The organism is Brenneria sp. hezel4-2-4, assembly GCF_013155275.1.
Taxonomy (GTDB): Bacteria; Pseudomonadota; Gammaproteobacteria; order Enterobacterales; family Enterobacteriaceae; genus Brenneria.
Map to the genome: position 1 here is coordinate 115,344 of NZ_JABJXS010000001.1, position 57,671 is coordinate 173,014.

A 57,671-nucleotide genomic window follows, 5' to 3' on the forward strand; every position below is an offset into this window, starting at 1 on the left:
GGCCAATTCGGACAATGTGCTGCGGGCAGGATTAACGCCGAAGTACATTGATATTCCGGAACTCCTGGCCAATGTGCAATTCGACGCCAAACCGGCGGCCCAGTTGTTGACCGCCCCCATTTCGCAAGGAAATGAGCTAAGCTTCCCTATTCCCGTCGACGATTTTGCTTTTTCTCTGCATAACCTGGACGGCGCTTCACAAACGCTCAGCCAGAACAGCGCCGCCATCGTTTTCTGTGTTGACGGCGATGCGCGGCTGCAAAAAGGCGACGCGCAAGTCAGGCTCAAGGCGGGGGAATCCTGCTTTATTGCCGCCAATGAATCGCCGGTGACGGTGCAGGGACAAGGGCGCATCGCTCGCGTATTTAATCGGTAATGACCGGTACATACCCACCCGCCTGGAAGAGTCCGGGCGCGCGTTTAATAAAGGATGAAAAAATGAAGAAGTCATTAGTTGCCGCCAGCGTGATCGTCGCACTGGGAGCAGTCTGGACCGGCGCTTCCTGGTACACCGGTAAACAATTGGCTCAGCATATCGATGAGTTTACCGACAACGTCAATATGCAATTGAAAACAGCTTATCCCGACGCCGGATTGAAAGTCGTGTACCGCGATTATCAGGGCGGTATCTTCAGCAGCAAATTGGCGTACGTTGTGCAAGCCGATGGCTCGGCAAAAGGACAACAGATCCTCGCTCCCGGCGAGGAAGTGGTCTTCAATGAGTCGGTTTCTCACGGCCCTTTCCCGTTAGCGCAGCTTAAAAAGTTTAACCTGATCCCGGCGATGGCCTCGGTACACAGTGAACTGGCGAATACGCCGGTGGTGAAACCGTTGTTCGATCTCACCGGCGACAAACCGTTTATCGCCGCCGAAACCCGCGTGGCCTATAGCGGCGATACCCGTTCGGATGTGACGCTGCTCCCCATTGAGTATCAGGGCGCCGATCAGAAATTCTCTTTCAGCGGCACTGAATTGCAGTTGGATATCGCCAATGATTTGCGCAGCAGCAAGCTGGCGGGCACGGTGAATAACCTGCTGATGGAGAAGAAAAATCCCTGGGGTGAAACCGAGCAGGTCAGCATCAATGACATTGTGGTGAACACCAACAACCATAAAGGTAAATTCGACCTCAATTTAGGCGACGGCGCCCTGGCGTTTAAGACGTTGAAATTTACCGTCGAAGGCGGTGAGCCGGTTACCTTGAATAATCTGTCGGTACAAAGCAGCGTGACGGAAGATGAGAACAATCTGGCAGGCAACATTGCGATGACGCTGGCCTCGCTGGCGATCGGCGATCGTAACCTCGGCGCAGGCAATATCAATATCGCTTTCTCACGTTTGGATGGCGAAGGCACGAAACGTTTTGCCGCCGAGTATCAGCAGAAAGCGCAGCAGCTTCTGCAAAACGCCGACACGCTGGATCCCGCAGTCTATCAGCATGAAGTCGCCATGATTTTCCTGCACAATTTGCCTCAGTTGTTGAAGGGCAATCCGAATGTCACCATCGCCCCCATCAGTTGGAAAAACAGCAAAGGCGAAAGCACCTTCTCGCTGGCGCTGGATTTAACCGATCCTTTGCAGAACAGCGCGAAAGCCGCCGATCCGGCCGCATCAGATGAAGAAAAAATCTTTCTCCAGTCGGTCAAAAAGCTGGATACCCGCTTGAATGTGCCGTTAGCCATGCTGGCCGAACTGATGGTTCAGGCCGGGCCACAACCCGCCAATGAAGAAGAGAGAACGCAAGCCAATCAAATGGCGCTGCAACAGGCGCAGATGATGGCAAGTATCGGACAAATGAACCAGCTTACCGTCACCAAAGACGATGCCATCACCAGTTCGTTACAGTATGCCGACGGTCAGGTTGATTTCAACGGCAACAAAATGCCACTGGCGGATTTCATCGCTCCCTTTATCCGCATTCCCGGCGAAGAGGAGTCCCTTCCTGCTCCGCCCCCCGCTCAGTAACATATTGCGGTTCGGATAGCGAAAACCCCGTGACGGCCTGCGTCGTCACGGGGTTTTCCGGTTGCCGGAGGCTATGCCCCGTTGAGAGATTGAGTATGCAAAAATTCAAACTTTTCATGGAAGAACATCAAACCGCAATCTACTTTATCGCGGTGATAACGGCCGTGCCGATGGCCCTGTTACTCCCCGGGACAGAAAAACTGAGTGCGGCGATCAATCCGGCGCTGGCCCTGATGCTCTTTGTCACATTCCTGCAAGTGCCGCTAACGTCACTGAAACGGAGTATGACCCAGGCACGGTTTCTTATTGCCTTGCTTAGCGCCAATTTTATCGTTATACCGCTGTTTCTCGCCTGCCTGCTGCCCTATTTACCTGCCGATCCGCTGATCCGGCTCGGTATTCTGCTGGTATTGCTCGCCCCGTGCATCGACTACGTGGTGACATTTTCGCATCTGGGACGCGCGGATGCGCCGAAGCTGCTGGCCGCCACGCCATTGCTGCTGGCGGCGCAAATGCTGGCATTGCCGTTTTATCTTAATCTGTTTCTTAATCAGCAAGCGGCGGCGCTCATCCATATCGCGCCGTTTGTGCATGCGTTTATCGGGCTGATTGCGCTTCCCTTGCTGCTGGCCGGAGGGGTTCAGTGGGGGGCTGCGCGTTTTCAGTCCGTGAACAACGCGGCCGACAAGCTCGGTCTGTTGCCCGTTCCCGCCACCGCGTTGGTGTTATTCGTGGTGGTGATTACGGTTATTCCCCAGCTTAAATCCACCTGGTCTATCGTCGCGATCGCCATTCCATTCTATGCGTTGTTCGCGCTCGTCGCGCCGATTCTGGGATGGTTCACCGGTAAAGTCTTCCGTCTCGATCCCGCCGGCGGACGCGCCATTGCCTTCAGCGCCGCGACGCGCAACTCGCTGGTGATTTTACCTTTGGCGCTGGCCATACCCGGAGCGATCCCGGTGCTGCCGGCCATCATTGTCACTCAGACGCTGGTAGAGCTGTTAAGCGAACTGATTTATATCCGCGTGCTCCCCAAGCTGGGCGGGCGAACACGCCGGACGCCGGCCCGATAAGGTGATTTTCGCTACCCGGTCATCGATATCGTCGCCGACTTTTTTTAGCAAAAAATGGCAATTCGCCATCATTTGTTTTTATACTGCACGGCACTTACGGGCTATTGTCCGGTTTACTGATACGACTATTTGCAAAGAGTACATCATGATTGACTCGCTACTCCCTCTCACGGATATTCACCGCCATCTGGATGGTAATATCCGCGCTCAAAGCATTCTGGATCTGGGCCGCCAGTTCAACATCGCCTTACCCGCCAACGATCTGGCGTCGCTCCGCCCTCATGTTCAAATTATTGAAAATGAACCGAATCTGCTCGGTTTTTTGCAAAAACTGGACTGGGGCGTCGCCGTTCTCGGCTCACTGGATGCCTGCCGTCGTATCGCTTATGAGAATGTTGAGGACGCGGTCAACGCCGGGCTGGATTACGCGGAACTCCGCTTCTCCCCCTACTATATGGCGATGAACCATCAACTGCCGATTGCCGGCGTGGTTGAAGCCGTGGTGGATGGCGTCAGCGCCGGTTGCCGCGATCTGGATATTGATATCCGCCTGATCGGGATCCTGAGCCGCACCTTCGGCACTGAGGCCTGTCAACAGGAGCTGGACGGCCTGCTGGCCTATCGCGATAACATCGTGGCGCTCGACCTGGCCGGCGATGAACTGGGCTATCCCGGCGAGCTGTTTTCCTCGCATTTCAGACAGGCCCACGACGCGGGTTGGCACATTACCGCCCATGCGGGAGAAGCCGCCGGCCCTGAGAGTATCTGGCAAGCCATCAATCAACTGAAAGCGGAACGAATTGGTCACGGCGTAACGGCCATTATCGATAGCGAATTAATGAGGTACATGGCGGAAAACGACATCGGCATTGAGTCCTGCCTGACTTCCAACATTCAGACCAGCACCGTTGAGTCGCTGGATCAGCACCCGTTGCTCCATTTCCTGCGTCATGGTATTGCGGCGACGATTAATACCGACGATCCGGCCGTACAGGGCATCGAAATCAAGCATGAATACCAGGTTGCGGCGCCATTGGCCGGTCTGACGGCGAAAGAAACCCGGCAGGCGCAAGAGAATGGATTAACCATCGCCTTTCTCAGCGATCAGGAAAAGAAACAGCTACGCGAAAAAGTGCTGCGCAAACGCGCTTCGGCACAGTAGCCGTCATAAAAAAAGCGACCGTGAACCATTAATGCCGTTCATTTAAGCCGCATGTGACTTGTAGCTGAAGGATACTTAGGTGGTATATAGAGCACCGAACGATCATATCGCCGGTGCTTTTTTTCCGGAAGAATAAAGGTTTTTACGTTTTATCTCATTCAACCGGCCGCTCAATCAAAAAATCCGCACTGAAATAACAGCCATCAAATAGCGTCAGGGGCGGCAGAAACCAGTCGGTGAGCCAGCGTCGACTCACCTTCCGCCGTCAGTAACCTCTCGAAGACATCCCGGACGATAGGTTTACCGTCACAAGAAGCGCCCGGTCATTCAGTGCACGCACCCAGTCGCCCTTCCACATAGCCTTTATTTTCGCGAGCCAGCTTGATCCATTTCCATATCCCAAAAGCGGCGATGAAAATCAGCAGTGTGTATTCCAGAGACATGAAATAGACACCCTGCTTCGCATACAGCCAGACCGACAGCACGTCCAGCCCGCACCAGATGATCCAGTTTTCGACATACTTTTTTATCATCAGTATTGTGGCGACAATCGACATGACCATGATGGTGGAATCCGCTATCGGATAAGGATCCGGAATGGCTTCCGGGCGCGGTAGCGTAACGCCGAAAATGTGCATCACATCAAGCGCCACATTACTCAGCCAGACGAATACCGTATCAATGTTAGCCGCGACCAGCGCAATACACAGCACGCTAATAATGCAGACCACCACCGTATGTTTTACCGGCATCCATCTGACCACAATTGCCGGGCTTTCTGAGTTATCGCTCTGGTGCCACATGTACCAGCCGACTATGTTAGCGACGAGGAAGAACACTTGCAGCAACATGCTCGCGTACAGCTGGATTTGGTAAAATACCAGCGTGAATAACAGCACATTTAAAATTCCGAATAAATAGTTGATGGTGATTGCCCGACTCGCCAGCCAGATATTAATTAACCCCAGCACTGTGCCAATGGCCTCAATCCACGATAGATCGTAGCCGCCGGTACCAATAGGAATATGTACCATTATATTGTGAATACTGAACAGGTCTAACATGGCGGCCTCTTACTTATTGTTATATTGATTCAACAGGGAAATAACGTCGCTGGTTTCAGCTACCCAGCCGTAATTCTCTTCAATAACGCTCATGGATTCAGCCATACGTTTCTCGTTCATCGCCGCGATAGCATCGCTAACAGCAAGAACGGCATAAGCGTGATTCCAGGCTTGACGTACCGTATCTTCGACGCAGCATTCAGCAACCACTCCGGTAACCACCAACGTATCCACGCCAAGCAGGGCCAGAAGTTCGCCAAGCGACGTGCCGTAAAAGCCCCCGTAGCCGTATTTAAATACGGTGAACTCGTTATCTCTGGGTTTTAGCTCGTCAATCACCGCCGAGCAATCCAGTTCCGTTTCAGTATCGCGATAGCGGCGCTTAAAGCCGAGACGGCAGGATTTCGTGTTCTCGTCCAGTAAGCTCATCCAGGAAAACTTACCTCCCAGGCGATGATGTGGATCATTCTCCACCGCCAGCCATCTTAAAAAGATCACCGGTTCGCCTCTCTCACGAAAATAGTGCAGCAGTGCTAAGTTACGACCAATAATATCCCTGCCCCCCGGCACCTCCAGCGGAGCCCCATCCCGAATAAAGTCGTTCTGCATATCCACAATAATCAATGCAGTTTTTTTAATAGCGGGGAAATTATCTGTACTCATTTTATCCTCCAGTGGCTTTGAGAGGCGTTTTGCAAGGTTTATGCCAGCTTCAGGCGGCGCTTTAATACTTTCAGGAGAGGCGGCTTATTTTGTTGGGGAGATGGGTCAGACGATATATTTCACTGGCAAAGCGATCTTAAAAACGGCGCCCTAGTTCCCATTTTCCCGTAGATTCAGCGTTGACGGCCTCCGGCAGAAAACGTCAGGAAGAAACAATAATGCACCATAAAAAACAATAACTCAGAGCACCTGCACTACAACGGCACAAGCGGGCGCAGAGTGTTCATAAGAAGGGCCGGAAACAAAAAAGCCTCGGAATAGACGAACGCCGTTCACTTAAGCCTTATGTGACTTGTAGCTGAACGGATACTTAGATGGTATATAGAGCACCGAACGATCATATCGCCGGTGCTTTCTTTTTCAGGGGGCTGATTCCGGATTGTCTCTTACCGGCTATCGCTCAAGTACTTTTAAACGATCGGCATTAACCGGTGAACCAGCGCTTTTTTACAACGCATGGCGGATTACTTCTGCGGCGCGGTGTTTTGCTCTGCCGAAACAGGTTTTAACCGTTTGGCGTAGCGTTGCGCCAACGCCGCGCAAACCATCAGCTGAATCTGATGGAATATCATTAATGGCAATACCATCGCCCCCACCGCCGCGGCCGGGAACAAGACGTTCGCCATCGGAATGCCGTTCGCCAGGCTTTTCTTGGAGCCGCAGAATACGATCGTGATCTCATCTTCCGTATTGAATCCCAGCTTACGCGCCACCAGCACATTGATCGCCAGCACGATGGTCAGCAACACAATGGAACATCCCACCACGGCCAGTAAAGACCAGCCGTTAATCTGACTCCAGATCCCCTGCACCACGGCTTCGCTAAAGGCGACGTACACCACCAGAAGAATTGATGACCGATCGGTAATATTAATCAGTTTACGGTGACGTTCTATCCATTTGGCAATCAACGGGCGCGATAAATGACCGATCACGAACGGCACCATCAACTGCATGATAATCGAGCCGATGGCGTGCAGCGTATCCGTCGATCCTTCGCCTTGCGTGTGCATCAGCAGGCCGACCAATATCGGCGACAGGAATACGCCGAGGATGCTGGAAGCCGATGCGCTGCAAATGGCGGCCGCCACGTTGCCCCCGGCCATCGAGGTGTAGGCAATGGCCGACTGTACGGTCGCCGGCAAGGCGCACAGATAAAGGAAACCAAGATACAGCGTGGGGGTAAGCACCACCGGCACCAGAACGCTCATTCCCATGCCCAGCAAGGGGAACAGTAAAAACGTGCTGGCGAACACCACCAGATGCAGCCGCCAGTGTCCCATGCCGGCGGTAATCGCTTCCCGCGACAGCTTGGCGCCATGCATAAAAAACAGCAGCGCGATAGCTGCTGTCGTCAGATATTCAAAAAAGACCTTAACGGCGCCCTCACAGGGAAACACGGATGCCGTAACCACCACCAAAACCAATACCAGCAAAAATTTGTCAATGCGTAACCGCTGCAACCACCCCATTTTTAATACCTTTTCCCAATGGCTAATCATTAGCCTGATTTAAACAATACAGGCGATCCTAAGATCGCCTGCTTAAACCCTGAAGCAACTATCTGTGATAAAAAACGACAGGTCTAGCTATTTTTCAGCGTCATCGCTTTTTTCTGTTGATGCGAGATCAGCCCCAGCTCAATCAGTTCCATGACCTGGATCGCCTGATGAACCGTCACCGGATTCTCCCCTTTGCCGGTTAATGCATCACGGATCGCCGCATAATAGGCCGGATAGTTGCCGGGAAGCGAGGGAACGGCCTGCTCGGCCGTGATGCCGTCATGATGCAGAGTCAACACGCCATCCTGCCGATCCTGTCCCCAATCCGCCTGGGGCGGACGCTCACCCTTTTTCAACCGATCTTCCTGCGGATCCAACCCGTATTTGACAAAGCTGCCGCGCGTGCCGTGGACGATATAACGCGCGGAAGGCGCGGCGGCCAGCATGCTGGCATGGAGAACGATACGGCGTTGGGGATAAATCAGGGTGGCGTGGAAATAGTCTATTGCCTTGCTTCCCGGCCGCAGCTGCGCCATATCCACCTGAATCGCCACCGGGAAACCAAACAGTTGCAAAGCCTGATCCAACAAATGCGGCCCCAGATCGTACCAGATGCCGCTGCCATTGCTGCCATCTTCACGCCAGCGTTGACGAACTTCCGGGCGGAAACGGTCAAAGTGCGACTCCATATAGACCACATCCCCTAACGACCCGCTATGCAATATATTCTTCAATGTCAGAAAATCGCTGTCCCAGCGGCGATTTTGGAACACCGAGAGCAGTTTGCCGGTATGTTCCGCCACCAACCCCAGTTCATGGGCTTGTGACAACGTCACGGTAAACGGTTTATCCACCACCACATGTTTGCCCGCTTCCAGCGCCTGTTTGGCTAACGGAAAGTGGGTGTCGTTAGGCGTGGGGATCACAATCAGATCGATATCAGGGTCGTTGAACAACTGTTGCGGCTCATGCACTACTCGCATATTCGACCAGTCGGCATGAACTTTATCGGCATCGCTGCTGGAGACAGCCACCAGTTCCAGACCTGACGTCCCGGCAATAAGCGGCGCATGGAACGTCTTGCTTGCATAACCGTACCCTATTAATCCAACACGAACGCTGTCACTCATGACGATCCCCCTTTAGACCGTTTTACTTCAAATAGTGAGCACAGTATAGCATTGGAAAAATCGCCTATTTATCGGATTAAGTCATCTTATTTAGCCGCCGCTCAGGCGCCGATAATTTTTGCGGCCCTGGCTCCCCACATCGGCGAGTCTGGCGTTTTAACCGCAGGATAATTGATTTCACTGCTGCGACGCCGGAAATCGCTGGGGCTGACGCCGACGCGTTTACGGAACACGCGTGAAAAATAAAGTTGATCGTCATACCCGACGACCCGGCCGATATTGGCGATGGATTCCTGTGTGGTCTGCAACAGTAATTTGGCGCGGATCACCCGCTGGTCTTCACGCCAGCGCAGAATATTGATGCCAACCTGTTCACGGAACAAATGGGCCAGCCGCGACGGCGACAGGCAGACGTGCCGGGCGACCTCATCAATCCGTAGCTCGCCGGCAAGGTTGGCGGTAATAAACTGACAGGCCTCAATCACCCGCGGATCCATAATTTTTTGCGGACTCAGCGGATCTTCTTCCATGGCCCTCAATAGCAGGCGTTCAAGTAAATTCATGCCCAGCTCTTCCGAGAATCGCCGCCCGGAGCGCTGCGTTTGTTCAATATCGGCAAACAGCCGATCGAACTCCAGCAACAATTGATTATTCGGCAGGCTCAGGCGCCCGACGTCGCAGTGCCGACTATGCCACTCCAGCCAGTCGGCCCAATAGGCCCGAGGGCGGAAATACACCCAGCGGTGATACCAGCAATCGCTGTCGGGCGAGCGTCCGTAAAAATGCGCCGATTTGGGGGGAAACAGCAGTAAATCCCCCGGATTGCAATAAAAGGCATTCTTACCGTCAAAAACCTGCCCTCGCCCTTTTATCGTGAGATTAATAATGTAGCCTTTCATGCCGTCAGGGCGATCGATAAAGAAATCGAGCGGGCCGTTCGCCAGGATCGGCGTCAACCCGGCGACCAGATAGGCGTTAAACGCATAGCCCGGCAGCAACGGATTGGACTGGGATTCATCTGCCACGCGGTGATACATCAAACCTCCGGAATGCGCAGAGTAAAATACGAAATTTTTCTTCCTTGTCCCTTATCCGCGCCGCGCCGATAGGGACATAACGGTCATCAAGCCTATGCGGTCTTTTTCGCCATCTGTTTGTAACGGTCGAAGATCACCGCCGCCAGCAGAATCAAACCGCGCACCACATATTGGGAAAACGGCGAAATATTCAATAGGTTCATCGCATTTTCCACGGTGCCCAGAATCAGCACCCCGGCGATCACATAGGAAATTTTTCCGATGCCGCCCTTCAAAGACACCCCGCCCAGCACACAGGCGGAGATCACGATCAGCTCATAGCCAATGGAGGTCATCGGCTGGCCGCTGGTCATGCGTGAGGCCAGAATGATGCCCGCCGCGGCGGATACCAGCCCGGAAAGCGCAAAGATGATGATTTTCGTGCGAACGACAGGCACTCCCGCCAGCCGCGCGGCCTCTTCATTGCCGCCGATCGCCAGCGTATTGCGCCCGAAGGTGGTTTTATTCAGCAGCAGCCCGAACAACACCATGCACCCCAGGGTAATCCAGATCGGCGCCGGCAGTCCCAGCCAGTTGGCATAACCCAGTTCAAAGAAGCGTTCGTCTTCAATCCCCACCGCCTTACCATCAGAGATGATGTAAGCCAGCCCGCGCGCAATCTGCATCGTCGCCAGCGTGGTGATCAGCGCGTTGATCTTAAGACGCGCAATGATAAAGCCGTTAAGCAGACCGAATGCCACGCCCAGCAATAATCCGGCGCCGACGCCGATCCACAGGCTTTCGCTGAGGTTGATCACCACCGCCGTGGTCACGCCGGCGCAGGCGATAATGGACGCGACGGACAAGTCGAAATCCCCGGACGCCAGGCAAAACAACATGCCGCAGGCCACCATACCCGACATGGATATCGCCAGTCCCAGTCCTTTCATATTGATAAAACTGGCGAAGTTGGGCACAAAAATCGCGCATCCCAGAAACAGCACGGCAAAAACCACCAGCATGCCGTAGTTATCCCAAATGCGGGACATGCCGGCCCCGACTCTTTTCTTCTCGGAAGCCGCAGCGGTTACCGTTGAATCTGTTTTACTTATTGGCATGGTTTTGCTCCTTTACGGTCAGGCAACCGCAGATTCGATATCAGGGGTTCGTAACATCGCCAGACTCAGCGCTTTTTGCTCAGTGGCCTCGTCATGCAGAAGTTCGCCGGATACCTCGCCCTCGCGCATCACAATAATTCGGTCCGCCAGTCCAAGCACCTCCGGCAGATCGCTGGAGGCGAACAGAACGGCAATGCCTTGTTTCGCCAGTTCATAAATGACGTGGTAAATTTCATGTTTGGCGCCGACATCAATCCCGCGCGTTGGCTCATCCAGCAGGATGACTTTCATCTCTTCCGATAGCCAGCGGCCGAGAATCGCCTTCTGCTGATTACCGCCGGAAAGATTCATCATCAATTGTTCCGCGCTCGGGGTTTTAATGTTCAGCGCCTGAATGCGGCGGGCGGCATTATCTTTTTCCCACGGGGTGTTGATGATAAAACCGGCTTTCAGACTCTTGCGGCGGGCGCTGATATTAATGTTGTCGCGCACCGAGTGAACGGCGATGATGCCCTCCGCCTTGCGGTCTTCCGGGCACAGCATCACGCCCTGACGGATGGCATCAATCGGCGAATTCACCACCAGCGGCTTGCCGTCCAGCAGCACCTGCCCACCGCTGATGCGGGTCGCGCCAAACAGCCCTTTCATCAGTTCGCTGCGCCCGGCGCCCACCAGTCCGAACAGCCCGACAATCTCCCCTTGACGCACATGCAGCGAAATGGCCGACTTCACCCCCGGCGCCTTAACCTCCCTCAACGTCAGCCGCTCCTCGCCGTGCGGACGTGGCGCATAGCCATAGATATCCCCCAGATTTCTTCCCACCATCGCCAGCACCAGCGATTCATGGTTGACCTGTTGCATATCATCGAACGTGCGCACACAGCGGCCGTCTTTAAACACCGTGATGGCGTCGGCGAGAGCGAAAATTTCCTCCATACGGTGTGAAACGTACAAAATAACCCGCCCTTCGCGGCGTAATTCGGCGATCACCCGGAACAGTTGTTCGATTTCACGCGCGGATAGCGAACTGGTCGGCTCATCAAAAGCAATAATTTTCGCGTTGCGGGCCAGCGCCTTGGCAATCTCCACCATTTGCCATTGACCGATAGACAGGTACTTAAGCGGGGTATCGGGGTCGATATCCACCCCCAGATGTTCAAGTTGCAGTTTGGTTTCGTAACGCAGCAGCGAATAATTCACCAGGCCGTACTTGTGCGGCAACTGACCGAGATAAATATTCTCCGCCACCGTCATTTCCGGCACCAGATGCAACTCCTGATAAATAATCGCCACGCCGGCATTCAGCGCATCCATCGTATTGTTGAACCGCACGGGCCGCCCCTGAATATGGATTTCTCCGGCGGAAGGCAAATAGTTGCCGCTCAGGATTTTCAGCAGCGTGGATTTACCCGCCCCGTTTTCTCCCATCAATGCATGGATCTGACCTGCCTGGCAGGAAAAGCTGATGTCCGCCAGCGCCTTGACGCCGGGAAATTCTTTTCCAATGCCATGAAACGACAAATAGGGTGACCGTGCCGTCATTTCCGTGTCCTCATGGTTAAAACCGTTGTGGCAGAAACGGCGAAGACATCCATGTCTTGCCGCAAAAAAGGGCTTACAACAGGCCTTTTTTCTCCAGTTCGACTTTGAAGTTGTCGCGGGTGATCAGCACGACATCGGTAACTTCGGTAAATTTTTGCGGTTCAACCCCGTTGGCGACCCACTCATTCAGCATCTGGATACTTTTATAGCCGTGGATATCGGGACTCGGCAACAGCGAACCATAAAAGCCCGTGCTCTGTCCTTTTGACAGTTCACTCACCGCATCCACGCCGTTAATGCCGATGCCAATCACGTTCTCCGCTTTGAACCCTTGCCCTTCGGTAGCCCGCACGCCGCCCAGCACGGTGTTATCGTTCATGCCGACAATCAGCCAGTTTTTCACTTGCGAATGTTGCACCAGCATGGAGTTGGCGGCGTCGAATGCGCCGGGAATATCATTGGATTTGGTCGGCACCTGATAGATTTGTTTTTCCGGGAAACCGGCGGCTTTCAAGGCATCCATCGAGCCGGAAGTCCGGCGGCGGGCGGTATCCAGTTCATTGGCGGTAATCGCCATCACCGCCGTTTCATCGACTTTCCAGCCGCGTTTATTCATTTCCTTCCACAGCTCCTGCCCCTGTCGCTCGCCGATTTTGGTGGCGGCCATCATCACCAGCGGCACGGTATCCATCGGTTCCCCTTTGGCGTTGACGAACTGATCGTCGACGGCGATGACTTTCAAATCGTAGCCGCGCGCTTTGGCGACAATGGCCGGCCCCAATTTCGGATCGGGGGTGCAGATAACGAAACCTTTCGCCCCGCTGGCCGCCAGGCTATCAATCGCGTTAAGGGTTTTTTCGCCGTCCGGAACGGCAATTTTGATAACGTCGAAACCGAGATCTTTTCCTGCCTTATCAGCAAATTTCCATTCAGTCTGAAACCAGGGCTCTTCGGGTTGTTTCACCAAAAACCCCAGCTTCATTGTTTCGGCGATAGCCGATTGTGACATAACGGCGGCCAGCCCAATCGTCGCCAGCGCCTTAGTGAATTTATGCATGATGTTCTCCGGTATAGTGATTTTTTACACCTCAGAGGATCGTGGGTGTGTAATCGTTTCCAGTAAGGCATTTTCAGTCTGGATAAAGTAAAAACACGGACTTAGTGCAAATTCTTTACTCAGCGGCATTCAGACGTTGTATGTTTTAGCGGTTATTTTCATCAATAATATAGAGCGTTATCACATAGCGGAATAACGACAGGTTTGTGCATATATTTAGCAAATTTAACCAGTCGTTAACTTTTGACGAACATCACAAAATGACTATCGGCGGCAGAAAAATACATACTTCCAGCTAACCGCTCCTCACTCCGCCGGGCATCCCCCCTCTATCGTAACCAGCAATAAATAACGGCGGATGAACAGGAGCAGAGCAATGAATGCGGGTGCGATTACGATTGGCCTCGACTTTGGCAGTGATTCGGTGCGCGCATTGGCCGTTGACTGTCAAACCGGACAAGAATTAGCAACAGAGGTGGTTTTTTATCCCCGCTGGCGTGAAGGAAAGTATTGTCAGCCGGCGCAAAACCAATTCCGCCATCATCCGTTGGATTATATCGAATCACTGGAACAGGCGATTCGTGCGGTCGCGGGACGCCTGACGGCCGGACAGCGTCAACAGATCATCGGCATCGGCGTGGATTCAACCGGCTCCACCCCGGCCCCTATCGATGCGCAAGGCGACGTTCTGGCATTGCGTCCCGAATTCGCCGAAAACCCCAATGCCATGTTCGTACTATGGAAAGATCACACCGCCATAGAGGAAGCGGAGGAGATCAACGCCCTGTGCCGCAGCGGTCGGTTTGCGGATTACACCCGCTACATCGGCGGCGTTTACTCCTCGGAATGGTTCTGGGCCAAAATTCTCCACCTATCGCGTCAGGACGCCGCCGTGCGTCAGGCCGCCGTTTCCTGGATCGAACTGTGTGACTGGGTGCCCGCCCTGCTGTCCGGCGCCACAACGCCGGGCGGCATCAAACGCGGCCGGTGCAGCGCCGGCCACAAATCGCTCTGGCACCCGGACTGGGGCGGCTTGCCGTCAAAAGATTTTTTACAGGCGCTCGATCCCCGCCTGACCGAAAACCTGCAATACCCGCTGTTTACCGACACCTGGACCGCCGATCGGCCGGTCGGCACTCTTACCGCTGACTGGGCGCGGCGCCTCGGCCTGCCGGCGACCGTGACGATCGCCGGCGGCGCATTTGACTGCCACGTCGGCGCCGTGGGGGCCGGCGCCAAACCCTATACCCTGGTCAAAGTGATCGGAACATCCACCTGCGACATTCTGATTGCCGACGACGCGCGCATCGCCGATCGGACAATCACGGGGATTTGCGGCCAGGTTGATGGCAGCGTGGTGCCCGGTTATATCGGGCTGGAAGCCGGGCAATCCGCCTTTGGCGATATGTATGCCTGGTTTAGCCGCCTGCTGAACTGGCCGTTGCAGCAGGCGATCAGCGATCATCCCGAACTCAAAATCCCCTTACAGGACACCGAAACCCGGCTGCTGGAGCGGCTGACCCAGGCCTGGGCTGAAAACCCGACGCTGGATCGCCTGCCGGTGGTGCTCGATTGGTTTAACGGACGCAGAACTCCGTTCGCCAATCAGCGGCTAAAAGGCGTCATCGCCGACCTGAATCTGGCAACCGACGCCCCGACGCTGTTCGGCGGGTTTATCGCCGCCACCGCCTTCGGCGCCCGCGCCATTATGGAATGTTTTGAAGATCAGGGCATTGCGGTTGAAAACATTATGGCGCTGGGCGGCATCGCCCGTAAATCGCCCGCCATCATGCAGGTCTGTAGCGATGTGATGAACCGTCCGTTGCAAATTGTGGCCTCCGATCAATGCTGCGCCCTGGGCGCGGCCATCTTTGCCGCCGTCGCCGCCGGCGTTCATGCCGATATCCCTGCCGCGCAACGCCATATGTCCAGCGGTATCGAACGCACACTAATGCCGGATAGCCGGCGTGTTGCCCGCTACCAGCAGCTTTACCAACGTTACCAACAGTGGTGCCGCATAGCGGAACCGGCTTACGGCCCGCAGTCCGGGGCCGAAGCGTAGAACCTATTTTCCCCCCACGGGAATACCGCAACAGGAGTCAGCATGGATCATTTTAAGCAACATGAAGTCTGGTTCGTTATTGGCAGCCAGCATCTTTATGGGCCGGAAACCTTACGTCAGGTAAAAGAAAATGCGGAAAAAGTGGTTGCCGGTCTGAATCAGGAAGCCCGTCTGCCGGTAAAACTGGTGCTTAAACCGCTGGTGAAAACACCGGATGAAATCATCGCGCTGTGCCGCGACGCCAACTACCAGCCAACCTGCATCGGCCTGATCGCCTGGCTGCACACCTTCTCGCCCGCCAAAATGTGGATCGGCGGACTGACGATTCTCAACAAGCCGCTGCTGCAATTTCATACGCAGTTCAACGCCGAAATTCCGTGGGACACCATGGATATGGATTTTATGAACCTAAACCAGACCGCGCACGGCGGGCGGGAATTTGGGTTTATCGGCGCCCGGATGCGTCAGGCGCATCAGGTTGTGGTCGGTCATTGGCAGGATAAAAACGCGCACCGGCGCATCGCCAAATGGATGCGGGTGGCCGCCGCCATTCAGGAAAGCAAACAGCTGAAACTGGCGCGCTTTGGCGACAATATGCGTGAAGTGGCGGTGACGGAAGGCGATAAGGTCGGCGCACAGATCCAGTTCGGCTATTCCGTCAGCGCCTGGGGGCTGGGTGATTTAACCGAGGTGGTCGATGCCGTTTCCAAAGCGGATATTGATGCGCTGGTGGAAGAGTATGAAGCCAGCTATCAGTTGACCGACGCCGTAAAGTTGCACGGCCCCAATCGCCAAAACCTGCTGGACGCCGCACAAATCGAGCTGGGTATGCGGCGTTTTCTGGAGCAAGGCGGCTATAAGGCCTTCACCACCGATTTTGAAAACCTATACGGACTGAAGCAGTTGCCTGGGCTGGCGGTACAGCGTCTGATGCAACGCGGCTACGGTTTTGCCGGCGAAGGCGACTGGAAGACCGCCGCCCTGCTGCGCATCATGAAAGTGATGGCCGGCGGATTGCCGGGCGGCACCTCGTTTATGGAGGACTACACCTACAATTTCCAGCACGGAAATAATCTGGTGGTCGGTTCACATATGCTGGAAGTCTGTCCCAGCATCGCCAAAGAACAGCAACCCGTTCTGGACGCGCAGCATCTGGGGATTGGCGGCAAAGCGGACCCCGCCCGTCTGATTTTCTCCGCCCCGGCCGGACTCGCCCTGAATGCCAGCGTTATCGATATGGGCGATCGCTTCAGAATGCTGGTCAACATGGTGGATACCATCGAACAGCCCCGTCCCTTGCCCAAACTGCCCGTCGCCCGCGCCATCTGGCAAGCCCGGCCGTCGCTGGAGGTGGCGGCCGAAGCCTGGATGTTAGCCGGAGGCGCGCATCACACGGTATTCAGTCAGGCGCTGGACGTGGATTATATGCGGCTGTACGCTGAAATGCAGAACATTGAGTTACTGGTGATCGACAACGATACCCGACTTGCTGATTTCAAGGATGCGCTGCGCTGGAACGAAGTGTACTACAAGCTTTGTAGCCGCTAAGGCGCAAATAGCATTATTGGCATAGGCCGGCGAACGCCGGCCCATACCCTTTATTATCGCCATCTGCTAACCTTTGCGTTTCTTTCATCCTGGCTACGATATCGACACCTATTCAGGTTTTCGCCTATATCCCTACTTTAGATGTGTTGTCGAAAGCCTGACAATACCCGATAATACGCGGGTTTTGTTTTTTAGGCATAGTAATGACCGAATACGCACTGCTGTTTGTTAGCGCCCTTCTGGTGAATAATTTCGTTTTAGTGAAATTCCTGGGGCTGTGTCCGTTTATGGGCGTTTCCAAGCGATTGGAGACGGCCATCGGCATGGGCCTGGCCACGACATTCGTGATGACGCTCGGCTCCATGTTCTCATGGATAATCAACGAATTTATCCTGGTTCCACTCAATATCGTTTACTTGCGGACGATGGCGTTAATTCTGGTATTGGCGGTGGTCGTTCAGTTTTCCGAGCTGGTGGTGCGTAAAACCAGTCCGGAGCTTTATCGCCTGCTGGGGATTTTTCTGCCGCTGATCACCACCAACTGCGCCGTGCTGGGGGTTGTATTGCTCAATGTCAACATGTCGCATGGCTTTCTTCAGTCAACGATCTACGGGTTTGGCGGGGCGGCCGGTTTTTCTGTTGTTATGGTGCTGTTTGCCGCCATTCGCGAACGTCTCGCCGTGTCTGACGTTCCCGCGCCTTTCCGCGGCTCATCGATCGCCCTCATTACCGCCGGCCTGATGTCGCTGGCTTTCATGGGCTTTACCGGTCTGGTGAAGTTCTGATGACGGCTATCTGGATCGCCATTGCGGCTCTCAGCTCGCTGGCACTCTTTTTCGGATTGATCCTGGGCTATGCCTCGCGCCGTTTCCAGGTGGAGAGCGATCCGGTCGTTGAACAGGTTGAAGCCATGCTGCCGCAAAGCCAGTGCGGCCAGTGCGGCTACCCCGGCTGCCGGCCCTATGCCGAAGCGGTTTCCCTGAATGGCGAAAGCATCAACAAGTGCGTGCCCGGCGGCGAAGCGATGATGCTCAAGCTGGCCGAGAAGCTGAATATCGATCCGCAGCCGCTCGATGGGGACAGCGCGGCGCGGAATCCAGAGCGCAAAGTGGCCTGGATTGATGAAAGCAACTGTATCGGCTGCACGAAATGCATTCAGGCCTGCCCGGTAGACGCCATTATCGGCAGCACCAAAGCCGTACACACCGTCGTCAGTGAGTTATGCACCGGCTGCGACCTGTGCGTCTCCCCTTGCCCCACTGACTGTATTGAATTGCGGCCCGTCGCCCCGACGCCCGCAAACTGGAAATGGGATCTCAATACGATTCCGGTGCGCGTTATTCAAGTAGAACACCATGCTTAAGCTGTTTTCCACCTTAAAAAATCGCCTGGAGCGTGCGACGGCCCGCAGGGAAACGGGCAGGAAGCTCGTTACAATAGAAGACCGGATTTGGGATTTTAACGGCGGCATTCATCCGCCGGAAATGAAAACGCAGTCCAGTCGGGTTCCATTACGCGCCGTACCGCTGCCGGAACAATTTATCATTCCGCTTAAACAACATCTCGGGCCGGAAGGCGAACTGTGCATAAAAATCGGCGATAAGCTCCTGCGCGGTCAACCGCTGACGCTGGGTAAAGGCCGGACGTTACCCGTCCATGCCCCGACCTCCGGCACCGTCAGCGCCATTCGCCAACATATGACGGCGCACCCTTCCGCCTTGCCTGAACTCAGTGTGATCATCACCCCCGACGGCGAGGATCGCTGGTGTGAACGCCATCCCCTCAGCGATTATCGCACCCAACCCGTAGCGACCCTGCTCAGCCGTTTGCATCAGGCGGGGATTGCCGGGTTAGGCGGCGCGGGCTTTCCTACCGCCGCTAAATTACAGGGCGGCATGCGCGGGATTGAAACGCTGATTATCAATGCCGCCGAGTGTGAACCCTATATCACCGCCGATGATCGATTGATGCAGGAACACGCGGATGAAATTGTACAAGGCATCGATATTCTGGCTCATCTGTTGCAGCCGCAGCGTATGCTGATCGGCATCGAGGATAATAAACCGGAAGCCATTGCGGCGCTACGACAGGCCTTGAACGCGCGTACCGATATCCATTTACGCGTTATTCCGACCAAATATCCTTCCGGCGGCGCCAAACAGCTCACCAAGATTTTGACCGGCAAAGAAGTGCCCTTTGGCAAACATTCCGCCGCCATTGGCGTACTGATGCAAAATGTCGGCACCGCCTTCGCAATCAAGCGCGCCATTATCGACGGCGAACCCCTGACCGAACGGGTGGTAACGCTGACCGGCGAGGCATTGCGTCAACCGGGAAACGTCTGGGCCAGATTAGGTACTCCGGTTCGCCATTTACTGCAACACGCCGGGTTCGAGGTTAATCAACAACCCATGGTGGTGATGGGGGGGCCGTTGATGGGCTTCACGCTGCCCTCGCTGGATGTTCCTATCGTCAAAATCAGTAACTGTATTCTTGCCCCGTCACATTCAGAGATAGCGCCTGCCGCCGAAGAGCAATCCTGTATCCGTTGCAGTCAATGCGCCGACGCCTGCCCCGCCGGATTATTGCCGCAGCAGTTGTATTGGTTCAGCCGCGGGCAGGAACATGAAAAAGCGCGCGATCATCATCTGTTTGACTGCATCGAATGCGGCGCCTGCGCCTACGTATGCCCCAGCAACATTCCGCTGGTGCAGTATTACCGGCAGGAAAAGGCGGAAATCCGGGCGGTAGATGAAGAGACACGGCGCGCGGCGCAGGCCAAAGCGCGTTTTGAAGCCAAACAGGCGCGTCTCGAACGTGAAAAACTGGCGCGGGAGCAGCGGCATAAACAAGCCGCCGCCGGCGTGACAAGCAGCGACAAGCAAACCGTACAGGCAGCGCTGGAACGCGTTCGCAACAAGCAAGCAACGGCGAAATCCGCTGCCGCGCAAGCGGTAATTGAGATCGTGCCGGGGCAACAACCGGACAACAGCGCGGTGATGGCCGCCCGCGCCGCACGTAAGGCGCAGGCGCGCGCCCAGCAAACGCCATCCGCTGAAACGCCCGCGGCCGCCACGGTTGATCCGCGTAAAGCCGCCGTCGCCGAGGCTATCGCCCGGGTGAAGGCCCGCAAGGCTGCGCAGCAGGCCGAAGCGAACGGTGAAACTCCACCGCCCCCTGCGCCGCACACCGCCGAATCCGACGCGGCGGTTGATCCGCGCAAAGCCGCCGTCGCCGCGGCTATCGCCCGGGTGAAAGCCCGCAAGGCTGCGCAGCAGGCCGAGACGAACGGTGAAGCTCCACCGCCCCCTGCGCCGCACACCGCCGAATCCGACGCGGCGGTTGATCCGCGCAAAGCCGCCGTCGCCGCGGCCATTGCCCGGGTGAAAGCCCGCAAGGCTGCGCAGCAGGCCGAGACCAACGGTGAAACTCCACCGCCCCCTGCGCCGCACATCGCCGACGCCGAACCCGACGCGGCGGTTGATCCGCGCAAAGCCGCCGTCGCCGCGGCTATCGCCCGGGTGAAAGCCCGCAAGGCTGCGCAGCAGGCCGAGACGAACGGTGAAGCTCCACCGCCTCCTGCGCCGCACACCGCCGAATCCGACGCGGCGGTTGATCCGCGCAAAGCCGCCGTCGCCGACGCCATTGCCCGGGTGAAAGCCCGCAAGGCTGCGCAGCAGGCCGAGACCAACGGTGAAACTCCACCGCCCCCTGCGCCGCACATCGCCGACGCCGAACCCGACGCGGCGGTTGACCCGCGTAAAGCCGCCGTCGCCGCGGCCATTGCCCGGGTGAAAGCCCGCAAGGCCGCACAAGCTTTATCGAAGCATCAAGAGGAATAAATGGCTTTTAAGATTGCGAGTTCACCATTTACACATAATCAGCAGCGCACTCAGCGTATTATGTTGCTGGTGAGCATTGCCTGTATTCCTGGCATGTTGGCTCAGTATTATTTCTTTGGCTATGGCAACCTGATTCAGGTATTGCTGGCGGCGGTTACTGCTCTCGCCGCGGAATCAGTGACATTGTCACTTAGAAAATTCCCTGTTCGCGCCACGCTGGTCGACAATTCCGCTTTGCTCACCGCCATTCTGCTCGGCATCAGTCTGCCGCCGCTGGCGCCCTGGTGGATGGTGGTCATGGGAACCGCCTTTGCCATTGTGATTGCCAAGCAACTCTATGGCGGGCTGGGTCAAAATCCGTTCAACCCGGCGATGATTGGCTATGTGGTGTTGTTGATTTCGTTTCCGGTGCAGATGACAAGCTGGCTGCCTCCCGTGCCGCTTCAGAGTTTCCCCATCGGTTTTTACGATACGCTGCTGACCATTTTTACCGGCCATACGCCGTCAGGCCAGTCGGTGCAACAGCTGATGCAAACGGTTGACGGCGTCAGTCAGGCGACGCCGCTGGATACGTTTAAAACGGCGTTACGCTCAGGCCAGCCGCCGCAACAGATCCTGCAACAGCCATTATTTTCCGGCGCGCTTGCCGGCGTTGGCTGGCAGTGGGTGAATATCGGTTTCCTGATTGGCGGCCTGTTCCTGCTGCAACGGGGAACGATTCGCTGGCATATTCCCGTCAGCTTTCTGCTGGCCTTGACCTTGTGTGCGACGTTGGGCTGGCTGCTGGCGCCGGGAAAATGCGCGCCGCCGCTGCTGCATTTACTCTCAGGCGCCACCATGCTGGGAGCATTTTTTATCGCCACCGATCCGGTCACCGCCTCCACCACCAACAAAGGCCGTCTGATTTTCGGCGCGCTGATCGGTCTGTTGGTCTGGCTAATCAGAACCTATGGCGGTTATCCTGACGGGATTGCCTTTGCGGTCTTGCTGGCAAATATTACCGTGCCGCTGATTGATTATTACACCAAGCCTCGCGCTTACGGCCACCATCGCTAAGGAGTGATCATGTTTTCCACGATGCGTCGCCACGCGGTGACGCTGGCGCTTTTCGCCGCAAGCACCACCGCGCTTACCGCCGTGGTCAACAGCCTGACGGCGCCGACCATTGCGCAGCAGACGGCGTTACAGCAAAAAAGGCTGTTGGATCAGGTTGTTCCCGCCGACCACTATAATAATGATATGCAGCAAGAATGTTACCTTGTCACCGATTCATCGCTTGGTTCGTCTACGCCGCACCGGGTATTTATTGCCCGCAAAGACGGCGAGCCGGTGGCGGCGGCGCTGGAAAGCACCGCGCCGGATGGCTATTCCGGGGCGATCTCTCTACTGATTGGCGCGGACTTCAGCGGTAATGTGCTGGGCACGCGTGTCACCGAACATCATGAAACACCGGGGCTTGGTGATAAAATCGACGTGCGTATTTCAGACTGGATTACCCGCCTGAGCGGCCAAACCGTACAAGACGGCAATGACGCGCGCTGGGCGGTCAAAAAAGAAGGCGGCATGTTCGATCAGTTTACCGGCGCCACCATTACGCCGCGCGCCGTACTCAATAGCGTAAAACGCAGCGTACTCTATCTGAAAACGCTGCCGCCCCAGCTTAATTCCCTGCCCACTTGTGGAGAGAGTCAATGAGTGAAGCCAAACATCTGCTGATCCAGGGATTATGGAAAAACAACTCGGCGCTGGTGCAACTGCTTGGGCTGTGCCCCCTGCTGGCGGTTTCCTCCACCGCGACCAACGCCCTGGGATTAGGGCTGGCGACCACGCTGGTGCTGATCCTCACCAACGTTGCCGTTTCCGCGCTGCGGCGCTGGGCGCCGGCGGAAATCCGTATCCCCATTTACGTGATGCTTATCGCCGCCGTGGTCAGTACCGTTCAAATGCTGATCAATGCTTATACTTACGGGTTATACCAGTCCCTGGGTATTTTTATTCCGCTGATCGCCACTAACTGTATCGTGATCGGCCGCGCGGAGGCCTTCGCCTCTAAAAATCCGGTGGGGCTGTCTGCGGTGGATGGTCTGGCTATGGGGCTGGGCGCGACCAGCGCCCTGTTGGTACTCGGCGCCCTGCGAGAAATCATCGGCAACGGCACCCTGTTCGACGGCGCGGATTTGCTGTTGGGCGACTGGGCCAGAGCGCTGCGTATTGAGGTGATCCATCTCGACTCGCCGTTCCTGCTCGCCATGCTGCCTCCCGGCGCCTTTATCGGACTGGGACTGATGCTGGCGGCAAAATATCTGATTGATGAAAAAATGAAACAGCGCAAAGCGAAAGCCGCCGCGGAAGTAAAATCCACTTCAGCCGGCATCGCCAGGGAAACAGTATGAATAAACAAAAAAGGATTGAGATTTTAAGCCGGTTGCGCGCCGTTGATCCGCATCCCACGACCGAACTGAAGTTCACCACGCCGTTTGAATTGCTGATTGCGGTTCTTCTTTCCGCGCAGGCAACCGATGTCAGCGTCAACAAGGCGACGGCGAAACTTTATCCGGTGGCCAACACGCCCGAGGCGATGCTCGCCCTGGGCGTCGATGGCATCAAGGCGTACATCAAGACCATCGGCCTGTTTAACAGCAAAGCGGAGAATGTGATCAAAACCTGCCGCATACTGATAGAACAGCATCAAAGTCAGGTGCCGGAAGATCGTGCGGCGCTGGAAGCCCTGCCCGGCGTGGGGCGAAAAACCGCCAACGTCGTGCTCAACACTGCTTTTGGCTGGCCGACCATTGCCGTGGATACGCATATTTTCCGCGTCTGTAATCGCACGGGCTTTGCGCCAGGCAAAAACGTTGAACAGGTTGAAGAAAAGCTGCTGAAGGTGGTGCCGGCTGAATTTAAGGTGGATTGCCACCACTGGCTGATCCTGCACGGACGATACACCTGTATTGCCCGTAAGCCCCGCTGCGGCTCCTGCCTGATTGAAGATCTCTGCGAATACAAAGAAAAGGTATACGCATAAATCAACGCCTTGTTATCCGGGCGTTCAACGACTCAGGAAGCGAGTATTGAACGCCGGAATAAGCCGACTATTTTACCGGCAGCGCAATGTCTTTAAACATGGCTTCAATTTCGTCATTCGAACGCAGAGCCACGGCGGTATCCACCACGTCACGCGTCAGATGCGGCGCAAACCGCTGAATGAAATCGTACATATAACTTCTCAGGAAGGTACTGCGCCGAAAGCCGATTTTAGTGGTGCTGTAGCTGAAAATACTGTTTGCGTTGATCGTCACCAAATCGGTTTCGATCTGCGGATCTACAGCCATATTGGCTATCACCCCGACGCCCAACCCCAGCCGAACATAGGTTTTAATCACGTCCGCATCGGTTGCGGTAAACACGATGCGCGGCGTCAGACCGGCGCGATTAAACGCCGTATCCAGTTCCGAGCGCCCGGTAAAGCCAAAGGTATAGGTCACTATCGGATAAGCGGCCAGCTCTTCAATGGTGATATCCGTTTTCGCGGCCAGCGGATGATCGGGCTTGACCACAACGGCGCGATTCCAGTGATAGCACGGCAGCATAATCAAATCGTCGTACAGGTGTAACGCTTCGGTGGCGATGGCGAAATCGGCCGACCCTTTGGCTACCGCTTCGGCTATCTGCGTCGGCGACCCCTGATGCATATGCAGCGAGACCCGGGGATAACGTTCAATAAAGCCTTTAATCACGCTGGGTAAGGCGTAGCGAGCCTGCGTATGCGTAGTGGCGACGTATAGCGAGCCTTTATCCGGGTAAGTATGCTCCCCGGCGACGGCTTTGATGGCATCAACTTTCGACAACACTTCCCGCGCGATACGGATGACTTCCTGCCCCGCGGGCGTCACCTGCGTCAGATGCTTGCCGCTACGGGCAAAAATCTGAATGCCCAGTTCATCCTCCAACATTCTGACCTGTTTACTGATCCCTGGTTGAGAGGTATACAACCCTTCCGCGGTAGAAGAAACATTCAGGTTGTGATTAACAACTTCAACAATATAACGAAGCTGTTGCAGTTTCATAATTTATCCCATTCTTAATTGAATAATGCGCACGACACCCAAAATCCCGACGATGTTCCGTTGTTTTAAAATAGACTTCCGCACCCTGACAGTCCGGTGCATATTTTCATCAATTAATGCCATTTAATCATAAAAATAGGTTTTATATAACCACCATCGGATGGTGTTCCGCAATAAATCGCTATCCCTCTATCCCGATCAAAAAAAGCCAGCCTAACAAGGCTGGCTCAGTACGGAATGAACGCTGGTCAAGACAGCGTTAGAGGTTGCTGACAAAGTCGTCGGTAAGCCCGAGATACCCGGGCCTACCGTACCGAGGGGCGCTCCGGCGGCTTACACCGCTACGGCCCCTCGCCACGCTCTCCCTAATAACGGGCTTTGTCAACGGTCTGGAACGCAGGTCAAGACGGCGTTATTTCTTGCCTTCCACCCACTTGCCGTCAACATAGAACGCTGACCATCCGGTCGCCTTGCCGTCTTTTTCTGACGAAACATACTGCTGTTTGGTCTTACGGCTAAAACGCACCATGGTTTTGTTGCCGTCTTTATCAACCAGCGGCGCATCAGCCAGATAGCGTAATTTCTCCGGCAGGCGATCCTTAAACCGATGCAGTTCTTCGACCAACGGCGCGCGCGTCTCACGGGATTTGGGGAACGTATTGGCCGCCAGAAAGACGCCGGCCGCCCCATCTCGCAACACGAAATAGGCATCGGACTTCTCACACGGAAGTTCCGGTAAGGGAACCGGATCTTCCTTAGGCGGCGCCACTTCGCCGTTACGCAGAATTTTACGCGTATTGCCGCAGGTGTCGTTGGTACAGGCCATGTATTTACCAAAACGGCCCATTTTCATATGCATTTCCGAACCGCATTTTTCGCATTCGACAACCGGGCCGTCATAGCCTTTGATACGGAACTCGCCGGCTTCAATCTCATAACCGTCACACGCCGGGTTGTTGCCGCAGACGTGCAGCTTGCGTTGGTTATCAATCAGATAGCTATCCATTGCCGTGCCGCATTTTGAACAGCGGCGACGGGCGCGCAGCGCGTTGGTTTCAGCCTCATCCCCTTCCAGCACGTTAAGCACTTCCGCTTCAGGGATCAGATTGATGGTGGTTTTGCAGCGCTCTTTCGGCGGCAGCGCGTAACCGGAGCAGCCGAGGAACACCCCGGTACTGGCGGTACGGATGCCCATTTTTCGCCCACAGGTCGGACAATCAATGCTGGTCAGCACCATTTGGTTGGGCCGCATACCGCCCTCTTCAGGATCCTGCTCCGCGGTTTCCAACTGCTGGCTGAACTCGGCGAAAAACTCGTCCAGCACCGCTTTCCACTGCGCTTGATTGTTCGCCACCTGATCCAGACTGCTTTCCATACGGGCGGTGAAATCGTAGCTCATCAGCTCACGGAAATTCTCTTCCAGCCGATCGGTGACGATCTCGCCCATTTTTTCCGCGTAGAAACGGCGGTTTTCCACCCGCACATAACCGCGATCCTGAATAGTCGAAATAATCGAGGCGTAGGTGGAAGGACGGCCGATGCCGCGTTTTTCCAATTCCTTAACCAGCGAAGCATCGCTGTAGCGAGCGGGCGGCTTGGTGAAATGCTGCCCCGGCAACAATTTCTGTAGCCTAAGTTGTTCACCCACCGCCACGGTCGGCAACGTGCGATCTTCATCATTTTTACGCAGCGCCGGCATCACCTTGGTCCAGCCGTCAAAACGTAAGGTGCGTCCTTTGGCGCGCAGTTGATAATCCACCGCCTTAACAATCAGCGTCGTGGAGTCGTACTGCGCCGGCGTCATCTGGCAAGCCACAAACTGCCGCCAGATCAGTTGATACAGTTTCTGCGCATCGGCTTCCATATCTTTAAGATGATCGGCAAGCACTTTCACATTGGAAGGACGAATGGCTTCATGCGCTTCCTGTGAATTTTCTTTGCTGCTGTAGTGATTGGCCGCATCAGGCAGATAGCGCTTGCCAAATTCCGCGCCGATATAATCGCGCGCCATGGTCAGCGCATCCTGACTCAGATTGGTTGAATCGGTACGCATATAGGTAATGTGGCCGGCTTCATACAACCGCTGCGCCATCATCATGGTTTTCTTGACGCCGAAGCCCAGGCGGGTACTGGCGGCCTGTTGCAGCGTGGAGGTAATAAACGGCGCCCCCGGCTTGCTGCTGGTGGGTTTGTCTTCCCGCTCCGCCACCACATATTGGGCTTTTTCCAGCAGGCTAACGGCGGCCTGGGTCTGATCTTTATTGACCGGCTTGAACGGCTTGCCGTTATGGTGAGTAACCTGCATTTGCAACTGGGTATCGCTGCCCGCCAGCAAATCGGCATGCAGTTCCCAGTATTCTTCCGGAACAAAGGCTTTAATTTCACGCTCGCGATCGACAACCAAACGCACCGCCACGGACTGTACGCGCCCGGCGGATAAACCGCGGGCAATCTTTTTCCACAGCAACGGCGAAACCATGTAGCCGACGACCCGATCCATAAAGCGGCGGGCCTGCTGGGCATTCACGCGATCGATATTCAACTTGTCCGGATGTTCAAACGCCTGCTGGATCGCGTTCTTGGTGATTTCGTTAAACACTACGCGGCTGAAACGCGAATCGTCGCCGCCGATAATTTCCCGCAGGTGCCAGGCAATGGCTTCCCCTTCGCGGTCAAGGTCGGTTGCGAGATAGATGTGGTTGGCGTTTTCCGCCAGCGTTTTCAGTTCGGAAACGACTTTTTCCTTACCGGGCAAAATTTCATAATTGGCCTGCCACCCATGATAGGGATCGACGCCCATACGGTTCACCAGCGCGGATTTCTCATCCTTTTTGACTGCTTTTTTGGTTTTGTCTTTGGTTGAGTCCGCGTTCTTTTTACTGGCTGAGCCACTGGTCGGCAAATCGCGCACGTGACCGACGCTGGATTTCACCACGTAGTCATTGCCTAAATACTTATTGATCGTTTTGGCTTTTGCCGGGGACTCAACTATAACGAGAGCTTTACCCATATGTACTATTACCTACTGGATTCTTCTGAAAATCAGATATCTTTTGGGGGCACCCGCCGCAATAAACAAGGGCGGATACGCGATTAATTGTGGATCACGGCGTCGTTCGCTTATTCATCATAGACCAGCGTTGTTAGCCAAGTGACCGTCCGTAACCTTTCCTATTCTGTCTGAATAGCCAGGTGTTTATTTCAACATCGGATAAACGTGGACGGCCATAACGTAAAGAATTCATTCCACTGACCGCGCAAAATCCCACACTCTACCTGATAAATGACGTCACGCAACCTAATTAACATGGAAAAACCGTTTTATCCACCCGATGCTGAACTCAGTATCGGCAGGCAAGTGACTAAAACTTAGTACATTTGCGATGGAATCGTTTTGAGCGGTACAATTCTCCCCAACCTAGCGGCGAGGTCGAACAGCGAAAAGCGTCGATCGCGAAACACCACGGCAAAATAAGTTTGATTTCTGGAGTGAGTAATAAATGTCCGATGAAATGCAGTTTACCGCAGAAAAATCCCCCATCGACCGCCAAACCCTGCTGGCCGAAGCCAATCGCCTCATCAAGGAGCACGATGATTATTTACACGGTATGGCGGCGGATGACGTAGAGCAAAAAAATGGCGTGCTGGTGTTCAAGGGGGAGTACTTTCTCGATCACAACGGCTTGCCCACATTAAAAACCACCGCTGTATTCAACATGTTCAAACACCTGGCTCACGTACTGTCGGAAAAATATTATCTGGTTGATTAATACGCCATCGCCCGCGGTTATCGCGGGCGATGGGCATCGGACAGGAAGGATATTAAAGCAGCGGCTTATTTCCGCGCTGCCACCAGCGCAGCATTAGCCGTTCAAGAGTCTCACCCGCACTGCCGGTCAACCGGTCCAGCAGACGCTTACGGCGCGTATAGCGCACGCTGAGCACTTCGTGATTGGCCATCTCGGCAATCAGCAGATCGTCGCTGGTGCCAATCGCATCCACCAGCCCCAAATCTTTGGCCTGCGAGCCAAACCAATGTTCGCCGGTCGCCACCGCATCGATGTCAAGCGAAGGGCGCATCTGTTGCACAAACTGTTTAAACAGGCCGTGGGTGACATTCAAGTCTTCGCGAAATTTCTCGCGCCCCTGTTCGGTATTTTCGCCAAACAGCGTTAAGGTACGTTTAAACTCGCCCGCGGTATGCAGTTCAACATCAATATCTTTGTTTTTCAGCAAACGGTTGAAGTTGGGGATCTGGGCGACCACGCCAATCGATCCCACAATGGCAAACGGCGCGGCGACAATACGATCGGCGACGCAGGCCATCATGTACCCGCCGCTGGCGGCCACTTTATCGACGGCCACCGTCAGACGAACGCCGCCCTGACGCAGTCTTTGCAGCTGCGACGCGGCCAGGCCGTAACCATGAACCACCCCGCCGGGGCTTTCCAGACGCAGCAATACTTCATCCTGCGGTTTTGCCACCGCCAGCACCGCGGAAACTTCCTCGCGCAGCGAACTCACTTCTCCGGCATCCATACTGCCATTGAAATCCAGCACATACAGACAGGGTTTGGCGCTTTTTTCCTCACCGCGCCTGGCGCGCTGCTTATCTTGTCTGGCCGAGGCCTTTTGTTTCTTTTTTTCCTGTTTGGATAACAGCTTACGTTCGGCATCGCTCATGTACGCCATCCGCATGTCCCGCTGCATATCGCGATACTGCTCCCCCAGGTTAACCACCTGCAATTCGCCTTTTCGCTGACGTTTTCGCTGCGTCATACCGACGACTAAAACCACCAGCGCGCCAATAGCCACGACGATGGTGAGCGCTTTAGCCAGGAATAAACCGTACTGAGAAAGTAATTCCACAAATACCGCCCTCATTGACTGCGTATTGAATATGATGTTGATTATGCTAGCCAACCGCGTGGTCAGCGTCTTACTTAACCTAACCGATGACGCGCAATATGGCGATGTTATTCACGCCGTTTGTGTATTTTCCGCTGCTTTTTACCGCACACGCGCTAAGAAATGGCGTCAGTCTCATTGAAAACAGCGTTTATTTAAGGCATAAAACCGTCATCTTGATCCTATTTCGGATGCCTTTACAGCCAGATACCTTGGCATAGCCCTATTCACGCATTTTATTGAAGGTATCCGGTTCGTCTGTAAGAGGATATTGCCCGTGTACTACCAGCCTCAAAACGACCTGCTGCAACAGAGAATCATTCTGGTCACCGGCGCCGGTGACGGCATCGGTCGCGAAGCCGCCCTCACCTATGCCCGCTTCGGCGCCCGGCTTATCCTGCTGGGCCGCACAGAAAGTAAACTTCAGGCGGTAAAACAGCAGATCCGCGAAGAAAACGGCGCCACAGCGCAGATTATTGTCTGCGATATGTTAACCGCCGATTCGGCCCAATTTTTTCAGATAGCCGAACAACTGGCCGGCAGCGTTCCTCATCTTGACGGGGTGCTGCACAATGCCGGAATGCTGGGAGAAATTACGCCGATGACGCAACAATCGGTCGCTATCTGGCACGATGTGATGCAGGTTAACGTCAATGCGACATTTATGCTTACCCAAGCGCTGCTGCCCCTACTGCTGAAATCCCCCAGCGCCTCGCTGGTGTTCACCAGTTCCAGCGTCGGACGTCAGGGCCGCGCCAACTGGGGCGCCTATGCGGCGTCAAAATTCGCCACCGAAGGCATGATGCAGGTGCTGGCGGACGAGTATCGCCAGCAAAATCTGCGAGTGAACTGCATCAATCCCGGCGGGACGCGCACCGCCATGCGCGCGGCGGCATTTCCCGAGGAAGACGCGGAGAAACTGAAAACGCCCGAGGATATTATGCCGCTGTACCTCTACCTGATGGGCGACGACAGCCGCCGCAAAACAGGCATGAGTTTTGATGCTCAACCCGGCAGGAAAGCGGGCCCGGCCGAATAACCCGAAGAGGAACTCCCATGAGTGACCAACGCCACCAACAGCGTCAACAACGGATCAAAGAGCGCGTCGACGCCCGCATCGCCGCGGCCAGCGAAATACGCGGTATCCTGATGATTTTCACCGGTAACGGCAAAGGCAAGACCACTGCGGCTTTCGGTACGGTGACCCGGGCCGTGGGCCATGATCTACGCGCCGGCGTCATTCAGTTCATTAAAGGCGAGTGGCCCAACGGCGAGAAAAACCTATTGCAAAAACATGGCGTGGAGTTTCAGGTTATGGCGACCGGCTTCACCTGGGAAACGCAGAATCGCCAGACCGACACCGACGCCGCGCAAAAGGTTTGGCGGCACGGCAAACGGATGCTGGCTGATCCACAGTTGGATCTGGTGGTGCTTGATGAACTGACGTATATGGTCAGCTATGGCTACCTTGAACTGGAAGAGGTGCTGAGCGCCTTGCGCGATCGCCCTGCCGGACAGACGGTCATCATCACCGGCCGGGGTTGTCACCGTGATTTACTGGAGATGGCGGATACCGTAACCGAAATGCGCCCGGTAAAACATGCCTTTGAAGCCGGCATCAAGGCGCAGCAAGGTATTGACTGGTGAAGCGACGGGCAGCGGCGCTGCCCGTCGGACGTTGAAACTCTACCCGTTGCGCTTCGGTTTCGGCGAGGAACGGCGCGCCGGGGCAACCTGACTATGGCGTTTTACCGCGCGGCGGATCTGGTTGGCCTTCACCCGCCGGCGCTCACGCTCAACCGGCAGCTTAGTGACGGTTTCCGGCGGCAACTGCACCCGTTCGCGCAGATAGTTCACGCTTTCCAGCGCCATTTCCGACCAGCCGCCGCGCGGCAGGCCTTTCGGCAACGGGATGTCGCCGTAACGCACGCGGATCAGGCGACTGACCTGAACGCCGACCGCTTCCCATAAGCGACGCACCTCACGGTTACGCCCCTCGGTCAGCGTGACGTTATACCACTGGTTCAGTCCTTCACCGCCCTGATAACGGATGGTGCGGAATGAGGCCGGGCCGTCTTCCAGCTGTACGCCTTTACTCAGCTGTTTGATCTTCTCATCGTTGATTTCACCAAACACCCGCACCGCATATTCACGTTCGACTTCATGGCTGGGATGCATCAAACGGTTTGCCAGCTCGCCGTCAGTGGTGAACAGCAGCAATCCTGAGGTATTCACGTCCAGACGCCCTACCGCTACCCAACGCGAACCCTGAATTTTCGGTAATCGATCGAACACGGTCGGACGACCATCGGGATCGCTGCGGGTACATAGCTCGCCTTCCGGCTTATAATAGATGAGAACGCGGCAAACGGTCTCTTCGGTTTCCTTAACGGAAACGATATGACCATCAATGCGGATTTTAGTGGCTTTTGTCACATCGACCCGGTCGCCCAGGGTGGCGATTTTGCCGTCCACGCTGACGCGATTGGCCTGGATCATACTTTCTATTTCACGACGCGAACCATGTCCGGCACGCGCTAATACTTTCTGTAACTTTTCGCTCATCGAGCAACCTCTGAGTGTCGCCTTCACAGGCGTCGGGGGGATTCATAAATCACTGTTTAAATTCAGTCACTTATGTATAGATCGTTGGTTATAAAAAACGCTGGCGCGATTATACAGAGATCCGCGCCGTTTGTATGCCGATTGTTACAATCGGCGGCTATTTTTGTCTGTTTCTCAACCAAATCAACGCCATGTGCAGGCTATCGGTAAGTTGATGCTAGAGGAAAGGCGTGATATCCCCGGTTCCTTCACGGGCAATGCGGGGCGTGGATTCGGTCAAATCGATAACCGTGGTCGGCTGCTGACCGAGAAAACCGCCATGAATCACCAAATCGACATGTTTTCCCAGCGTTTCCTGAATCTCTTCCGGATCGGACTCGGCAAAATCGTTGCCTGGCAACATCAGCGTGGTCGACATCAGCGGCTCGTCCAATGCGGCTAATAAAGACAGCGCGATGGGATTGGACGGTACGCGCAACCCAATGGTTTTACGTTTTTCATTCATCAAACGGCGCGGCACTTCTTTCGTTGCCTTGAGGATAAAAGTGTAATTACCCGGCGTGTTGTTTTTGATCAGACGAAACGCCGCATTATCGACGTAAGCGTAGGTCGACAGCTCGGACAGATCGCGGCACATCAGGGTGAAATTATGGTTATTGTCCAGATCGCGGATACGGCAGATACGCTCCATCGCATTCTTTTCGCCCAACATGCATCCCAGCGCATAACCGGAATCAGTCGGGTAGACAATCACTCCGCCTTTATGCAGAAAGTCCACCGATTGATTGATCAACCTTGGCTGCGGATTCAGTGGGTGAATATAAAAAAGCTGACTCATGACCCTACCTCATGCTTCTAAAATACGGGAACGCGGTTCATCACGCCCCGTGTAATCGTGCAACGTCGTTATTTTCGCTTCAGCGGCCGAGGTGAAGAACGCGTGTCGCCACCGTCTACCGCATTCATTATTCCGCCAATGCCGGATGTCGCCATACCGGCTCCACCCCGGCAGGCAACCATAGCTTGCGCCCCAATTCAATCCAGGCGCAAGGCTGATGGAAATCCGATCCCTGCGATCCCAGCAACTGAAATTCAGCGGCATAACGGGCAAGTTGCGTACGCTCGTCCAGCGCCTGCTGGCATTGCGCCACCTCCATGGCGTCGCCGCCGTTGTCCGCAAACGCGGTCAACAAACGTTTTAACCATTTAGCGGTTAAATCATAACGCCCGGGGTGCGCCAGTACCGACACCCCGCCAGATTGATGAATAGCATCAATCGCTTGCTTTATTGTACACCACTGCGGCGGGACATATCCGGTTTTCCCTTTTGCCAGATACTTCTTGAACACCTGATTAATATTCGGCGCAATGCCCTGCTCCACCAGATAACGGGCAAAGTGTCCCCGGGTAATCTGGCCGCCAATCGCCAGGCGGCTCGCGCCGGCCAACGCATCGGGTATGCGCGCTTTGGCCAAACGCAGCGCGATCTGCTCCGCCCTTGCCTGCCGTGACTGCGCCTGACGCAGCAACAGTTCACACAGCGCCGGATGATGGATATCCATGCCCAAACCCACGATGTGAATCTCATGGTTTTCCCACAGGGTGGAAATTTCCACGCCGGAAATCAATCTCAATGGCAATGCCTGCTCATTAATCGTCCGCTGGGCCTCGGTCAGTCCGCCGGTTGTATCATGATCGGTGATCGACAGAACATTAACCCGCATCGCTACCGCCCGGGTCACCAATGCGGCCGGCGCCAATACCCCATCCGAGGCCGTAGTGTGGCTATGCAGATCGTAGAGCGCAAAAGAGGGTGGCTGTTGAGGTTGTTGTGGCACAAATATTCCCGTCACTGGCTGTGTTCATGGTTTAAGTTGGCTATGATGCCATTAACGCGCCGGGAAGAGTAATCAAGATCCCGCCATCGCGGCGGACGCGGCACCAGAAAGTTTAGGCGAGCCAATAAAATAATCTTATTACCGGTGTTGACTTTCAACGCCCGAACTAGTTTACTAGTACGCAGGTTCAGCATACAGCAAACGAGATAATGATAATGGCAACGCAAAACACGATGAAACTTGGTTGGTGGCGCTCTTCCCTTTCGCGGGTGGAGTAATCACGCATAGCTTTTATCATTACATGCAGATATTCCCAGGCCCGCTTATCCAGCGGGCTTTTTTATGGCGGACAATTCCTGTCCGCCCCCCTTTTCGGGCCGTCACTGCGTGACGTTGAAAAACACTTGCGTGTTTTTTTATCGGCAAGTAAATAAAACAGGTAACAATGATGCAAACAATACGACCGCAACTGGAGCTTCTGCGTACCGAGGCCGTCTACCGAAACGATCCTAACGCCATTTTTCATCAGCTTTGCGGCGCCAGACCTGCCACCTTGCTGCTGGAATCGGCTGAAATCGACAGTAAACGAAATCTGAAAAGCCTGTTAATTATCGACAGCGCATTACGCATTACCGCGCTCGGTCAGCAGGTTTCCATTCAGGCGCTGACGGCCAACGGCGCAGCGTTGCTGCCGCTGCTGGACGCCGCTCTGCCGCCCGGTGTGATTATAGAAGCCCGTCCCAACGCTCGGGAACTCACCTTTCCGCCTATCGACAGCATGCAGGACGAAGACGCCCGTTTACGCTCGCTGTCGGTCTTTGATGCGCTGCGCACGATTCTGACGCTGGTCGCCTGCCCTGCGGACGAACGCGAAGCCATGTTTTTAGGCGGTCTGTTCGCCTATGACCTGGTCGCCGGTTTTGAAGCCTTGCCCGCATTGAGCCAGCAGCAACGTTGCCCGGATTTCTGCTTCTATCTGGCTGAAACGCTATTGATTCTCGATCATCAACAACAGGTCACGGTTCTCCAGGCCAGTCTGTTTACGCCGGACGGCGCGGAACGGCAACGACTGCAACAACGACTGACGCAGTTGCAGCAGCAACTGGAACAACCCGCGCCGGCGCTGCCGCATCAGTCGATTGACAGTATGACGCTCAACTGCAACCAGAGCGATGAGGCATTTGGCGCCGTGGTCAGCCAGATGCAACAGGCGATTCGCATCGGCGAGATTTTTCAGGTGGTGCCGTCACGGCGCTTTTCATTGCCTTGCCCTTCGCCGCTGGCCGCCTATCAAACGCTGAAAGACCATAATCCCAGCCCTTATATGTTTTTTATGCAGGATCAGGACTTCACGCTGTTCGGCGCGTCGCCGGAAAGCTCGCTGAAATACGATGCCGACAGCCGCCAGATTGAAATTTATCCGATTGCCGGCACTCGCCCGCGCGGACGGCGGGCGGACGGTTCATTGGATCGCGATCTTGACAGCCGTATCGAACTGGAAATGCGCACCGATCATAAAGAAATGGCCGAGCACCTGATGCTGGTCGACCTGGCGCGTAACGATCTGGCGCGCATCTGTCAGCCCGGCAGCCGTTATGTGGCTGACTTAACCCAGGTTGACCGCTACTCGTTTGTTATGCATCTGGTCTCACGCGTGGTGGGCACCCTGCGAGAAGATTTGGATGCGCTGCACGCGTATTGCGCCTGTATGAATATGGGCACGCTGAGCGGCGCGCCGAAAGTCCGGGCCATGCAACTGATTGCCGACAGCGAGAAAACCCGCCGCGGCAGCTATGGCGGCGCCGTAGGTTACTTTACCGCCCGCGGCGATCTGGATACCTGCATCGTCATTCGCTCAGCCTACGTTGAAGACGGCATCGCCACCGTTCAGGCCGGCGCCGGCGTCGTTCTGGATTCCAATCCTCAGGCGGAAGCCGATGAAACACGAAATAAGGCCCGCGCCGTTCTGCGGGCCATTGCCAGTGCGCACAACGCAAAGGAGTTGTTCTAATGGCGGATATATTACTGCTCGATAATATCGACTCGTTCACCTACAACCTGGTGGATCAACTACGCGCCAGCGGTCATCAGGTGGTCATTTATCGTAACCATCTGCCGGCCGACGCCATTATTGAGCGCTTAAAGCAAATGGAACGGCCGGTGCTGCTGCTGTCGCCCGGGCCGGGAACCCCCGCCGCCGCCGGTTGTATGCCTGAGTTGCTGCAACGCCTGCGCGGTCAATTGCCGATTATCGGCATCTGCCTGGGGCATCAGGCCATTGTGGAAGCCTACGGCGGCCAGGTAGGTCAGGCCGGGGAAATTCTGCACGGCAAAGCCTCCATTATCGATCATGACGGCCTGGCGATGTTCGAAGGCTTGCCTCATCCGTTGCCGGTCGCGCGCTACCATTCGCTGGTCGGCAGCAATATTCCGGCGACGCTGACCGTCAACGCCCATTTTAACGATATGGTGATGGCGGTTCGCCACGATGCCGACCGCGTTTGCGGCTTTCAGTTTCATCCGGAATCCATTTTAACCACCATGGGCGCACGGCTGCTCGAACAGACGCTGAACTGGGCATTGGCGTAAAAAAAAGGACATCATCATGCAAAACATTCTTGAAAAACTCTATCAGGCTGAGACGCTCAGCCAACAGGAAAGCCAGGCGCTCTTCGGCGCCGTTGTCCGCGGCGAGCTTGAAAACAGCCAGTTGGCGGCGGCGCTGATCAGCATGAAAGTTCGCGGTGAACATCCGCAAGAGATTGCCGGCGCGGCGAACGCCCTGCTGGCCGATGCCCAGCCGTTTCCGCGCCCCGACTATCCGTTTGCCGATATCGTCGGCACCGGCGGCGACGGCACCAACAGTATCAATATTTCCACCGCCAGCGCTTTCGTGGCGGCCAGTTGCGGGTTGAAGATCGCCAAGCATGGCAACCGCAGCGTCTCCAGCCGTTCAGGATCGTCCGATCTGCTGGCGGCGTTTGGTATCCGGCTTGATATGCCCGCCGAGCAATCCCGGCAGGCATTGGATGATTTAGGCGTGTGCTTTCTGTTTGCGCCGCAGTATCATCCCGGTTTTCGCCATGCGGCGCCGGTGCGCCAGCAATTGAAAACCCGCACCCTGTTCAACGTACTGGGGCCGTTGGTCAACCCGGCGCGTCCTCCGCTGGCGCTGATTGGGGTTTACCGCCCGGAACTGGTGCGCCCTATCGCCGAAACCTTGCGGGTTCTGGGATACCGGCGCGCGGCGGTGGTACACGGCGGCGGCATGGACGAAGTCGCCATTCATGCGCCGACCCAGGTCGCCGAGCTGAACAACGGCGATATTGAAACCTATGAGCTGACGCACCAAGACTTCGGACTGGACAGCTTCCCGTTATCGGCCTTGCAGGGCGGTTCGCCGGAAGAAAACCGTGACATTCTGGCCGCGCTGCTACAAGGTAAGGGAGCGCGTGCGCACGATGCGGCGGTTGCCGCCAACGTCGCGCTGTTAATGAAGCTGTTCGGACAAGAAAATTTGCGTCAAAACGCGCAACAGGCGTTGGAAGTGATTCATAGCGGACAGGCCTACCAGCGAGTCACCGCCCTGGCCGCAAGAGGATAAAGCCGTCATGCAGGAAACCATACTGAATAAAATAGTGCGTGATAAAGCCCTATGGGTTGAAGATCGCCAGCAAAAGCAGCCGCTGTCGACGTTCCGGCACGATGTCGTGCCCAGCCAGCGGGACTTTTATCACGCGCTGCGCCAGAATCAGCCGGCGTTTATTCTGGAGTGCAAAAAAGCGTCCCCCTCAAAGGGATTAATTCGTGATGATTTCGATCCGGTGAAGATTGCGCAGGTCTATAAAGACTACGCCTCGGCCATTTCCGTGCTAACCGATGAAAAATATTTTCAGGGCGATTTTGCTTTTCTTCCGCAGGTCAGCGCGGCGGTTCATCAGCCGGTGCTGTGTAAAGACTTTATTATTTCGGAATATCAGATCTACCTGGCCCGCTATTATCAGGCTGACGCCATCCTGCTGATGTTATCCGTGCTGAACGACCAACAGTATCGGCAGTTGGCCGATGTCGCCCATAGCCTGAAGCTGGGCGTGTTGACCGAAGTCAGCAACGAGGAAGAACTTCAGCGCGCCATTCAACTGGAAGCCCGGGTGGTCGGCATTAACAACCGCGATCTGCGCGATCTCTCCATCGATCTTGAGCGTACCCGCCGACTTGCCCCACGCCTGCCGGCGGAGGTGACCGTCATCAGCGAGTCGGGGATTCATCGTCATGCGCAAATTCGCGAGCTGAGTCAGTTCGCCAACGGTTTTTTAATCGGCAGCTCCTTGATGTCCGAACCCGATCTGACGCTGGCCGTGCGCCGCGTTATTCTGGGAGAAAATAAAGTCTGCGGCCTGACCCGCGCGGAAGACGCGCAGGCGGCCTACCAGGCGGGCGCCGTCTATGGCGGTTTGATTTTTGTCGACGCCTCGCCCCGTCATGTCGAGATCGAACAGGCGGCGGCGGTTATCAACGGCGCTCCGCTGCGTTATGTCGGCGTGTTCCGCGATGCGCCGGTCGAGCGCATCGTCAGTATCGCCAAACAATTGAATCTGGCGGCGGTCCAGCTTCATGGCGGCGAAGATCAACACACCATTTCTTTGCTGCGTCAGCAGTTGCCCGCCGCCTGCCAAATATGGAAAGCGCTGAGCGTCGCGTCCGGCCTCCCCGAGAGAAATCTACAGGCGATCGACCGCTATGTGCTGGATAACGCTCAGGGCGGCAGCGGTCAAGCGTTCGACTGGTCGGTGCTCAACGGCCAGAACCTGGACAACGTGCTGTTGGCGGGCGGTCTGAACGCGGATAACTGTACGCAAGCCGCCCGACTGGGTTGCGCCGGGCTGGACTTCAACTCCGGGGTGGAAAATCAGCCCGGGAAAAAAGATGCGCATAAAATCGCGGCTGTTTTTCAGGCATTACGGGCCGTAACCCCGTAACACCCTGGCAGCACGGCTCACATTAAATCGATAAAAGACAGGAATATTATGACGTTACTCAACCCATACTTTGGTGAATTCGGCGGCCAGTATGTGCCGCAGATCCTCATCCCGGCTCTGCGTCAACTGGAGGAAGCCTTTGTCGCGGCACAGCAGGATCCCGAGTTTCAGGCCGAATTTACTGATTTGCTGAAAAACTATGCCGGACGGCCGACCGCGCTGACCCTATGCAGAAACCTGACCCACGGCACCCGCACCAAACTGTATCTGAAACGTGAAGATTTGTTGCATGGCGGCGCGCACAAAACTAACCAGGTGCTGGGACAGGCGCTGCTCGCCAAACGGATGGGGAAAAGCGAAATCATCGCCGAGACCGGCGCCGGGCAACACGGTGTCGCCACCGCGCTGGCGTGCGCCCTGCTGGGGTTGAAATGTCGCATCTATATGGGGGCGAAAGACGTTGAGCGTCAATCCCCCAACGTGTTCCGTATGCGCTTGATGGGCGCCGAGGTCATTCCGGTGCACAGCGGTTCCTCAACGTTGAAAGATGCCTGTAATGAAGCGCTGCGCGACTGGTCCGGCAGCTATGAAACCGCGCACTATCTGCTGGGCACTGCCGCGGGTCCCCATCCGTATCCGACGATTGTGCGTGAGTTTCAGCGCATGATCGGTGAAGAAACCAAAGCGCAGCTGCTGGAAAGAGAGGGCCGCTTGCCCGATGCCGTACTGGCCTGCGTAGGCGGCGGCTCCAACGCCATCGGGATGTTTGCCGACTTTATTGATGAAACCGCCGTTCGCCTGATCGGCGTTGAACCCGCCGGACTCGGCATTGAAACCGGACAGCACGGCGCGCCGCTTAAACATGGGCGGGTCGGCATCTATTTCGGTATGAAATCTCCGATGATGCAAACCGCTGACGGGCAAATCGAAGAGTCCTATTCGATTTCCGCCGGTTTGGATTTCCCCTCCGTCGGGCCTCAACATGCGTATCTGAACAGCGTCGGCCGGGCCGATTATGTGTCCATCACCGATGACGAAGCACTGGATGCCTTTAAGGAACTCTCCCGGCATGAAGGTATCATTCCGGCGTTGGAATCCTCTCATGCGCTGGCTTATGCGCTGAAAATGATTAAGCAGGAACCGGAGAAAGAACAAATTCTGGTGGTCAACCTGTCGGGCCGCGGCGATAAAGACATATTTACCGTTCACGATATTTTGAAAGATCGGGGAGAAATTTAATGGAGCGCTATCAACACCTGTTCAAACGTCTGGCTGACAATAAAGAAGGCGCTTTTGTTCCCTTTGTCACGTTGGGCGATCCATCGCCTGAGCAGTCGCTGAAAATTATTGATACCCTTATCGCAGCCGGCGCCGACGCGCTGGAGCTGGGCATCCCCTTTTCAGACCCGCTGGCCGATGGGCCAACCATTCAGGACGCCACGCTGCGCGCCTTTGCCGCGGGCACCACCCCCGGCCACTGCTTTGAGATGCTGGCCGCTATCCGGCAGAAATACCCTGATATTCCTATCGGCTTGCTGATGTATGCCAATCTGGTTTTCAGCAACGGCATTGATGAATTTTATCAACGTTGCGCGCAGATCGGCGTCGATTCCGTGCTGGTCGCCGATGTCCCGGTTGAGGAGTCCGCGCCTTTCCGTGCCGCGGCGCAACGTCACGGCATCGCCCCGATTTTTATCTGCCCGCCCAATGCGGATGACGACCTGCTGCGTGAGATTGCGTCCTACGGCCGTGGCTATACCTATTTATTATCGCGCGCCGGCGTCACCGGTGCGGAAAAACGCGCTCAGTTGCCGCTTCATCACCTGGTCGCCAAACTGCATGAATACCATGCCGCGCCGCCGCTTCAGGGATTTGGTATTTCAGAGCCTTCTCAGGTGCGGGAATCATTATCGGCGGGCGCCGCCGGCGCCATTTCCGGCTCGGCAATCGTGCGGATTATTGAAAAAAACCAGCATCAACCTGACGAAATGCTGGCGCAGCTTCACGCCTTTGTCAGCGAAATGAAAGCGGCAACGCGTTGATAACATTTCCACACAGCGCCAACGGCGGATAGTTATCCGCCGTTGGCGATTTGATGCGCCGCCGGGCAGGCCGGCGCATCATGTCATTAACATCAGAAACGATATCCGACGCCAAACATAAACACCCACGGATCCAAACGGGTGCTGACGTTTTGCTGTTCGCCGCCCGCTTTAAACCTCACTTCCGTGTCGATGTCCATCCACCACAGTGACGCATTAATCAACCAGTTTTCATCCAGGTTGTAATCCAGACCGGCTTGCGCGGCCACGCCCCAGGAATTTTTCAGGCTCAGATCGCTCAGCCCGGCATCTTTCCCTCTTTGATTGAATTTTTCATCATAAAACATGGTGTAGTTCAGACCGACGCCCAGGTAAGGACGCAGCTTGTCGGCTTTATCGCCAAAGTAATACTGTGCGACCAGAGACGGCGGCAAGTGGCTGACTTCGGCAATGTTGCCGACGCCGTTAAGGCCGACGCGATGGGTGAACGGCGTCGCCGCCAATAACTCCACGCCAATGTTGTCGGTCACCAGATAACTGAACGTCAATCCCAACTGGGTATTATTATCAACCTTGAACGATCCCAGACTTCCCAGCACATTATCCGACCCTTCCACCGGACGAACCGTTGCCGTTCCGCCACGAACAATGATATCACCCGCCTGATGAGCCTGGGCAAATGCCGGCATAAGTGCAGCAGCCAGTAATACAAAAGACGCTTTTTTCATTATCCACTCCCTTTATATGGTTTAAATTTCGAGCGAAATATACCTCCATGTGGACATTGTTGTTTTAATCCAGATCACATCTTTTAAATACTTTTTGCAAAATACGAACTCAATCAATTCTACGTAACTCATTAAAAATGCAAGAATTGATCTACATCAAAAACAACCAAAGATACATAAAATGCGTTTTGGGAAAAATACGCTGCCAAAAGGGTGATTTCAGCGCTAGATTTTTATTCTGACTGACAGGATTCAATACCGGTTAAGGGCGGTAATTAATTAAATGAGTGACAATGCCTGTATGCACTGCGGCGCTTGCTGCGCTTATTTCAGGGTATCTTTCTACTGGGCTGAAGCTGATGATGGCGGCGGCGTAGTACCTGCCTTACTCACAGAACCTCTTACCCCTTTTTTACGCTGCATGCAGGGTTCAAATAGCAAAAATCCTCGCTGCTGTGCGTTGGAAGGCAAGATCGGCGTCAATGTCAGCTGTTCGATTTATGTTAATCGGCCATCGCCATGTCGTGAATTTATGCAATCCGGAAAAAACGGCCAAATAAACGACGCCTGCAATCGTGCGCGGGCCAGTTATGGATTGCCACCGCTGATCGCCGCCATTGAACCGTCGGCGGCGGGATGATGAGAAATGAGAAGATCGCGCCCCCTGCGGGGGTGCCACAGTCTGGCGTAACAGGTTACAATTAAAGGCTAAGTAACATTGCTTATCTTTTCTCAAGGAGTTTGCATGCCTATCACGGCTAACACTTTGTACCGTGACACAATGAATTTTACGCGTAATCAGTTCATCAGTATTTTGATGATGGCGCTGTTGACCGCGTTCATTACTGTCATTCTGAATCAGGCCTTAGCCCCCGGCAATGAGGAATTACAAACGCTTAACGCCGCCAGCGGCGATCTCTCCTCATCCGCCGAACTGGGTATGATGGACTTGATCCAGCAGATGACCCCGGAACAGCAAACCGTGCTGCTCAAAATGTCTGCGGCCGGAACCTTTGCCGCCTTGATCGGCAACGCGATTCTTACCGGCGGCATACTGCTGCTGATTCAGATGGTTTCCGCCGGTAATCGCACCAGCGCGTTGCGGGCGATCGGCGCCTCCGCGCCCGTCTTACCCCGCCTTTTTATCCTGATCCTGTTCTGTACCCTGTTGGTTCAGCTTGGCATGCTGTTTCTGGTTGTTCCGGGCGTGTTATTGGCTATCGCATTAAGCCTGTCGCCGGTTATTGCCGTCGTTGAGAAACGTGGCGTATTCGGCTCCATCAAGGCAAGCGCGAAACTGGCTTATGCCAACCTACGCGTCACCGCGCCGGCCGTGATCCTGTGGTTATTGATCAAAGTTGCCATTCTGCTGCTGGTGACCAAAATCCCGATATTTTCGCCGACCGTCATTGCGGTGTTGCTAAATGGCCTGAGTAACCTGATATCCGCTATCCTGCTGATCTATCTGTTCCGCCTTTATATGCTGCTTCGCGCCTGATTTAACCTGTGCCGTACAAGCTGCGGCACATCTTCTTGTTTTTTATTGTTACTGCGCCGCCAACCTTTCCAATCGTAATTTTCTGCAAATTATTACGATATCAAGGGAACTGTGCCCCACAATAAAGGATAATACGCGCAGTTATCAGATAGCCATCCGGGTTATCGTCAACAAATTAGTGAGTGACGGATTGACACAATGAAGCAACTTCTTGATTTTCTCCCGCTAGTGGTTTTTTTTGTTTTTTACAAACTGTATGACATCTATGTTGCGTCCGGTGCGTTGATCGCGGCGACAGCGCTGGCGCTGATCGTCACCTGGGTGATTTATCGTAAAATAGAAAAGATGATGCTGGTGACCTTTGCCATGGTCGCCATTTTCGGCACATTGACGCTGGTATTCCATAACGATCAGTTTATTAAGTGGAAAGTCACCATCATTTATGCGCTATTCGCCATCGCGCTGCTGTTCAGCCAGTTCGTGATGAAAAAAACGCTGATCCAGAGAATGTTGGGCAAAGAGTTAACCCTACCGCAGGCGGTTTGGGGAAAACTGAACTTCTCCTGGGCCATGTTCTTTCTGGCGTGCGGATTGTTAAACATTTATATTGCTTTCTGGATGCCGCAAAGCGTTTGGGTTAATTTCAAAGTCTTTGGTTTGACTGGCGTTACCCTGCTATTTACATTGATCTGCGGCGTTTATATTTATCGGCATTTGCCTGACGATCGGGAAAAGTCAGAAGAAAACGGCGGCGAGCACTAACAATGCCCGCTTGATAAAAACAGCATAATTTATTGATACCACAATGAGCCAACAAAACGTGTTACCTCAGGGCGAGCTGGTACTTCGGACTCTGGCAATGCCTGCGGATACCAATGCAAACGGGGATATTTTCGGCGGCTGGCTAATGTCGCAGATGGACATGGGCGGCGCTATTCTGGCAAAGGAGATCGCAGAAGGCCGCGTCGTGACCGTACGGGTCGACGGAATGTCGTTTTTAAAACCGGTCGCCGTCGGCGACGTCATTTGCTGCTACGCGCGTTGCGTGCGTACCGGCCGTAGCTCCATCAATGTGAACGTCGAAGTTTGGGTAAAGAAAGTATCATCCGAACCGATCGGCCAACGCTATCGTGCGACCGAGGCGCTGTTTACTTATGTCGCCGTTGATGAAGACAGTCGTCCGCGCGAGCTGCCGATGGGCAAATGTCACTTTAACCCCGAAGACTGATACGCGCTTTACTGCGCCACCTATCCCACAAAAGAGAAAAGCCGCTGATAGCGGCTTGAGGTTGCTGACAAAGTCGTCTGTAAGCCTGAGATACCCGGGCCTACCGTGCCGAGGGGCGCTCCGGCGGCTTACGCCGCTACGACCCATCGCCACGCTCTCCCTAATAACGGGCTTTGTCAACGGTCTGAAAGCCGCTGGTAGCGGCTTTTCTCCTAAACGCAGGCGTGATTACTCCATCACTGCCCCACCATCAATCCTGAAGACGATGGTCACGACCAAATCCTTACCCGGCTTGTTGGCCTCATAACGCCATTTCCGCATCGCCTGTTTGATATCACGTTCAAACATATTCCGAGGCTCTGCTGAAACCACCCGAACGTTGTCTACCCGTCCGGAACTATCCACATCAAACTGCATTTTCACCCGGCCTTCAACCCGTAATGAAAATGCCCGTGCCGGATACTGCGGCTGAACCCGACTAAGCGGTCTCGGCCCTGTCGACTGTGTGTTCGCTACCGGCGCGGGAGCTTGTCTGACTGGCGCATTGGTCACATTTCGCGTTGGTTCATCGCTGGTAAAGGGTGCCGGCGGCTGTTTTTCAGCGACCTTCTCCCGTTTGACCGGTTTCGGTTGCTCCACCTTCTTCACCGGCTTTGGCTTAGGTTTAGGCTGTGGCTTCGGTTCAGGAAGCGGTACGGGGACAGGCTCAGGGATCGGTTCAGGTTCAGGAACCGGCTCGGGTTCCGGGATTGGCTCAGGCTCGGGAACAGGTTCCGGCTGTTTTACCGGTTCCGGTTCAGAGGGAGCGGGCTCTGCCGCTGGCGCCGCTTCAAGCGCGGCCGGATTCACCATAACCACGCTGATTGGTTTAGCGTGCTGAGGCAGCTCAAGCGCGTTATTAAACGACGCGTACAGCAAACCCGCAATCAGTGAACTGTGAACGCCAACTGAAAGTATAAACGGCCATGAATAGCGGCGGGTCAGGAGAAACTTTTTTTGCGGCATAGTATGTCTTCATCCTCTTATGCCGCCCAAGTTTAAATGCAAATAGCAATCATATTCAATAACAACACGTGTGATTGTTAAAAAAAACCAGGCTAAACTTTATTTATCTGGCAAATCAGTCTATTGCCCCTGCCGTTCCATCACGTATGATAAATCACTTCTTTTACCCCAACCTGTGAGGCTCGCCGATGTTATATGTTATTTACGCCGAAGATTCCGCCGATTCACTGGAGAAACGACTGGCGGCAAGACCCGCTCATCTTGCCCGACTGAAACAGTTGCAGGATCAAGGACAACTTATTACAGCCGGCCCCCTGCCGGCCGTTGACAGCGAAGATCCGGGCGCCGCCGGTTTTAGCGGTTCAATCATTATCGCCGAATTTCCCTCGCTGGAGGACGCGACATCCTGGGCAAACGACGATCCCTACGTTGCCGCCAACGTTTACCAGCAGGTAACGGTAAAACCCTTCAAAAAAGTTTTTTGATGTGTATGAAAAATTAACGGCCGTTCGATGCGGCCGCTAATTTTTTCAGCAGATTACCACTCGTAGGCTACCGCATATAACAGCGCGCGCCGCTGCTGTTTTTGCTGCAAATAGCGGGCGTAGTGAATATGGCGGTAAGTGCGCGATTGCGCCTCCAGCCAGCGACCTTTTCGACGCTGCATCTGACGCAACATCCTCCAACGGCTGACTTCATTCCGGCTGCGTTTCATGGCATAACTCTTATATCAGTAACTCGCGGCGCATATTATAGGCCCTTGATTGCGCGATCCAAGCAGTGTTTGCATTTCCCTTAGCGTACAATGCATCAATAGCGCTATTTTATTCAGAGCAAAGACATTTCCTCTTTTATCAAACTATGCGTACACTTTGTCGATGACTTACAGAAGGGATCTCCGCTGCCTTTATGACAACATTTTATACCGTAATAAGTTGGCTGCTTGTTTTCAGTTACTGGTTGCTGATCGCAGGTGTTACCCTGCGTATTCTGATGAAACGTCGGACGGTTCCCTCCGCCATGGCCTGGTTACTGGTTATCTACATTCTGCCCCTTGTCGGTATTGTCGCTTATCTCTCTTTCGGTGAATTACACCTTGGCAAACGCCGGGCGGAACGCGCCAGTAAAATGTGGCCATCCACGGCGAAATGGCTGCGTGAACTGAAAGAATACCGGCGGATTTTCGCCACGGAAAACAGCGAGGTCGCCAGCGCATTATTTCAACTGTGCGAACGCCGTCAGGGCGTGGGAGGCGTAAAAGGCAACCAGTTGCAACTGCTGACCACCTTTGATGACACCATTAAATCGCTGATCCGCGATATTGAACTTGCCCATAACAATATTGAGATGGTGTTCTATATCTGGCAGGCCGGCGGGATGGTCGATCAAGTCATGTCGTCACTGATTGCCGCCGCCCGCCGCGGCGTGAATTGCCGGATATTGCTCGACTCCGCGGGCAGCGTGCAGTTTTTTCGCAACCGCTACCCGGAACTGATGCGCACCGCCGGTATTGAGGTCGCCGAAGCGTTAAAAGTGAATTTACTTCGGGCATTTCTGCGGCGTATGGATTTACGCCAGCATCGTAAAATTATTCTGATCGATAATCGTATTGCCTATACCGGCAGCATGAACATGGTCGATCCGCGTTTTTTCAAGCAGAACGCAGGCGTGGGTCAGTGGGTTGATCTAATGGCCCGTATTGAAGGTCCGGTTGCGACGACGTTGGGCATTATCTACTGCTGCGACTGGGAAATGGAAACCGGCAAACGGCTATTGCCGCCCCCGCCCGACGTCAATATGATGCCGTTTGAACAAGAAACCGGGCATACCATCCAGTTGATTGCTTCCGGGCCGGGCTATCCGGAAGAGTTGATCCACCAGGCGCTGTTAACCTCGGTTTACTCCGCGCGTAAGCAGTTGATTATGACCACGCCCTATTTCGTGCCCAGCGACGACCTGCTGCACGCCATATGCACCGCGGCGCAACGCGGTGTGGATGTCAGCATCATCGTGCCGTATAAAAATGATTCCGTACTGGTGGGCTGGGCCAGTCGGGCATTTTTTGCCGAATTACTGGCGGCGGGGGTAAAAATCCATCAGTTTAAAGACGGACTGCTGCACACCAAGAGCGTGCTGGTCGATGGGCAATTGAGTCTGATCGGCACCGTCAACCTCGATATGCGCAGCCTGTGGCTAAACTTTGAAATTACCGTGGTGATTGACGATGCGGGTTTCGGCACCGACCTCGCCTGTGTGCAGGAAGATTATATTGCCCGCTCCACGCTGGTGAATGAAGTTGAATGGCAAAATCGGCCTTATTGGCAGCGGATCGTCGAGCGACTGTTTTACTTTTTCAGCCCCCTGCTATAAATATGGTTTTTCCCGTGTTCTAATAGCGCCATCACGTATTAACAGGATATCTTGTATGGATTTGAATAATCGCCTGAGCGAAGACGAAACGCTGGAACAGGCCTACGATATCTTTCTTGAATTGGCGGCGGATAATCTCGACCCGGCGGATATTTTGCTGTTTAACCTACAGTTCGAGGAACGCGGCGGCGCCGAGTTATTCGATCCTGCCGAGGACTGGTTGGAACATGTTGATTTCGACCTTAACCCCGATTTCTTTGCCGAAGTGGTGATAGGTCTGGCGGAACAAGACGGCGAGGATATCACCGACATTTTTGCCCGCGTGCTGATTTGCAGGGAAAAAGACCACAAGCTTTGCCATATCCTGTGGAAAGAATAGGCCGTCGCTTTTCTGACCTATCTACGCCCGTCGCCCCATATCCTAGGGACGACGGAGATAATCATCAGGCTTTCTGCGGCAACAACGACTGCGGGTCCACTTTCAGGCAGGATACCGCATGGGTGAAACTCCCCTCCAGCAGCGGTCGGGTTATCGCACACTCGGGGCCGACAATCGGACAACGCGTACGGAAAACACATCCCGAAGGCGGATTAATCGGCGAAGGCAGTTCCCCCTCCAGCAACGGTATCCGCTTATTTCTTTCCTTATCCGGATCAGGAATGGGGACGGCCGACATCAAGGCCCGGGTATACGGGTGCTGCGGATGGTAATAGACCTGGTTATAGGTTCCCAGCTCCACCGCATGCCCCAGATACATAACCAACACCCGGTCGGAAATGTGCTTCACCACCGATAAATCATGCGCAATGAAAATCAGGGACAGCCGCATTTCACGCTGCAATTGCCGCAGCAGGTTGACAACCTGCGCCTGAATGGAGACATCCAGCGCGGAAACCGGCTCATCGCAGATGATCAGTTTCGGTTCCAGAATCAACGCCCGGGCGATGCCTATACGCTGGCACTGTCCACCGGAGAACTCATGCGGGTAGCGATTGATCAAATTGGGCAGTAAACCGACCTTCAGCATCATTCCTTTGACGCGTTCTTTCACCGACTGACGAGAAAGTTTGGGATGGTAGGTTTTTAACGGCTCCGCGATAATTTCACCGATCGTCATCCGCGGATTAAGCGACGCCAACGGATCCTGAAAAATCATCTGGATATCGCTGCGCACCCTGCGCCACTGCATATCGTTCATCCCCAGCAAATCTCTTCCCAGCCAGGTGATGTGTCCGGACGTGGCCTTCACCAGACCGATAATGGCGCGCGCCAGGGTGGATTTGCCGCAGCCGGATTCGCCCACGATGCCCAGCGTTTCGCCTTCATACAAGCGCAGCGTAACGCCATCCACCGCCTTCAGCGTTTTCGCCGGCTGCCAGAACCATTGTTTATCATCCCTCACCTCAAAGTGAACTTTCAAATCAGCCACTTCCAGCAAGACTGTTTTTTCCTCCTCCTTATTCATAACACCTCCTCGATGGCTCTAAAGCAGGCTCGCAGGCGACCCTGTTCGAAAGACTCCAGCGCCGGCGTGCCATGACACACATCCATCGCATAGGGACAGCGCGGCTGAAACGGGCAACCTTTCGGCAACCGCAGCAAATTAGGCGGATTTCCAGGAATGGTCGCCAGCGTTTCATCCTCCGCATCCAGGCGGGGAACGGCATGCAGCAGCCCGACGGAGTAAGGATGACTGGGGCGATAAAACACATCACGCGCGCTGCCATATTCCATGGTGCGTCCCGCGTACATTACCAGCACCTTGTCACAAATACCGGCCACCACCCCCAGGTCGTGGGTGATCATAATAATGGCGGTATTGAATTCGCGTTTCAGATCGTTCAATAACGCCATAATCTGCGCCTGCACCGTCACATCCAGCGCCGTTGTCGGCTCATCCGCAATCAACAGTTTGGGGCGGCACAGCAGCGCCATAGCGATCATCACGCGCTGCCGCATGCCGCCGGAAAACTCATGCGGATACATTTTCATACGTTTTCTCGCTTCCGGCATTTTTACCGCGTCGAGCATTCTGACCGATTCTTCAAAGGCTTCACTTTTGCCAAGACGCTTATGCAGCATCAGCACTTCCATCAGTTGTTCGCCGACCCGCATATAGGGATTCAACGACGTCATCGGATCCTGAAATATCATGGCGATTTCTTCAGCGCGTAGCTTATTTAGCTGACGCTCCGGCAGATTGAGGATCTCGCGGCCATGAAAGCGTGACGAACCGCTGATATAACCATTGCCGGCTAACAACCCCATTAGCGCAAATGCGGTCTGGGATTTTCCCGAGCCGGACTCGCCGACAATCCCCAGCGTCTCCCCCGCATTCAGGGTAAAATTGAGATCGTTTACCGCGGTCACTTCGCCGTCCGGGGTACGGAACGTCACCCGTAAATCCTGAACGCAGAGCAGTGCTTCGGTTGAATCCATCCTATTCATGCGACACCTCATCAGCGATCTTTCGGATCGAGGGCATCACGCAGGCCATCGCCGATAAAATTAAAACAAAACAGCGTCACCACCAGAAATGCGGCGGGATAAAACAGTAGCCAGGAAGACACTTCCATGGAATTGGCGCCATCATTCAGCAGCGCGCCCCAACTGCTTAACGGCTCCTGGGTTCCCAGCCCCAGAAAGCTCAGAAATGATTCAAACAGGATCATGCTCGGCACCAGTAATGAGGCATACACCATCACCACGCCCAGGACATTTGGTACGATGTGACGTAACACTATGCCGCGCGTCGAAACCCCGGAAACCACCGCGGCCTCAATGAACTCCTTACGTTTCAGACTGAGCGTCTGCCCGCGGACAATACGCGCCATATCCAGCCAGGACACCATGCCGATCGCCACAAAGATCAACAGCATGTTCTGACCGAAAAAGGTCACCAGCAAAATAACGAAAAACATGAACGGGAATGAGTTGAGGATCTCCAGCAGACGCATCATCACCGAGTCGACTTTGCCGCCAAGATAACCGGACAGCGCCCCATACAAGGTGCCGACAATCACCGCGACCAGCGCGGCGGCCACCCCCACCATTAACGAAATCCGTCCGCCAATGGCCACGCGCACCAGCAGGTCGCGCCCTGAAGAATCCGTACCGAAATAGTGCCCGGACGCCATATCCGGAGCGGATGACATCATGCTCCAGTCCGTATCCGCATAATTAAAGGGCGATAACAGCGGAGCGACGATCACAAATAACGTAATCAGTCCCAGCATAACGAGACTGGCCAAGGCGGCGCGATTGTGAATAAACCGCTGCCGGGCGTCTTGCCACAGGCTGCGGCCTTCAATTTCCATCTGCTCGCTGAAATTATCCAACGCTTCAATATCTCTGCGATTCCAAAACATAGCGCCTCCGGTCAGTAGCGAATTTTCGGATCGATAACCGCGTATAACACATCAATTATCGCATTGAATAAAATCGTTAATCCGCCGACCAAAATAGTCAGACTCAACACCAATGAATAATCGCGATTCAGTGCTCCATTAACAAAAAGTTGCCCGATACCCGGTAAGCCAAAAATCGTTTCGATAACCATAGAGCCGGTAATAATGCCGACAAAAGCCGGCCCCATATACGACAGCACCGGCAACAAGGCCGGCTTTAAAGCATGGCGCAGAATAATGCGACGCAAAGGCAATCCCTTGGCGCGCGCGGTACGAATAAAATTGGAATGGAGCACTTCAATCATCGATCCCCGGGTAATGCGCGCGATACTGGCGATATAAGAGAGCGATAATGCCACCATCGGCAAAATCATATATCTGGGCGCCCCACCATTCCAGCCGCCACCCGGCAGCCAGCGCAGCGTAATCGAAAATATCAGCACCAGTAACGGCGCCACCACAAAACTGGGGATCACCACGCCGGTCATGGCAAACCCCATTACCGTATAATCCCATTTACTGTTTTGATTCAGCGCGGCAATCACCCCGGCGCTGACGCCGAAAACCACCGCCAGCAAAAATGCGGCCGCCCCCAATTTAGCGGAAACCGGAAATGAAGCCGCCACCAAATCGTTCACGGAATAGTCTTTATATTTAAATGAAGGGCCGAAATCCCCCTGAGCCAGTTGCCATAAATAGCTGCCATACTGGGTCAGTATCGGGTCGTTAAGGTGATATTTGGCCTCAATATTGGCCATCACTTCAGGCGGGAGGTTACGCTCCCCGGTAAAAGGGCTACCGGGTGCAAGACGCATCATAAAAAATGAGAGCGTGATCAGAATAAACAGCGTCGGAATCGCTTCCAGACAACGACGGAAAATAAATTTTAACATTGCCCGTACCTATAAAACCTGCAAAGAGACGCGGGCGCCAGTGTCAGGCCGCCCGCGATATTATCAGTGCTTAATGATATAAAGATCTTTCACATAGATATTATCCATCGGATCTTTACCGGTTAACCCACCGACATAAGGCTTTACCAGCCGGGTATTGGCGTAATAGTAAACCGGAACGATAACCGCATCGTTATCCAATAGCGTTTCCGCCTGTTGATAGACGGCGGCACGCTCTTCTTCCGTTTCGACCTGCAACGATTTGGCGATCAGCGCATCAAAATCACTGCTCTTATAATGTGATGTATTACTGCTGCTATCGGACAGCATACTGTTGAGGAAGGTGGAAGGTTCATTGTAATCGGCGCACCATCCGGCGCGGGCGACATCAAAGCTGCCCTGATGGCGGGTATCCAGGAACGTTTTCCATTCCTGATTCTCAAGTTTCACATTCACGCCAATATTCTGTTTCCAGATGGAGGCCGCCGCAATCGCCATCTTTTTATGCAAGTCGGAGGTGTTGTATAACAAATTGAAGGTCAGCGGCTTGTCCGGGCTATATCCCGCCTCCGCCAGCAATTTTTTCGCTTCCTGATTGCGCTTTTCCTGCGGCCAGCCAAACCATTCCGGCGGCGTTTGGGCGATACCGTCAATATAGGGCGGCACAAAACCATAGGCGGGAATATCCCCCTGATTCTTAACTTTGTTGGTTAAGATATCCTGGCTCAGACCCAGGCGCAGCGCGGTTCTGACCCTAACGTCGTTAAACGGCGCTTTTTGATTGTTCATCTCGTAGTAGTAGGTGCACAAATACGGGTTTATTTGCACTTCCTGCGGGAGCTCTTTTTTTAATTTTTGGAACAGTTCAATCGGCAGGTAGTTATAGGTCATATCGATTTCACCGCTGCGATAGCGATTAACATCCGTCACTTCTGATGAGATAGGCAAATAAGTCACCTGATTGATGACTGTTTTTTCGTTATCCCAATAGTTGGCATTGCGCTCCAGCACAATCTTTTCATTCACGATCCACGTTTTCAGCTTATAGGCGCCATTCCCCACCCAATTCTGCGGTTGCGTCCATCTTTCACCAAACTTCTCCACCACCGCTTGGTTCACCGGCGACATGGCGGGATAAATGGGCAGTTTATAAAAATAGGGAACCGCCTCAGAGAGCGTGACTTCCAGCGTATGATCGTCCAGCGCTTTTACCCCCAGCGTATCGGGACTCTTTTTACCGGCGATGATGTCATCAATATTCAGTAAATGGCCGTATTGCAGATAGCTGGCATAGGGAGAAGCGGTTTTCGGATCGGCCAACCGGCGCCAGCTATATACGAAATCGTGTGCGGTGACAACGTCACCATTTGACCACCGCGCATCTTTACGTAAATGAAAGGTCCACACCTTGAACGCGTTGTTGTCCCAGCGTTCCGCAACCCCGGGGATCACCCTGCCGTCGACATCCGAAATCACCAGCCCTTCCAGTAAATCGTGCGACACATTGGACTCAGGAACGCCTTCTATTTTATGCGGATCCAATGATGCCACCTCTGCGCCATTATTACGTACCAGCACCTGATTCTCTGCCAGCGCCACACCAGCAGGCACCGTAGCGGACCAGGCTTGAGTGCCTGAAATTACACCTAGAACGACGATGATGCCTGCGGCGGCCAATCTTTTTGGGGTGGTAATATGCGTCATTATCTTCTCCTGTTTTGTTTATCACATACTGGTAAACTCATCCTGTAATTACTCTTTTGATAACTTCACTATTATTTGATTACTCCCTGTACAGTCCCTCGCTTCCTGGCTGACGCAGACGGGTACGGCGGGAAGAATATTCACCATCCACGAAAGAAACGACTGGAAGAACACGCGATCTCATCTCTATGGATTGCCTTCTTATCCCCTTCAGATGTTCAATGCGATAAATACCCTTATATCATTTGATCACGCGTTAGTTACTTATAACGCTAATGATTATGACAATGCCACAACATTTAGCGGGACTAATAAGTTTAGTTTATGAATAGACCTAAATAACCGCCCACAACTCGACGCTATTATCGAAAAAGTGACGCCATACAAATGGCACGAGGGATGAGGCTTGATATATAAGAATTTTTTACAACAGATAAAATGAGGGGAATGAAGATGTCATCATGGAGACATTTTTCGAGATAAGTCGCTACTTATCGTTGATAAGATAGTTAGTCATACTGATAAATAGGGGAAGAACGCCTGTCAGATCGATCAATCCAAACAATCCGATGAGAAACTTGATACAGTCCGAAAAATCCCTCAATAAGTGACCACATACCCTCCCGTTCGGGTTGCGCACGCACGGGTGCCTCGGCGGCGCCGATATCATATAATATGGCTATATTTATCCTTACTTTGCTGCGGGATTTTATTTCACGCTCTATCTGTTAAATAACATTTAAAAACAATTTATATACATTTTGCAGTTACATATAAAAGGAAGCGGACGATAAAATAGCGCCTTGTTGAGAATTATTCTCAAAAAAGCCCTGCTGAAAGGTGTCAGCATCGAAAAATATAGATGGAGATCACAAAAAGAACCTTTATAAGCGAGTATGCTGTTCCGTAACCCGTGGTCGGTACTGTGACAAGCTCTTTGAGTCAATCAATGCAGAAATGAGAATAGTGACCCTGTTAGGTTTCTCCGAGCAAACACAACATGCGCTCATTTATCTATACTCATTTACTTAGCAAACTATTGACTGAAAGAGTTTAACATTATCAGGAGAGCATTATGGCCGTAACCAATGTTGCTGAACTTAACGCACTGGTCGAAAGAGTGAAAAAGGCGCAGCAGGAATTTGCCAATTACACTCAGGAACAAGTCGACAAAATCTTCCGGGCAGCCGCGCTTGCTGCCTCAGATGCTCGAATTCCACTGGCGAAGATGGCTGTCGCCGAGTCTGGAATGGGTATCGTGGAAGATAAAGTAATCAAAAACCACTTTGCTTCCGAATACATTTACAACGCCTATCAGGATGAAAAAACCTGTGGCGTGCTTTCTACCGACGACACCTTTGGCACGATCACCATTGCCGAACCCATCGGTCTGATCTGCGGTATCGTTCCGACTACCAACCCCACTTCCACTGCGATTTTCAAAGCATTAATCAGCCTGAAAACCCGTAACGGCATCATCTTTTCTCCGCATCCGCGGGCAAAAAATGCGACCAACAAAGCCGCCGATATCGTCCTGCAAGCCGCTATCGCCGCGGGCGCGCCAAAAGATATCATCGGCTGGATCGACCAACCTTCGGTTGAACTGTCCAACCAGTTGATGCATCACCCGGATATCAATCTGATTCTGGCTACCGGCGGCCCAGGCATGGTTAAAGCCGCATACAGCTCCGGTAAACCGGCAATCGGCGTAGGCGCAGGTAATACGCCGGTGGTTATTGATGAAACCGCCGATCTTAAACGCGCCGTAGCGTCAATTCTAATGTCAAAAACCTTTGATAACGGCGTTATCTGTGCTTCTGAACAGTCAGTGATTGTGGTCGACAGCGTCTACGACGCCGTTCGCGAACGCTTTGCCTCGCACGGCGCTTATATGCTGAAAGGTAAAGAACTGCATGCCGTACAGGGCATTCTGTTGAAAAATGGCGCCCTGAACGCCGATATCGTCGGTCAACCGGCGCCAAAAATCGCGGAATTGGCTGGCATCAGCGTCCCTGCGAACACCAAAGTGCTGATCGGTGAAGTCACCGATGTTGACGAATCCGAACCATTTGCTCACGAAAAACTGTCCCCGACCCTGGCGATGTATCGCGCTACCGATTTTAACGATGCCGTGATAAAAGCCGAGAAACTGGTCGCAATGGGCGGGATTGGTCACACCTCCTGCTTGTACACCGATCAGGATAACCAACCGGAGCGTGTGAATCACTTCGGCAACCTGATGAAAACCGCCCGTATCCTGATCAACACCCCGGCTTCTCAAGGTGGTATCGGCGATCTGTACAACTTCAAACTCGCCCCATCCCTGACGCTGGGTTGTGGTTCCTGGGGGGGTAACTCCATCTCGGAAAACGTCGGTCCGAAACACTTGATCAACAAGAAAACGGTAGCCAAGCGAGCAGAAAATATGTTGTGGCATAAACTTCCCAAATCTATTTACTTCCGTCGCGGTTCATTACCGATTGCGCTTGAAGAAGTCGCTTCCGACGGGGCAAAACGCGCATTCATCGTGACCGACCGTTTCCTGTTCAATAACGGCTACGTCGATCAGATCGTTTCCGTCCTGAAAGAGCGTGGGCTGGAAACCGAAGTCTTCTTCGAGGTTGAAGCGGATCCAACGCTGAGCATCGTGCGTAAAGGCGCGGAGCAGATGAACTCCTTTAAACCGGATGTCATTATCGCGCTGGGCGGCGGTTCCCCGATGGATGCGGCGAAAATCATGTGGGTCATGTACGAACACCCGGATACGCATTTTGAAGAACTGGCATTACGCTTTATGGACATCCGTAAACGTATTTACAAGTTCCCGAAAATGGGCGTGAAAGCCAAAATGATCGCGGTTACCACCACCTCCGGCACCGGTTCCGAAGTCACGCCGTTTGCCGTGGTGACCGATGATGCCACCGGGCAGAAATATCCATTGGCCGACTACGCATTAACGCCGGATATGGCGATTGTCGACGCCAACCTGGTTATGAATATGCCGAAATCCCTGTGTGCGTTCGGTGGTCTGGATGCCGTCACTCACGCGCTGGAAGCCTATGTTTCCGTGCTGGCGAACGAATATTCAGACGGTCAGGCGTTGCAGGCGTTGAAACTGCTGAAAGAAAACCTGCCGGCCAGCTATCATGAAGGCGCGAAGAACCCGGTAGCTCGCGAACGTGTTCATAATGCCGCGACGATTGCCGGTATCGCTTTCGCCAACGCCTTCCTGGGTGTTTGTCACTCAATGGCGCACAAGCTGGGCTCTGAGTTCCACATCCCGCACGGTCTGGCGAATGCCATGTTGATCTCAAACGTTATTCGCTATAACGCCAACGACAACCCGACCAAGCAAACGACGTTCAGCCAGTATGATCGTCCGCAAGCTCGTCGTCGCTACGCTGAAGTCGCCGATCATCTGCGTCTGACAGCACCAAGCGATCGTACTGCGCAGAAGATTGAAAAATTGTTGAACTGGTTGGAAGAAATAAAGGCAGATCTGGGTATTCCTACCTCTATCCGTGAGGCTGGCGTACAAGAAGCCGACTTCCTAGCGAAAGTGGACAAACTGTCCGAAGATGCCTTCGACGACCAATGTACCGGCGCTAACCCGCGTTATCCGTTGATTTCAGAA

At 54.2% G+C, this 57,671-nt stretch carries 50 protein-coding genes, 1 pseudogene and 1 other annotated feature (2 of these 52 cut by a window edge); of the genes and pseudogenes, 29 read left to right on the plus strand and 22 right to left on the minus strand.

The features are described 5' to 3' along the window. The 4 genes from manA to add form a co-directional block, all read left to right on the plus strand. Positions 1–376, plus strand: partial view of a mannose-6-phosphate isomerase gene (manA, locus tag HOY33_RS00485; RefSeq protein WP_172287639.1) — the final stretch only. It extends 797 nt beyond the left edge of the window; only the last 376 of its 1,173 coding nucleotides appear in the window; its start codon lies beyond the left edge, outside the window; the stop codon is at positions 374–376. Between the two features lie 62 nt (positions 377–438). Then, complete coding sequence (locus HOY33_RS00490) at positions 439–1,965, plus strand: YdgA family protein (RefSeq protein WP_172287641.1); 1,527 nt, start codon at positions 439–441, stop codon at positions 1,963–1,965. Between the two features lie 95 nt (positions 1,966–2,060). Beyond that, positions 2,061–3,038 (plus strand): arsenic resistance protein, encoded by a 978-nt coding sequence (locus HOY33_RS00495; protein ID WP_172287643.1) that lies wholly within the window; start codon positions 2,061–2,063, stop codon positions 3,036–3,038. A gap of 145 nt (positions 3,039–3,183) precedes the next feature. Next, positions 3,184–4,200 (plus strand): adenosine deaminase, encoded by a 1,017-nt coding sequence (gene add, locus HOY33_RS00500; protein ID WP_172287644.1) that lies wholly within the window; start codon positions 3,184–3,186, stop codon positions 4,198–4,200. Positions 4,201–4,523: 323 nt separating this feature from the next. Here the strand turns inward: add and pnuC are convergent, their stop codons facing one another. From pnuC to HOY33_RS00540, 8 genes are all read right to left on the minus strand, one after another. After that, a complete protein-coding gene (gene pnuC / locus HOY33_RS00505; protein WP_172287646.1) occupies positions 4,524–5,264 on the minus strand; it encodes a nicotinamide riboside transporter PnuC in 741 nt (246 codons plus the stop codon). 9 nt (positions 5,265–5,273) lie between these two features. Further along, positions 5,274–5,927 (minus strand): cysteine hydrolase family protein, encoded by a 654-nt coding sequence (locus tag HOY33_RS00510; RefSeq protein ID WP_172287648.1) that lies wholly within the window; start codon positions 5,925–5,927, stop codon positions 5,274–5,276. 524 nt (positions 5,928–6,451) lie between these two features. Beyond that, positions 6,452–7,459, minus strand: a complete 1,008-nt coding sequence (locus tag HOY33_RS00515; RefSeq protein WP_172287649.1) for a bile acid:sodium symporter family protein — start codon at positions 7,457–7,459, stop codon at positions 6,452–6,454. 113 nt (positions 7,460–7,572) lie between these two features. Beyond that, positions 7,573–8,619 (minus strand): oxidoreductase, encoded by a 1,047-nt coding sequence (locus HOY33_RS00520; RefSeq protein ID WP_172287651.1) that lies wholly within the window; start codon positions 8,617–8,619, stop codon positions 7,573–7,575. A 101-nt stretch (positions 8,620–8,720) separates the two neighbouring features. After that, complete coding sequence (gene araC / locus HOY33_RS00525) at positions 8,721–9,656, minus strand: arabinose operon transcriptional regulator AraC (protein WP_172287653.1); 936 nt, start codon at positions 9,654–9,656, stop codon at positions 8,721–8,723. A 92-nt stretch (positions 9,657–9,748) separates the two neighbouring features. After that, positions 9,749–10,753, minus strand: a complete 1,005-nt coding sequence (araH, locus tag HOY33_RS00530; protein ID WP_172287655.1) for an L-arabinose ABC transporter permease AraH — start codon at positions 10,751–10,753, stop codon at positions 9,749–9,751. An 18-nt stretch (positions 10,754–10,771) separates the two neighbouring features. After that, on the minus strand, positions 10,772–12,295 hold the full coding sequence (gene araG / locus HOY33_RS00535; RefSeq protein WP_172287657.1) for an L-arabinose ABC transporter ATP-binding protein AraG: 1,524 nt from the start codon (positions 12,293–12,295) through the stop codon (positions 10,772–10,774). A gap of 73 nt (positions 12,296–12,368) precedes the next feature. After that, entirely contained in the window at positions 12,369–13,352 is a 984-nt protein-coding gene (locus HOY33_RS00540) for an arabinose ABC transporter substrate-binding protein (RefSeq protein WP_172287658.1), read from the minus strand. Between the two features lie 376 nt (positions 13,353–13,728). Here HOY33_RS00540 and HOY33_RS00545 point away from each other — a divergent pair, with 376 nt between their 5' ends. From HOY33_RS00545 to nth, 9 genes are all read left to right on the plus strand, one after another. After that, the gene (locus tag HOY33_RS00545) at positions 13,729–15,414 is read left to right on the plus strand and encodes a ribulokinase (RefSeq protein ID WP_172287660.1); all 1,686 of its coding nucleotides are present in this window, start codon (positions 13,729–13,731) and stop codon (positions 15,412–15,414) included. A gap of 42 nt (positions 15,415–15,456) precedes the next feature. Next, positions 15,457–16,962, plus strand: a complete 1,506-nt coding sequence (gene araA, locus HOY33_RS00550; protein WP_172287661.1) for an L-arabinose isomerase — start codon at positions 15,457–15,459, stop codon at positions 16,960–16,962. Between the two features lie 203 nt (positions 16,963–17,165). Then, positions 17,166–17,747 (plus strand): electron transport complex subunit RsxA, encoded by a 582-nt coding sequence (gene rsxA / locus HOY33_RS00555; RefSeq protein WP_172287663.1) that lies wholly within the window; start codon positions 17,166–17,168, stop codon positions 17,745–17,747. After that, complete coding sequence (gene rsxB / locus HOY33_RS00560) at positions 17,747–18,325, plus strand: electron transport complex subunit RsxB (protein WP_172287664.1); 579 nt, start codon at positions 17,747–17,749, stop codon at positions 18,323–18,325. The genes rsxA and rsxB overlap by 1 nt, the downstream gene beginning before the upstream one ends. Then, positions 18,318–20,804, plus strand: coding sequence for an electron transport complex subunit RsxC (gene rsxC / locus HOY33_RS00565; RefSeq protein ID WP_172287666.1), 2,487 nt, complete (start codon positions 18,318–18,320; stop codon positions 20,802–20,804). The genes rsxB and rsxC overlap by 8 nt, the downstream gene beginning before the upstream one ends. Next, entirely contained in the window at positions 20,805–21,860 is a 1,056-nt protein-coding gene (gene rsxD, locus HOY33_RS00570; RefSeq protein WP_172287667.1) for an electron transport complex subunit RsxD, read from the plus strand. A 9-nt stretch (positions 21,861–21,869) separates the two neighbouring features. Next, the gene (gene rsxG / locus HOY33_RS00575; RefSeq protein WP_172287669.1) at positions 21,870–22,499 is read left to right on the plus strand and encodes an electron transport complex subunit RsxG; all 630 of its coding nucleotides are present in this window, start codon (positions 21,870–21,872) and stop codon (positions 22,497–22,499) included. Next, positions 22,496–23,197 carry an electron transport complex subunit E gene (locus HOY33_RS00580; RefSeq protein WP_172287670.1) on the plus strand — a complete coding sequence of 234 codons (702 nt, stop codon included), beginning with the start codon at positions 22,496–22,498 and terminating at the stop codon, positions 23,195–23,197. Before rsxG ends, HOY33_RS00580 begins: the two co-directional genes overlap by 4 nt. After that, a complete protein-coding gene (gene nth, locus HOY33_RS00585; RefSeq protein ID WP_172287672.1) occupies positions 23,194–23,829 on the plus strand; it encodes an endonuclease III in 636 nt (211 codons plus the stop codon). The genes HOY33_RS00580 and nth overlap by 4 nt, the downstream gene beginning before the upstream one ends. A gap of 67 nt (positions 23,830–23,896) precedes the next feature. Here nth and cysB read toward each other — a convergent pair whose 3' ends face one another. Both cysB and topA read right to left on the minus strand, forming a co-directional pair. Beyond that, positions 23,897–24,871, minus strand: coding sequence for an HTH-type transcriptional regulator CysB (cysB, locus tag HOY33_RS00590; protein WP_172287673.1), 975 nt, complete (start codon positions 24,869–24,871; stop codon positions 23,897–23,899). 412 nt (positions 24,872–25,283) lie between these two features. Next, positions 25,284–27,881 (minus strand): type I DNA topoisomerase, encoded by a 2,598-nt coding sequence (gene topA, locus HOY33_RS00595; RefSeq protein WP_172287675.1) that lies wholly within the window; start codon positions 27,879–27,881, stop codon positions 25,284–25,286. 490 nt (positions 27,882–28,371) lie between these two features. On the opposite strand from topA, the gene HOY33_RS00600 reads away from it, so the two are divergent. Further along, positions 28,372–28,641 carry a YciN family protein gene (locus HOY33_RS00600; RefSeq protein WP_172287677.1) on the plus strand — a complete coding sequence of 90 codons (270 nt, stop codon included), beginning with the start codon at positions 28,372–28,374 and terminating at the stop codon, positions 28,639–28,641. Positions 28,642–28,693: 52 nt separating this feature from the next. On the opposite strand, the gene sohB is transcribed toward HOY33_RS00600, so the two are convergent. After that, positions 28,694–29,740, minus strand: a complete 1,047-nt coding sequence (gene sohB, locus HOY33_RS00605; protein WP_172287678.1) for a protease SohB — start codon at positions 29,738–29,740, stop codon at positions 28,694–28,696. 316 nt (positions 29,741–30,056) lie between these two features. Here sohB and HOY33_RS00610 point away from each other — a divergent pair, with 316 nt between their 5' ends. Both HOY33_RS00610 and cobO read left to right on the plus strand, forming a co-directional pair. Beyond that, positions 30,057–30,818 carry a YciK family oxidoreductase gene (locus HOY33_RS00610; RefSeq protein WP_172287680.1) on the plus strand — a complete coding sequence of 254 codons (762 nt, stop codon included), beginning with the start codon at positions 30,057–30,059 and terminating at the stop codon, positions 30,816–30,818. 17 nt (positions 30,819–30,835) lie between these two features. Next, positions 30,836–31,426 carry a cob(I)yrinic acid a,c-diamide adenosyltransferase gene (cobO, locus tag HOY33_RS00615; protein ID WP_172287681.1) on the plus strand — a complete coding sequence of 197 codons (591 nt, stop codon included), beginning with the start codon at positions 30,836–30,838 and terminating at the stop codon, positions 31,424–31,426. A gap of 39 nt (positions 31,427–31,465) precedes the next feature. Here cobO and rluB read toward each other — a convergent pair whose 3' ends face one another. From rluB to HOY33_RS00630, 3 genes are all read right to left on the minus strand, one after another. After that, positions 31,466–32,344 carry a 23S rRNA pseudouridine(2605) synthase RluB gene (rluB, locus tag HOY33_RS00620; protein ID WP_172287683.1) on the minus strand — a complete coding sequence of 293 codons (879 nt, stop codon included), beginning with the start codon at positions 32,342–32,344 and terminating at the stop codon, positions 31,466–31,468. A gap of 217 nt (positions 32,345–32,561) precedes the next feature. Next, on the minus strand, positions 32,562–33,182 hold the full coding sequence (locus HOY33_RS00625) for an L-threonylcarbamoyladenylate synthase (protein WP_172287684.1): 621 nt from the start codon (positions 33,180–33,182) through the stop codon (positions 32,562–32,564). Positions 33,183–33,309: 127 nt separating this feature from the next. Next, positions 33,310–34,182, minus strand: a complete 873-nt coding sequence (locus HOY33_RS00630) for a PHP domain-containing protein (RefSeq protein ID WP_172287686.1) — start codon at positions 34,180–34,182, stop codon at positions 33,310–33,312. A 239-nt stretch (positions 34,183–34,421) separates the two neighbouring features. After that, positions 34,422–34,526: a sequence feature (Trp leader region), on the plus strand. 104 nt (positions 34,527–34,630) lie between these two features. Between HOY33_RS00630 and HOY33_RS00635 the strand changes: the two genes are divergently transcribed. The 5 genes and pseudogenes from HOY33_RS00635 (at position 34,631) to trpA (ending at position 41,203) form a co-directional block, all read left to right on the plus strand. Further along, positions 34,631–36,193 (plus strand): anthranilate synthase component 1, encoded by a 1,563-nt coding sequence (locus HOY33_RS00635; protein ID WP_172287688.1) that lies wholly within the window; start codon positions 34,631–34,633, stop codon positions 36,191–36,193. After that, positions 36,193–37,786, plus strand: a pseudogene (gene trpD / locus HOY33_RS20550) (bifunctional anthranilate synthase glutamate amidotransferase component TrpG/anthranilate phosphoribosyltransferase TrpD). Before HOY33_RS00635 ends, trpD begins: the two are co-directional and overlap by 1 nt. Positions 37,787–37,793: 7 nt before the next feature. Next, on the plus strand, positions 37,794–39,161 hold the full coding sequence (gene trpCF, locus HOY33_RS00650; protein ID WP_172287694.1) for a bifunctional indole-3-glycerol-phosphate synthase TrpC/phosphoribosylanthranilate isomerase TrpF: 1,368 nt from the start codon (positions 37,794–37,796) through the stop codon (positions 39,159–39,161). Positions 39,162–39,206: 45 nt separating this feature from the next. Continuing rightward, positions 39,207–40,400, plus strand: coding sequence for a tryptophan synthase subunit beta (gene trpB / locus HOY33_RS00655; protein ID WP_172288758.1), 1,194 nt, complete (start codon positions 39,207–39,209; stop codon positions 40,398–40,400). Further along, positions 40,400–41,203 carry a tryptophan synthase subunit alpha gene (trpA, locus tag HOY33_RS00660; RefSeq protein ID WP_172287695.1) on the plus strand — a complete coding sequence of 268 codons (804 nt, stop codon included), beginning with the start codon at positions 40,400–40,402 and terminating at the stop codon, positions 41,201–41,203. The genes trpB and trpA overlap by 1 nt, the downstream gene beginning before the upstream one ends. A 92-nt stretch (positions 41,204–41,295) precedes the next feature. Here trpA and ompW read toward each other — a convergent pair whose 3' ends face one another. Next, positions 41,296–41,931 (minus strand): outer membrane protein OmpW, encoded by a 636-nt coding sequence (gene ompW, locus HOY33_RS00665; protein ID WP_172287697.1) that lies wholly within the window; start codon positions 41,929–41,931, stop codon positions 41,296–41,298. A 283-nt stretch (positions 41,932–42,214) separates the two neighbouring features. Between ompW and HOY33_RS00670 the strand changes: the two genes are divergently transcribed. The 4 genes from HOY33_RS00670 (at position 42,215) to yciA (ending at position 44,657) form a co-directional block, all read left to right on the plus strand. After that, positions 42,215–42,571: a YkgJ family cysteine cluster protein gene (locus tag HOY33_RS00670; RefSeq protein WP_172287699.1), complete on the plus strand. Its 357-nt coding sequence runs from the start codon at positions 42,215–42,217 to the stop codon at positions 42,569–42,571. A 105-nt stretch (positions 42,572–42,676) separates the two neighbouring features. Further along, positions 42,677–43,429 carry a YciC family protein gene (locus HOY33_RS00675; protein ID WP_172287701.1) on the plus strand — a complete coding sequence of 251 codons (753 nt, stop codon included), beginning with the start codon at positions 42,677–42,679 and terminating at the stop codon, positions 43,427–43,429. Positions 43,430–43,627: 198 nt separating this feature from the next. Next, positions 43,628–44,191: a septation protein A gene (locus HOY33_RS00680; protein ID WP_172287703.1), complete on the plus strand. Its 564-nt coding sequence runs from the start codon at positions 43,628–43,630 to the stop codon at positions 44,189–44,191. A gap of 43 nt (positions 44,192–44,234) precedes the next feature. Further along, on the plus strand, positions 44,235–44,657 hold the full coding sequence (yciA, locus tag HOY33_RS00685; protein WP_172287705.1) for an acyl-CoA thioester hydrolase YciA: 423 nt from the start codon (positions 44,235–44,237) through the stop codon (positions 44,655–44,657). 228 nt (positions 44,658–44,885) lie between these two features. On the opposite strand, the gene tonB is transcribed toward yciA, so the two are convergent. Beyond that, the gene (tonB, locus tag HOY33_RS00690) at positions 44,886–45,662 is read right to left on the minus strand and encodes a TonB system transport protein TonB (protein ID WP_172287706.1); all 777 of its coding nucleotides are present in this window, start codon (positions 45,660–45,662) and stop codon (positions 44,886–44,888) included. A gap of 188 nt (positions 45,663–45,850) precedes the next feature. Here tonB and HOY33_RS00695 point away from each other — a divergent pair, with 188 nt between their 5' ends. Beyond that, positions 45,851–46,147: a YciI family protein gene (locus tag HOY33_RS00695; RefSeq protein WP_172287708.1), complete on the plus strand. Its 297-nt coding sequence runs from the start codon at positions 45,851–45,853 to the stop codon at positions 46,145–46,147. A gap of 53 nt (positions 46,148–46,200) precedes the next feature. Here HOY33_RS00695 and HOY33_RS00700 read toward each other — a convergent pair whose 3' ends face one another. Next, entirely contained in the window at positions 46,201–46,377 is a 177-nt protein-coding gene (locus HOY33_RS00700) for a YciY family protein (RefSeq protein ID WP_172287709.1), read from the minus strand. Positions 46,378–46,571: 194 nt separating this feature from the next. Between HOY33_RS00700 and cls the strand changes: the two genes are divergently transcribed. Both cls and HOY33_RS00710 read left to right on the plus strand, forming a co-directional pair. Further along, positions 46,572–48,032 carry a cardiolipin synthase gene (gene cls / locus HOY33_RS00705; RefSeq protein WP_172287711.1) on the plus strand — a complete coding sequence of 487 codons (1,461 nt, stop codon included), beginning with the start codon at positions 46,572–46,574 and terminating at the stop codon, positions 48,030–48,032. Between the two features lie 55 nt (positions 48,033–48,087). Continuing rightward, positions 48,088–48,411, plus strand: coding sequence for an HI1450 family dsDNA-mimic protein (locus tag HOY33_RS00710; RefSeq protein ID WP_172287712.1), 324 nt, complete (start codon positions 48,088–48,090; stop codon positions 48,409–48,411). A 64-nt stretch (positions 48,412–48,475) separates the two neighbouring features. On the opposite strand, the gene oppF is transcribed toward HOY33_RS00710, so the two are convergent. The 5 genes from oppF to oppA form a co-directional block, all read right to left on the minus strand. Next, positions 48,476–49,498 carry a murein tripeptide/oligopeptide ABC transporter ATP binding protein OppF gene (gene oppF / locus HOY33_RS00715; protein ID WP_172287714.1) on the minus strand — a complete coding sequence of 341 codons (1,023 nt, stop codon included), beginning with the start codon at positions 49,496–49,498 and terminating at the stop codon, positions 48,476–48,478. Then, positions 49,495–50,481 (minus strand): ABC transporter ATP-binding protein, encoded by a 987-nt coding sequence (locus tag HOY33_RS00720; protein ID WP_253906902.1) that lies wholly within the window; start codon positions 50,479–50,481, stop codon positions 49,495–49,497. The genes oppF and HOY33_RS00720 overlap by 4 nt, the downstream gene beginning before the upstream one ends. Before the next feature lie 11 nt (positions 50,482–50,492). Next, positions 50,493–51,401 (minus strand): oligopeptide ABC transporter permease OppC, encoded by a 909-nt coding sequence (oppC, locus tag HOY33_RS00725; protein ID WP_172287717.1) that lies wholly within the window; start codon positions 51,399–51,401, stop codon positions 50,493–50,495. Positions 51,402–51,412: 11 nt separating this feature from the next. Beyond that, a complete protein-coding gene (oppB, locus tag HOY33_RS00730) occupies positions 51,413–52,333 on the minus strand; it encodes an oligopeptide ABC transporter permease OppB (protein WP_172287718.1) in 921 nt (306 codons plus the stop codon). Between the two features lie 63 nt (positions 52,334–52,396). Further along, complete coding sequence (gene oppA, locus HOY33_RS00735; protein WP_172287720.1) at positions 52,397–54,037, minus strand: oligopeptide ABC transporter substrate-binding protein OppA; 1,641 nt, start codon at positions 54,035–54,037, stop codon at positions 52,397–52,399. A 1,075-nt stretch (positions 54,038–55,112) separates the two neighbouring features. Between oppA and adhE the strand changes: the two genes are divergently transcribed. Next, positions 55,113–57,671: the 5' portion of a bifunctional acetaldehyde-CoA/alcohol dehydrogenase gene (gene adhE, locus HOY33_RS00740; protein ID WP_172287721.1), read on the plus strand. Its footprint extends 144 nt past the window's final position; the window shows 2,559 of its 2,703 coding nt (coding positions 1–2,559); the start codon lies at positions 55,113–55,115; the stop codon falls past the right edge of the window.

Coding starts and splice junctions, on each gene's coding strand:
- HOY33_RS00490 (WP_172287641.1), top strand. CDS start 439: ATGAAGAAGTCATTAGTTGCCGCCAGCGTGATCGTCGCACTGGGAGCA.
- HOY33_RS00495 (WP_172287643.1), top strand. CDS start 2,061: ATGCAAAAATTCAAACTTTTCATGGAAGAACATCAAACCGCAATCTAC.
- add (WP_172287644.1), top strand. CDS start 3,184: ATGATTGACTCGCTACTCCCTCTCACGGATATTCACCGCCATCTGGAT.
- pnuC (WP_172287646.1), bottom strand. CDS start 5,264: ATGTTAGACCTGTTCAGTATTCACAATATAATGGTACATATTCCTATT.
- HOY33_RS00510 (WP_172287648.1), bottom strand. CDS start 5,927: ATGAGTACAGATAATTTCCCCGCTATTAAAAAAACTGCATTGATTATT.
- HOY33_RS00515 (WP_172287649.1), bottom strand. CDS start 7,459: ATGGGGTGGTTGCAGCGGTTACGCATTGACAAATTTTTGCTGGTATTG.
- HOY33_RS00520 (WP_172287651.1), bottom strand. CDS start 8,619: ATGAGTGACAGCGTTCGTGTTGGATTAATAGGGTACGGTTATGCAAGC.
- araC (WP_172287653.1), bottom strand. CDS start 9,656: ATGTATCACCGCGTGGCAGATGAATCCCAGTCCAATCCGTTGCTGCCG.
- araH (WP_172287655.1), bottom strand. CDS start 10,753: ATGCCAATAAGTAAAACAGATTCAACGGTAACCGCTGCGGCTTCCGAG.
- araG (WP_172287657.1), bottom strand. CDS start 12,295: ATGACGGCACGGTCACCCTATTTGTCGTTTCATGGCATTGGAAAAGAA.
- HOY33_RS00540 (WP_172287658.1), bottom strand. CDS start 13,352: ATGCATAAATTCACTAAGGCGCTGGCGACGATTGGGCTGGCCGCCGTT.
- HOY33_RS00545 (WP_172287660.1), top strand. CDS start 13,729: ATGAATGCGGGTGCGATTACGATTGGCCTCGACTTTGGCAGTGATTCG.
- araA (WP_172287661.1), top strand. CDS start 15,457: ATGGATCATTTTAAGCAACATGAAGTCTGGTTCGTTATTGGCAGCCAG.
- rsxA (WP_172287663.1), top strand. CDS start 17,166: ATGACCGAATACGCACTGCTGTTTGTTAGCGCCCTTCTGGTGAATAAT.
- rsxB (WP_172287664.1), top strand. CDS start 17,747: ATGACGGCTATCTGGATCGCCATTGCGGCTCTCAGCTCGCTGGCACTC.
- rsxC (WP_172287666.1), top strand. CDS start 18,318: ATGCTTAAGCTGTTTTCCACCTTAAAAAATCGCCTGGAGCGTGCGACG.
- rsxD (WP_172287667.1), top strand. CDS start 20,805: ATGGCTTTTAAGATTGCGAGTTCACCATTTACACATAATCAGCAGCGC.
- rsxG (WP_172287669.1), top strand. CDS start 21,870: ATGTTTTCCACGATGCGTCGCCACGCGGTGACGCTGGCGCTTTTCGCC.
- HOY33_RS00580 (WP_172287670.1), top strand. CDS start 22,496: ATGAGTGAAGCCAAACATCTGCTGATCCAGGGATTATGGAAAAACAAC.
- nth (WP_172287672.1), top strand. CDS start 23,194: ATGAATAAACAAAAAAGGATTGAGATTTTAAGCCGGTTGCGCGCCGTT.
- cysB (WP_172287673.1), bottom strand. CDS start 24,871: ATGAAACTGCAACAGCTTCGTTATATTGTTGAAGTTGTTAATCACAAC.
- topA (WP_172287675.1), bottom strand. CDS start 27,881: ATGGGTAAAGCTCTCGTTATAGTTGAGTCCCCGGCAAAAGCCAAAACG.
- HOY33_RS00600 (WP_172287677.1), top strand. CDS start 28,372: ATGTCCGATGAAATGCAGTTTACCGCAGAAAAATCCCCCATCGACCGC.
- cobO (WP_172287681.1), top strand. CDS start 30,836: ATGAGTGACCAACGCCACCAACAGCGTCAACAACGGATCAAAGAGCGC.
- rluB (WP_172287683.1), bottom strand. CDS start 32,344: ATGAGCGAAAAGTTACAGAAAGTATTAGCGCGTGCCGGACATGGTTCG.
- HOY33_RS00625 (WP_172287684.1), bottom strand. CDS start 33,182: ATGAGTCAGCTTTTTTATATTCACCCACTGAATCCGCAGCCAAGGTTG.
- HOY33_RS00635 (WP_172287688.1), top strand. CDS start 34,631: ATGCAAACAATACGACCGCAACTGGAGCTTCTGCGTACCGAGGCCGTC.
- trpCF (WP_172287694.1), top strand. CDS start 37,794: ATGCAGGAAACCATACTGAATAAAATAGTGCGTGATAAAGCCCTATGG.
- trpA (WP_172287695.1), top strand. CDS start 40,400: ATGGAGCGCTATCAACACCTGTTCAAACGTCTGGCTGACAATAAAGAA.
- ompW (WP_172287697.1), bottom strand. CDS start 41,931: ATGAAAAAAGCGTCTTTTGTATTACTGGCTGCTGCACTTATGCCGGCA.
- HOY33_RS00670 (WP_172287699.1), top strand. CDS start 42,215: ATGAGTGACAATGCCTGTATGCACTGCGGCGCTTGCTGCGCTTATTTC.
- HOY33_RS00675 (WP_172287701.1), top strand. CDS start 42,677: ATGCCTATCACGGCTAACACTTTGTACCGTGACACAATGAATTTTACG.
- HOY33_RS00680 (WP_172287703.1), top strand. CDS start 43,628: ATGAAGCAACTTCTTGATTTTCTCCCGCTAGTGGTTTTTTTTGTTTTT.
- yciA (WP_172287705.1), top strand. CDS start 44,235: ATGAGCCAACAAAACGTGTTACCTCAGGGCGAGCTGGTACTTCGGACT.
- tonB (WP_172287706.1), bottom strand. CDS start 45,662: ATGCCGCAAAAAAAGTTTCTCCTGACCCGCCGCTATTCATGGCCGTTT.
- HOY33_RS00695 (WP_172287708.1), top strand. CDS start 45,851: ATGTTATATGTTATTTACGCCGAAGATTCCGCCGATTCACTGGAGAAA.
- HOY33_RS00700 (WP_172287709.1), bottom strand. CDS start 46,377: ATGAAACGCAGCCGGAATGAAGTCAGCCGTTGGAGGATGTTGCGTCAG.
- cls (WP_172287711.1), top strand. CDS start 46,572: ATGACAACATTTTATACCGTAATAAGTTGGCTGCTTGTTTTCAGTTAC.
- HOY33_RS00710 (WP_172287712.1), top strand. CDS start 48,088: ATGGATTTGAATAATCGCCTGAGCGAAGACGAAACGCTGGAACAGGCC.
- oppF (WP_172287714.1), bottom strand. CDS start 49,498: ATGAATAAGGAGGAGGAAAAAACAGTCTTGCTGGAAGTGGCTGATTTG.
- HOY33_RS00720 (WP_253906902.1), bottom strand. CDS start 50,481: ATGAATAGGATGGATTCAACCGAAGCACTGCTCTGCGTTCAGGATTTA.
- oppC (WP_172287717.1), bottom strand. CDS start 51,401: ATGTTTTGGAATCGCAGAGATATTGAAGCGTTGGATAATTTCAGCGAG.
- oppB (WP_172287718.1), bottom strand. CDS start 52,333: ATGTTAAAATTTATTTTCCGTCGTTGTCTGGAAGCGATTCCGACGCTG.
- oppA (WP_172287720.1), bottom strand. CDS start 54,037: ATGACGCATATTACCACCCCAAAAAGATTGGCCGCCGCAGGCATCATC.